The sequence below is a fragment of the Dickeya lacustris genome (assembly GCF_029635795.1).
Taxonomy (GTDB): Bacteria; Pseudomonadota; Gammaproteobacteria; order Enterobacterales; family Enterobacteriaceae; genus Dickeya; species Dickeya lacustris.
In genome coordinates this window covers 4,205,942-4,263,612 of the sequence record NZ_CP114280.1, presented here as the reverse complement: position 1 = coordinate 4,263,612, position 57,671 = coordinate 4,205,942, and the positions used below count along the sequence as shown (strand labels likewise).

Annotated in this window: 40 protein-coding genes and 4 pseudogenes (2 of these 44 running past the window's edge); 11 read left to right on the top strand and 33 right to left on the bottom strand. The window is 58.4% G+C overall.

Going from position 1 to position 57,671, the window contains the following annotated elements; genetic code table 11:
• Nucleotides 1-392: the end of a DUF2076 domain-containing protein gene (locus O1Q98_RS19290; RefSeq protein WP_125259930.1), read on the top strand. Its footprint begins 406 nt before the window's first position; the window shows 392 of its 798 coding nt (coding positions 407-798); its start codon lies beyond the left edge, outside the window; its stop codon occupies nt 390-392.
• 209 nt (nt 393-601) lie between these two features.
• Nucleotides 602-1,570 carry a LysR family transcriptional regulator gene (locus O1Q98_RS19285; protein ID WP_125259931.1) on the top strand — a complete coding sequence of 323 codons (969 nt, stop codon included), beginning with the start codon at nt 602-604 and terminating at the stop codon, nt 1,568-1,570.
• On the opposite strand, the gene O1Q98_RS19280 is transcribed toward O1Q98_RS19285, so the two are convergent.
• The 4 genes and pseudogenes from O1Q98_RS19280 to O1Q98_RS19265 all read right to left on the bottom strand — a co-directional run bounded on the left by O1Q98_RS19280 (nt 1,565) and on the right by O1Q98_RS19265 (nt 8,610).
• Nucleotides 1,565-2,296 carry a DUF6250 domain-containing protein gene (locus O1Q98_RS19280; protein WP_240632778.1) on the bottom strand — a complete coding sequence of 244 codons (732 nt, stop codon included), beginning with the start codon at nt 2,294-2,296 and terminating at the stop codon, nt 1,565-1,567. The two genes, O1Q98_RS19285 and O1Q98_RS19280, sit on opposite strands and share 6 nt — an antisense overlap.
• A gap of 91 nt (nt 2,297-2,387) precedes the next feature.
• A complete protein-coding gene (locus tag O1Q98_RS19275; RefSeq protein WP_125259932.1) occupies nt 2,388-5,156 on the bottom strand; it encodes an exo-rhamnogalacturonan lyase family protein in 2,769 nt (922 codons plus the stop codon).
• 9 nt (nt 5,157-5,165) lie between these two features.
• Complete coding sequence (locus O1Q98_RS19270) at nt 5,166-7,427, bottom strand: TonB-dependent receptor (protein WP_125259944.1); 2,262 nt, start codon at nt 7,425-7,427, stop codon at nt 5,166-5,168.
• Nucleotides 7,428-7,643: 216 nt separating this feature from the next.
• Nucleotides 7,644-8,610 (bottom strand): annotated as a pseudogene (locus O1Q98_RS19265) (ABC transporter substrate-binding protein).
• 757 nt (nt 8,611-9,367) lie between these two features.
• On the opposite strand from O1Q98_RS19265, the gene O1Q98_RS19260 reads away from it, so the two are divergent.
• The 6 genes from O1Q98_RS19260 (at nt 9,368) to O1Q98_RS19235 (ending at nt 15,872) form a co-directional block, all read left to right on the top strand.
• The gene (locus tag O1Q98_RS19260; RefSeq protein ID WP_240632779.1) at nt 9,368-10,237 is read left to right on the top strand and encodes an energy transducer TonB; all 870 of its coding nucleotides are present in this window, start codon (nt 9,368-9,370) and stop codon (nt 10,235-10,237) included.
• 8 nt (nt 10,238-10,245) lie between these two features.
• The gene (locus O1Q98_RS19255; RefSeq protein WP_125259933.1) at nt 10,246-10,962 is read left to right on the top strand and encodes a MotA/TolQ/ExbB proton channel family protein; all 717 of its coding nucleotides are present in this window, start codon (nt 10,246-10,248) and stop codon (nt 10,960-10,962) included.
• A 2-nt stretch (nt 10,963-10,964) separates the two neighbouring features.
• Nucleotides 10,965-11,366 carry an ExbD/TolR family protein gene (locus tag O1Q98_RS19250; protein ID WP_125259934.1) on the top strand — a complete coding sequence of 134 codons (402 nt, stop codon included), beginning with the start codon at nt 10,965-10,967 and terminating at the stop codon, nt 11,364-11,366.
• 13 nt (nt 11,367-11,379) lie between these two features.
• Complete coding sequence (locus O1Q98_RS19245) at nt 11,380-12,942, top strand: ABC transporter permease (protein ID WP_125259935.1); 1,563 nt, start codon at nt 11,380-11,382, stop codon at nt 12,940-12,942.
• Nucleotides 12,943-13,162: 220 nt separating this feature from the next.
• Nucleotides 13,163-14,271, top strand: a protein-coding gene (locus O1Q98_RS19240) for an IS3-like element ISKpn20 family transposase (protein ID WP_125261333.1) whose coding sequence is annotated in 2 segments (ribosomal slippage) — nt 13,163-13,415 and nt 13,415-14,271 — 1,110 coding nt in all. Because the reading frame shifts where the segments join, the coding sequence is not laid out codon by codon here.
• Between the two features lie 308 nt (nt 14,272-14,579).
• Nucleotides 14,580-15,872: a GGDEF domain-containing protein gene (locus O1Q98_RS19235; protein ID WP_240632781.1), complete on the top strand. Its 1,293-nt coding sequence runs from the start codon at nt 14,580-14,582 to the stop codon at nt 15,870-15,872.
• A gap of 59 nt (nt 15,873-15,931) precedes the next feature.
• Here the strand turns inward: O1Q98_RS19235 and O1Q98_RS19230 are convergent, their stop codons facing one another.
• The 19 genes and pseudogenes from O1Q98_RS19230 to O1Q98_RS19140 form a co-directional block, all read right to left on the bottom strand.
• A complete protein-coding gene (locus O1Q98_RS19230; protein ID WP_125259948.1) occupies nt 15,932-16,780 on the bottom strand; it encodes a GNAT family N-acetyltransferase in 849 nt (282 codons plus the stop codon).
• 8 nt (nt 16,781-16,788) lie between these two features.
• Entirely contained in the window at nt 16,789-18,120 is a 1,332-nt protein-coding gene (locus O1Q98_RS19225) for an NAD(P)/FAD-dependent oxidoreductase (RefSeq protein WP_125259949.1), read from the bottom strand.
• A 466-nt stretch (nt 18,121-18,586) separates the two neighbouring features.
• Nucleotides 18,587-19,567 (bottom strand): ATP-binding cassette domain-containing protein, encoded by a 981-nt coding sequence (locus O1Q98_RS19220; RefSeq protein WP_125259950.1) that lies wholly within the window; start codon nt 19,565-19,567, stop codon nt 18,587-18,589.
• A 54-nt stretch (nt 19,568-19,621) separates the two neighbouring features.
• A protein-coding gene (locus O1Q98_RS19215) for an IS3 family transposase (RefSeq protein ID WP_423201723.1) occupies nt 19,622-20,730 on the bottom strand; the annotation gives its coding sequence in 2 pieces (ribosomal slippage) (nt 19,622-20,469 and nt 20,469-20,730; 1,110 coding nt in all).
• Between the two features lie 605 nt (nt 20,731-21,335).
• Nucleotides 21,336-22,616: an MFS transporter gene (locus O1Q98_RS19210; protein WP_125259951.1), complete on the bottom strand. Its 1,281-nt coding sequence runs from the start codon at nt 22,614-22,616 to the stop codon at nt 21,336-21,338.
• Between the two features lie 54 nt (nt 22,617-22,670).
• The gene (locus O1Q98_RS19205) at nt 22,671-24,800 is read right to left on the bottom strand and encodes an alpha-galactosidase (RefSeq protein ID WP_125259952.1); all 2,130 of its coding nucleotides are present in this window, start codon (nt 24,798-24,800) and stop codon (nt 22,671-22,673) included.
• Nucleotides 24,801-24,948: 148 nt separating this feature from the next.
• Nucleotides 24,949-25,971, bottom strand: coding sequence for a LacI family DNA-binding transcriptional regulator (locus tag O1Q98_RS19200; protein WP_125259953.1), 1,023 nt, complete (start codon nt 25,969-25,971; stop codon nt 24,949-24,951).
• A gap of 444 nt (nt 25,972-26,415) precedes the next feature.
• Entirely contained in the window at nt 26,416-27,057 is a 642-nt protein-coding gene (fdnI, locus tag O1Q98_RS19195) for a formate dehydrogenase-N subunit gamma (RefSeq protein WP_125259954.1), read from the bottom strand.
• A complete protein-coding gene (fdxH, locus tag O1Q98_RS19190; protein ID WP_125259955.1) occupies nt 27,050-27,958 on the bottom strand; it encodes a formate dehydrogenase subunit beta in 909 nt (302 codons plus the stop codon). The genes fdnI and fdxH overlap by 8 nt, the downstream gene beginning before the upstream one ends.
• 13 nt (nt 27,959-27,971) lie before the next feature.
• Nucleotides 27,972-31,019 (bottom strand): formate dehydrogenase-N subunit alpha, encoded by a 3,048-nt coding sequence (fdnG, locus tag O1Q98_RS19185; protein WP_125259956.1) that lies wholly within the window; start codon nt 31,017-31,019, stop codon nt 27,972-27,974.
• Nucleotides 31,020-31,472: 453 nt separating this feature from the next.
• Nucleotides 31,473-34,073 (bottom strand): bifunctional aconitate hydratase 2/2-methylisocitrate dehydratase, encoded by a 2,601-nt coding sequence (locus O1Q98_RS19180; protein WP_125259957.1) that lies wholly within the window; start codon nt 34,071-34,073, stop codon nt 31,473-31,475.
• Nucleotides 34,074-34,414: 341 nt separating this feature from the next.
• Complete coding sequence (citG, locus tag O1Q98_RS19175; RefSeq protein WP_278142465.1) at nt 34,415-35,320, bottom strand: triphosphoribosyl-dephospho-CoA synthase CitG; 906 nt, start codon at nt 35,318-35,320, stop codon at nt 34,415-34,417.
• A 72-nt stretch (nt 35,321-35,392) separates the two neighbouring features.
• On the bottom strand, nt 35,393-36,913 hold the full coding sequence (gene citF, locus O1Q98_RS19170; protein ID WP_125261329.1) for a citrate lyase subunit alpha: 1,521 nt from the start codon (nt 36,911-36,913) through the stop codon (nt 35,393-35,395).
• Between the two features lie 26 nt (nt 36,914-36,939).
• Nucleotides 36,940-37,831: pseudogene (gene citE, locus O1Q98_RS19165) on the bottom strand (citrate (pro-3S)-lyase subunit beta).
• Nucleotides 37,831-38,120: pseudogene (gene citD, locus O1Q98_RS19160) on the bottom strand (citrate lyase acyl carrier protein). The pseudogenes citE and citD overlap by 1 nt, the downstream one beginning before the upstream one ends.
• 23 nt (nt 38,121-38,143) lie before the next feature.
• Nucleotides 38,144-39,193: pseudogene (gene citC, locus O1Q98_RS19155) on the bottom strand ([citrate (pro-3S)-lyase] ligase).
• A gap of 40 nt (nt 39,194-39,233) precedes the next feature.
• Entirely contained in the window at nt 39,234-40,112 is an 879-nt protein-coding gene (locus tag O1Q98_RS19150; protein ID WP_278142464.1) for a fumarylacetoacetate hydrolase family protein, read from the bottom strand.
• Between the two features lie 298 nt (nt 40,113-40,410).
• Nucleotides 40,411-41,655: an MFS transporter gene (locus O1Q98_RS19145; RefSeq protein ID WP_125259958.1), complete on the bottom strand. Its 1,245-nt coding sequence runs from the start codon at nt 41,653-41,655 to the stop codon at nt 40,411-40,413.
• Between the two features lie 64 nt (nt 41,656-41,719).
• The gene (locus O1Q98_RS19140) at nt 41,720-42,811 is read right to left on the bottom strand and encodes a 4-oxalomesaconate tautomerase (RefSeq protein WP_125259995.1); all 1,092 of its coding nucleotides are present in this window, start codon (nt 42,809-42,811) and stop codon (nt 41,720-41,722) included.
• Between the two features lie 159 nt (nt 42,812-42,970).
• On the opposite strand from O1Q98_RS19140, the gene O1Q98_RS19135 reads away from it, so the two are divergent.
• From O1Q98_RS19135 to O1Q98_RS19125, 3 genes are all read left to right on the top strand, one after another.
• Nucleotides 42,971-43,897, top strand: a complete 927-nt coding sequence (locus tag O1Q98_RS19135) for a LysR family transcriptional regulator (RefSeq protein WP_125259959.1) — start codon at nt 42,971-42,973, stop codon at nt 43,895-43,897.
• 145 nt (nt 43,898-44,042) lie between these two features.
• A complete protein-coding gene (locus tag O1Q98_RS19130) occupies nt 44,043-45,113 on the top strand; it encodes an MBL fold metallo-hydrolase (protein WP_125259960.1) in 1,071 nt (356 codons plus the stop codon).
• A 598-nt stretch (nt 45,114-45,711) separates the two neighbouring features.
• Entirely contained in the window at nt 45,712-46,941 is a 1,230-nt protein-coding gene (locus O1Q98_RS19125) for a hypothetical protein (protein WP_125259961.1), read from the top strand.
• Between the two features lie 76 nt (nt 46,942-47,017).
• Here O1Q98_RS19125 and O1Q98_RS19120 read toward each other — a convergent pair whose 3' ends face one another.
• The 10 genes from O1Q98_RS19120 to O1Q98_RS19075 form a co-directional block, all read right to left on the bottom strand.
• Nucleotides 47,018-47,671 carry an RraA family protein gene (locus O1Q98_RS19120; protein WP_125259962.1) on the bottom strand — a complete coding sequence of 218 codons (654 nt, stop codon included), beginning with the start codon at nt 47,669-47,671 and terminating at the stop codon, nt 47,018-47,020.
• Nucleotides 47,671-48,474, bottom strand: a complete 804-nt coding sequence (locus O1Q98_RS19115) for an ABC transporter ATP-binding protein (RefSeq protein WP_125259996.1) — start codon at nt 48,472-48,474, stop codon at nt 47,671-47,673. Before O1Q98_RS19115 ends, O1Q98_RS19120 begins: the two co-directional genes overlap by 1 nt.
• Complete coding sequence (locus O1Q98_RS19110) at nt 48,474-49,547, bottom strand: FecCD family ABC transporter permease (RefSeq protein WP_125259963.1); 1,074 nt, start codon at nt 49,545-49,547, stop codon at nt 48,474-48,476. Before O1Q98_RS19110 ends, O1Q98_RS19115 begins: the two co-directional genes overlap by 1 nt.
• Nucleotides 49,534-50,553: a FecCD family ABC transporter permease gene (locus tag O1Q98_RS19105; RefSeq protein ID WP_125259964.1), complete on the bottom strand. Its 1,020-nt coding sequence runs from the start codon at nt 50,551-50,553 to the stop codon at nt 49,534-49,536. The genes O1Q98_RS19110 and O1Q98_RS19105 overlap by 14 nt, the downstream gene beginning before the upstream one ends.
• Entirely contained in the window at nt 50,550-51,470 is a 921-nt protein-coding gene (locus O1Q98_RS19100) for an ABC transporter substrate-binding protein (protein ID WP_125259965.1), read from the bottom strand. The genes O1Q98_RS19105 and O1Q98_RS19100 overlap by 4 nt, the downstream gene beginning before the upstream one ends.
• An 18-nt stretch (nt 51,471-51,488) precedes the next feature.
• The gene (locus O1Q98_RS19095) at nt 51,489-51,782 is read right to left on the bottom strand and encodes a hypothetical protein (RefSeq protein WP_125259966.1); all 294 of its coding nucleotides are present in this window, start codon (nt 51,780-51,782) and stop codon (nt 51,489-51,491) included.
• A gap of 14 nt (nt 51,783-51,796) precedes the next feature.
• Nucleotides 51,797-53,716 carry an IucA/IucC family protein gene (locus O1Q98_RS19090; protein WP_125259967.1) on the bottom strand — a complete coding sequence of 640 codons (1,920 nt, stop codon included), beginning with the start codon at nt 53,714-53,716 and terminating at the stop codon, nt 51,797-51,799.
• Between the two features lie 19 nt (nt 53,717-53,735).
• A complete protein-coding gene (locus O1Q98_RS19085; RefSeq protein WP_125259968.1) occupies nt 53,736-54,515 on the bottom strand; it encodes an HpcH/HpaI aldolase family protein in 780 nt (259 codons plus the stop codon).
• Nucleotides 54,509-56,407 carry an IucA/IucC family protein gene (locus O1Q98_RS19080; RefSeq protein ID WP_125259969.1) on the bottom strand — a complete coding sequence of 633 codons (1,899 nt, stop codon included), beginning with the start codon at nt 56,405-56,407 and terminating at the stop codon, nt 54,509-54,511. The genes O1Q98_RS19085 and O1Q98_RS19080 overlap by 7 nt, the downstream gene beginning before the upstream one ends.
• A 64-nt stretch (nt 56,408-56,471) precedes the next feature.
• Nucleotides 56,472-57,671: the 3' portion of a DHA2 family efflux MFS transporter permease subunit gene (locus O1Q98_RS19075; RefSeq protein WP_240632783.1), read on the bottom strand. The gene runs 288 nt beyond the window's last position; 1,200 of the gene's 1,488 nt are visible here — the last part of the coding sequence; its start codon lies off the right edge, out of view — the gene reads right to left on this strand; its stop codon occupies nt 56,472-56,474.

The following is a 57,671-nucleotide window of genomic DNA, read 5'->3' as shown; positions in this document are numbered from 1 at the left end:
CGCAGGGTTACGGTCAACCCGGTTATGGTCAACCCGGTTATGCCCAGCCAGCGCCGTCACGCGCGGGCGGCTTCATGAGCGGTGCGTTACAAACCGCCGCCGGGGTTGCAGGCGGTGTGGTGCTGGCTGAAATGTTAACCGGCATGTTTAACCACTCGAAGCCGGAAGAAATTGTGAATATCGTCAACGAAACGTCGATTATCAACGAAAACTCGTTGCCGGACGTTGACGACAGCTTCCGCGATTTTGGCAGCGATAGCCTGGATACCTTCAACGGCCCGGATAACAGTAACAATGTCTGGACGAACGCCAGCTACTCGCCGCAGGATGACGGTTTCGGCAGTGATTTCGCAGCCGATGACAGCTACGACGACGACGATTCCTACGTCTAATTGACGCCGCCCCTTCTCGCCTGTCCCGCATGCGGGAAGGGGGTTCTGCAAGAGTGCGCCTCGCGGCGTCTTCCCCGTCTATGTTGTTATAACCCCGTGTTGTTATAACCTTCTGAAATAAATACGCCCGATTGGTTATTGGCTGTGCGCTATCCGGGGCTGCTAGCCTGCGGCTATGTTGACTCGCCTGCACGCCGTGCGCCCTGATAATGAATATCGACCTACGCCAGTTACGCCATTTCATTGCGCTCATCGAGCACCGCAATTTCACCGCAGCCGCTCAGGCAATGAACCTGTCCCAGTCGGCCTTTAGTCGCAGCATCCAATCGCTGGAGCAGGGGGTCGGGGCCAGGCTGATTGACCGCAACAACCATCTGGAACCCACCAAAAAGGGGTTATTGGTACTCGAACATGCGCGCCGTCTCACCCAGCATGCCCAGGCGCTCGCGCACGATATCGCACAGTTCAGTGAAAAAGAGAGCGGTGAAGTGCATTTCGGCTGTGGCCCGGCCCCGGCCGCCTGGCTGATGCCGCAGGTTATCGGGGCTTTTTCCCGCCACTATCCCAAAGTGCGGCTGGTGTTTCGGGTCGATAACTGGCAGGCGCTGGGCCAACGGCTGATGGCTGAAGAACTGGCGTTTATCGTTGCTGATACCCGCCATTTCGAGCTCGATGCCCGCTACAGCGTACACCCGTTAAGCCAGCACCGCTGGGGGTTTTGCTGCCGTGAGGGGCACCCACTGGCAGAACTTGATGAAATCAGCGTCGAGCAGCTATTCAGTTACCCGCTGGCCGCCACCGTGCGCCCGCCGAACCTGCGTCAGGCGCTGGTGCGTTTGAGCGGCCAGCAGGATATTCGCCCGAGTATCGAGTGCGAAAACGGCTATAGCCTGCTGGATGTGATTCGCCACTCCGATGCCATCGGCACCACCAATCACCACCATGGCCCCGCCCACCGGCCACCCAGCGGTATTCATATGCTGAAAATCACCGGGCTGGATGATGAGGCGCAGGCATTTTATACCCACTACGGCATCGTCAGCCGTGCAGACGCCCGCCTGTCCTGGCTGGCGCAGCGGCTGATTAGCATGTTTCTGGACGTTGACCGCGCCCTGCATGCCGAACCGATACCGGCGCATCTCACCCCTCACAGCCCGTATCCGCCTGCGGATCTATAGCGGCGTCACGCTGAAATCACGGATAACCTGACGCGAAAACACAGTGCGCAGGCCAAAATAGCCGCTGGCGGGCGGCGCGGCATAGTGGGCACGAAAATAGAGCCGATCATCTATCAAAAACCGGGTCTCGGTGTTATCGACCTCAATCGTCACCCGATATGCCTGCCCGGCACGTAAAAGATGGTCGGCATCGGTAAACTCCCCCAGCAACAGGCGCTCCCCCTGCCCGTTGTAATAACGAAAGCGGGTGGTTTGATTCCAGTTGCCGCCCATGCCGACGTAATAGAGCGACAAATTATCGTATTCGCCGAGCTCGCCGTGGCGGGTGAACAGCTCGCTATTGGCCGGGTCGCGCGCTGCCCAGAACTGGTTCAGATCCGAGAGCCGGTCATTCGCCTGCCCTTGTACCACCACCTCGCGCACATAGCGAATGCGATAGGTGCCGGATAACGGTTGATCGAGCCAGACAGTGAGCCCGGCGGCGCTGTCTAACGTCAGTCTGTCGTCTTGCGCCTCGACCGTGGTGCGTGCCGGGGCTTCCTGCTCCACGCGCCAGGTGCGCGGCTGTCCATCCGGGCTCTGCCCCCATTGCAGCGTGCGTTGATGTGGTGCATTCGGGGTGTTGATGGCCGCTGGCGCAACCGCCGTGGCAAGCGCACTGACCGTGCCCGAGTCTGCGCGCGCAGCCGCCACCACTGCCGGTGGCGTATTCGCTGTGTCCGTCATGAGTTATGTCCTGATAATACTGTCGAAGGTTCAAGGTGTGCCCGCCGGGTGTGGTCTCACCCGGCGGCGTCACGGCCAGTCACAATAGTGGTTAACCGGGCTGCGCTGGCGCCACCAGCGCCAGCAACGCTATCGCCGTCAATCCCCATTGTGCTACCGCATTGGTTGACAAATTCGCCACCTCGGTGCTGCCAGAGCTACGGTCAATCGAGGAGCCGATATCCGCTTCTTTGATTGGGGATAACACCGCAGGCGGCCTGACCAGCCGCACCCGTTGATTAGGCTCGGCAATCCCGCCATCGCCGCGCTGAAACTCGTGCCAGGCGCGGCGAGCCAGTGCTTTGTCATGCAGCCACCAGGCGGCAAAGGCGGTGAGGCGCGCATGGCCCTGCATCAGATTCGGTTTTTTCACCGGGTGCCCCATCAACGCCGCCAGTGCCGACGGGTCGTTATAGCAGCGGCAGTAATCAAGCCAGGCGCGGGTGAAATCCGGGTCAGGCAGCAGTGGCAGCAGTTCGGCGCAAATCTCCGCCAGCCCGAACACCGCACTTAAGTGGGACACCACCGCCTCTCCGCCCTGAACCGGCGCAAATACGCCGCTATCGGGGTTGATGTCCGCCACACCAGTGAAAAAGCCATACGGTTGTCGCGCCAGTGACTGCATGCTGTTGAGCAACCGCTCGCGTATCGCCCCATCCTGACGCCGCTCCCAGGCGGTCAGCCAGGCGGCGGCCACCGCCCCCCAGTCAGTGCCAAAATTCAGGCTAATCAATGGGCTGACAGCCGCCTGCTGACCAATTTTGCGCCCCGGCACCACCTGTTCAAGACGGCGCAAGGCTTCGACCTGCTCATCCATCAGCTCGCCGATGCGCTCATCCGCCGTCAGGTAATACAAAAAGCGCCGGTTAGCGACCGTCGAGATACGCAACTGCTTGGCGCTGTCGCCCCAGTGCTGCACGTTATGGCGTGAGCCGAGCGGCTGAAAGCGCCCGGCATGGTGAACATCCACTTCGCCAGTGTGTCGGGTCATCGCTTCAGCCATACGGAACACCTCCGCGCGACCGCTGCGCAAAAAGTAGTACCACAGCCACAAATCGGTACTCAGCTCCGAATTATCCCAGGCGTAACCGCCCACGTCATAACGCCAGACGTGGCGATCGCTGTCATAGGTGTGCATCACATCGCCAAAGTCCCAAAAGCCGTACCACTTACGCTGCTCCACCTCATGGTGGTAGACATCAAAATACCAGCGCAACTGATCATCGAGTTTCTGCTGCGCCGGATTGCCTGCCACCTGCGGCGACCAACTGGGGCCAAACGCGCCCGCCTGGTGCAGCCAGCGGGCATCGGCCACCAGTAATGGCGGCTGCTGATGACGCTGCGACAGCGCCAGTAACGCGGCGTCATCCGGCGTGGCCGCCAGCACATCCACCAAAAGCTCACTGGTGCGGGCTATGCCTTCCGGCGTGCCAAAGCCCGGCTCGTAATCCTCGTAGGTTATCTCCAGCCCTTCACGCTGCTGTGCGTAGCTCGTCTGCCCCATGCCGTCGTGGTAGAAGCGTAAATCCATCGGTTGCGCATACGGTGACCACAGCCACAGCGTCACGGTGGCCTGCGCGGTGTGCGCCCGTTCAATCTCCAGGCACGCGGGGTAACTCTGCCAAAAATGACGAATACCAAAAGCCACGCCGCCCTCGGGCGAGCCCAGATAGCCCGTGCCAGAGGCGCGCTGGCCGCTGGTGGCCAACAGCCAGCCGCGCCCGGCGGCCGTGCGTTTGTGAATCTGAAAGCCGTCCGGGTGGTGCTGCGTCAGCCGGTAGCTGCCAAACGCCGGGATAGCGTCGAGCCGTTTGCCGACGGCAGCAGGCCACTGCGCTATCGGCGGCGTGGCTTTACCGTCCCGTTGCGCCTGAATCACATCCGCGCCCGGCGAGCGCCGAAGCCCGCTGAGGCCGCGCACCGCTTCACGAAAAATACCGCCTTGCGCGCCGGTAAAACGCACATGGCGAGAGTGCAGCTCGCCTTGCTGCGGAACATCAAACGCCATGCCGACACCGCTGATAAACGTGTGCTGCTCATCGCCGTCATAAATCAGGGTATGCACGATGCGAAACGATGCCGACTGCGCATAAAAATAGAGCCGCACCACAAACGGCAGCCGGGTGACGCCCGCCTGCTCGCGGTGGTGATGGCTGCCGCGCAGGGCGATAACCGCGCGCTGCGGCCCATGCTGCTCCACCGTCACCTGCACCGCCCGGCCCTGAAACAACGCCTGCGTTTGCGGCGCATCGGGCTCATCGCCGGATTGCACCCGCAACACCAGCCTCCCATCACTGAGCGCCAGCCGCTCGCCCTGCCACACGGCGCGCACCAGCGGCCCGTCACCGGCTTTGGGCACAAGACAACGCAACAGGCCGGTGTCAATCTGCCAGTCTGCCCCGGCACCCGTTACCAGCGGCGCAGCGGCAGGCAACGGCGTGGCACTCACACTGACGGTTGCGCCATCAGCGGGCGCTCGTGCCCCGTCCAACGCATGAGCCGACCATTTCAGTGAGCCATCCGGCCAGTAGGCAAGCGGCCAGCTTTGCAGCCCTCGCTCCGCCTGACCGCGCTCATGCAATAAAAACTGGCTGCCTGCGGGCACCTGGCCTTGCGGCCACGGCATCCCCCAGGTCACGCCCGCAAAGCTTGCCGGGGCTTGCCCGTCCAGCCAGTGCAATGCCGCTTTCACAGGCGGGTTCACCTCACCGGTGCGTTGCCCGGCCACGGCCTGCGGCAACCGCCCCAGCAAGGGTGCCGCCAGCGCCAATAGCGTGCCGCCTTGAATAAAGCGACGGCGGCCGTTGTCATGCCATTCCATGCCCGCTCCTTAGAAGTCGTAACCCAGTGTCACCCCCACGGTGCGAGGCTCCCCCAGCGCGCCATAGGCCGAGCCGTAATCGCCAGCTTTAATCGTGCGGTAATAGGTTTTATCCAGCGCATTATTCAGCCACAGCGTGGCGCGCCAGGTGTGGTTGTTCTGCTTACCGCTCACCCCGGTTGAGAGGTTCAGCACTCCATAGGCAGGGATGCGCGTGAAGTCAGAATTCTCCACCGTACCAAAGGCCTCGCTGCGCCATGACCAGCGCCCGGCGACAAACGCCTGTAGATTATCAAGCGCCTGCCACTCATAGCGGATACGGGCGTTATAGGTCAGTCGCGGTGAGCTAAACACCCGCTCTCCGCTCAGGTCGCAGGATGCCGGTGGGTTTGCCGCCAGCGTCACCTCCGCCGGGCATTTGGCATTACGAAAATCCAGATAACGCGCATCCAGCAGCGTACCGTTGAGGCTCAGGGTCAGCCCGTCGGTGGGGTGTACAGCCAGTTGCGATTCCACGCCGCGCGAGCGGAATTTCCCGGCATTGACCAGATAGCTGCTTAATGTCTCTTCATCGTACGCGGTGGTCTGGAAATCGCTGACCTCACTCCAGAACAATGCCGTGTTCCACTCCAGCCGACGCTGCCACCAGTGGGTTTTTACCCCCAGTTCGGCGGCGCGGGTTTTCTCAGGCTTGATGTACAGGCTGTCGATGCCCGCCTGTTTGACCGCACCCGATGAAATATTCAGCCCACCGGCTTTCTCGGCATACGCCAGCGTCAGATACGGCGTGATATTGGGCGTGGCATACCAGTTGAGGCTAACGGTGGCCGAAGGCAGGTGATTCGTCTGCGACAGGTTGCCGGAGTCAAAGTCGTTTTTGTTGATGCGGCGAAACGCCCCGCTCTTCTTCTCGTAGGTTTCGCGCACGCCGGTCGTCAGGTCAAACTGGTCGCCCAAATGCCAGGTGCTGCGCGCAAATGCGGAATAGACGGAATCTTCCAGCTCGCCGATACGCTGCACGAATTTGCCGGTGTTGCTGGTATTGCCATACCAGCGGGTGACGCGCGCGTTATTGTAGTAATGGTCATGGGCAAAGGTGTCGAGGTTCTCGCCCCAGTAATCAACGCCAAAGGAATACTCCGCCACGCCGCCTTTGGGCGAATCCACCCAGAAACGCTGCCCCCAGGTGCGGTCATGCACATCGGCACCGCTGTCATGATAGAGCGGAATACTCAGGCCATCGGCAGTGGTCGGTAAAAAGCGGAAATAACGCAGCGATGTCAGCGAATTCAGGGTATAGCCGTTAGCCAGTCGCCAGTTGGCTTCCACCGAGCCGCCGCCCTGCGCCACGCGGTTTTTGGTTTCATCATCCAGCGCCACCTGGCTTCCCGCCACCACTTGCGCCCCAACCGCTGCCGCCCGGGTACGAAATTGATCCACGCCGCCCACCGGGTAGCTGTCAACCAGAGACAGCACCGGGTAACTGGTCGCATCGCTGTAATCACCGATGATGCGCAGGCTAAACGCCTCGTCCGGCTGGTACAACGCCTGCACGCGCACGCCATTACTGTTGCTGCCGCCCAACTGGTGGCCACTTTGCACGTTTTCGACATAGCCGCCCTTCTCGGTGTGCGACAGATTAATGCGCCCGGCCCAATCTCCGCCAAGCGGCCCGGAGGCCATCAGTTTCGATTGCACATAACCGCGCTGGCCGAACGACTGCTCCAGCGAGGCCTGCGGGGTGAAGGTCGGTTTACGGCTGCGAATCTCCGCCGCGCCGCCGGTGGTGTTAAAGCCATACAGCGTGCCCTGCGGCCCTTTGAGCACACTGAGCGAGTCGATATCTAACAAGTCGTTGGACAACATGCCAGGGCGCGACAGGTACACTCCGTCTAAAAACAACCCGACGCTGCTTGGCATTCCGATATTGATTTCGCTGCCGCCGCCGTCGCCAATGCCGCGAATCGTCACCCGGGTGTCGAGCGCATCGGCAGCGGCGATATCCAGCCCGGTCACTTCCTGCGACACATCCTCAAAGCGATAGAGTCGGTCTTGCTCGAGCGTTTTGCCCTCCACCACCGAGGCCAGCGTCGTCTGCTGTTGCGCCTGACGGCGCTGGGCATTGACCTGCACGCGCGTTAACTGCACGGCTTTCAACGGAACGGCTTTCGGCGTTGTGGCGCTGGCGGCGTTCTCGCCTTGCGTGGCGGCGGCCACGGTCGTCGCTGTGTCCGGTGTGGCGGGCGATGCCGCCTGTGCAAAACCGGGCATGGCCAATACCGAGCTAAACAGTACCGGGTATTGCCAGCGCGCCGGGTGTTTAAAAAGCGATTGTGTCAGCAGTGATGGTTTAAAAAAAACACGCCGCAGAAAAGATTGTTGATTACGCATACCCACCCCGTTTAAAAAAAGTCGAACGATTGCCGTGCGCACACGGCAACAAATAAAAATCAATAACAGTCAATAACAGTAATAGCGCGATGATAATTAAGGCTGGCGCGTTAAGAAGGCGTGATTAAACCAGTCATCCACGGAAAAGGGCTGGCGAATTAATTTTGCTTCATAGGCTAAATGCAACCGAATTTTTAATGGTGGCGACAAAACCAGAATCCAGCTCGGGCGATAACAGCCGTGCCAGCGGTGCATCTGCCAGATCTTCACGTAATAATTTTTCGGGATAACCGGACTGCGCCGCCAGCCGCTGAATATATTCATCGCGATTTTCCGGCTGACCGGCCCACTGCGCAGCCTCTTTTTGTACTTTAATAATTCTGGCCAATATATCCGGGTTCTGCCGGGCAAATGCACCATCAATTAAAATAAACCCGGCCAATTGCCCGGCCCCTTGTAAATCACGCGTTGAAATAGCAATATCCGCCAGCCCTTTATCGCGCAACGCCAGCGTATTGCTGCCGCCCCAGGTGGCATCGATATGACCGGCCGCCAACGCAGCGCTGGCGGCAGTAAAATCAAGATTAATGATTTTCATGTCAGCTTCCGTGAGCCCGCGCGCGCGCAGGGCGGTGACAAACGACAATTCAGCCGCCGTACCGCGAAACAGCGCCACCCGCTTGCCTTTCAGGTCTTCCAGCCGATGAATCGACGAACCGCGCGCCACCGCCAGATAGTGGTTCACTCCGCGCGCCGCCGCGCCGATAACCGTTGAGTCCAGACCGCGCGAACGGCCAATAATACTCGCCAGATCCCCCAGATAAGCCATATCGATTTGATGGTTGGCGAACCCTTCGTTAATCACCGGGCCCGCGCCTTTGATAAACAGCCAGCGAATGCTGATACCGTCGCGGCCAAACTCCCGCTCCAGGCGTTTTTGGCTATAGATCAAGTCAATCAGCCCGCCGCCGCTGGGCTGGTTGCCCGCCCCGATATCGGATACCGCGATACGAATCTCACTCGCTCCGGCCGCCTGCACCGTGCGCGACCCCAGCAACGCCATTAGCAGAAGGGTGATTATCAGGCTGATAACCGGCAAACGGCGTCTTCTTTTGGTGATGCCGCCCGTTTTTCTGTGTTCCATTATTGATTGCATTATCATTGACTGCATTACCGTTAATTGCATTACCCTTCCCCCGGCATAAAATTCGCGTAAAAATAATTACCCACCTGTTTTGGGCCTTACCCGGAAAATATTTAACGACTGGTAAGCGGGCTGACTAATATAAAAATGTTTTTTGTATACGCATAAAATCGCTAAGGCAGGCAATTCAGCCATTGCGCGCACTATGCAGCGGGCGCAAAAAAACTATGCTGATGATGCATTAGCCTTCTTTTCACCTTCACCATTAGGGTAAGTCCGGTGCAATACCGCAGCGGGGCTATTTTCACTCAGCAAGAAAAATAAAATAAATAGCGAATACGCGCATATCGATAGCAATATATAACCATTGACATGACAATTTTCTGATTAAGAATTGCCAGGGTATTTCATTTTATGTTTTCGAAGAAACATGAAATTAAATGCACCGGGTTAAATACGTTAGATTAACCCCGTTAACACTCAGCCGAATTCGCGAACACTGATTTTTGAATGCTTATTTTCGGACACTGATTTTTGTAACACTGTTTTTAACGCCCTATCGATGCCCGCCATCGATAGCAACAGACAGATAACGGCCTTGGGTGGTTATCGTTTTTTACAGGTAACGCGTAATGCAACCTGCCAGATCCTGTTTTGTTTGAGGAGCCATACCATCATGACCTATTCCCTGCTCGCCGCAGAGCCCCGTCGCCACTGGCCGACGCCGCCGGTGGATAACGCGCCGCGCCGACAGACCGTCACGGTGCAGCCCTTCGGCTGGCACAACACCCCGCACACTCCTGGCCCTGCGCCCATACGCGCACGCCGCCGGGACACCGTGCTGATGCTGGCGCTGGCGTTAGCGCTGCATGGTGCGCTGATAGGCGCATTACTGTTGCGCCAGCCGCCTGAACCCGTTACCGCACCACGCCCGCTCCCGGTGGTGATTGAATTTGCCGCCAGCGCCCCGGCAGAACCCGCCCCGTCGCCGGTCACACCGCCAGCCGCTGCACCCGCACCACCGATTGAGACCACCGCCGCCGAAACACCGGAGCCTGCCGATGTTACCCCGGTCACACCACCGGTGGTGGATACGCTGGCGCAAACACCGCCGCCCGCGCCCAGGCAGGCAAAACCGGCCAAACCGCGCAAAACCACACCGGAGAGCCGCGCGCCGGTCGCTCGCAGCAGCGCAACGCCTGCGGCAACCCCTCTCGCCGCCGCCAGCGCGCCGGTGAGCTCAGCACCGGCCAGCGCGCCGCTCACGCCGCCGTCTGCCAGCGCCGCGTACTTACGTAACCCCGCACCGGCTTACCCGGACGTCGCCATTAATCGCGGCTGGGAGGGCACGGTGTGGCTTCATGTGCAGGTGCGCGCAGACGGCAAGGTGCAGGCTATCGAACTCCAGCGTTCCAGCGGCTATCCGGCGCTGGATGACGCCGCCCGACAAGCGGTGCAGCACTGGTCATTTGTTCCGGCTCGCCGGGGCGACACACCGGAAACCGGTTGGGTGGTCGTGCCCATCGATTTCACTCTGAACTCATAAGGACTGCTATGACTTTCGCTCATTTCTCTGTGCTCTCCCCGGAAGGGGGCGTGATGCTGTTGCTGCTGTTTTTTTCCATACTCAGTTGGTCAGTCGGCTTACTGAAACTGCTGCAATACCGCCGCCTGCGGCAATATAACCGCCAGTTCCGCCAGCTTTTCTGGCAACAGGACTATTTCGCGCCTGCCACACCGAGCGGTGATGATGCCACACCGTCGGCCCTGACGCCGCCCGGCGCGCTGGCGAATCTGGCCCGTGCAGTCGAGGCGGTGCTGGCGCGGTGCAAAGCGCACATTGCGCCCGCCGCCCAATGGCAAGATCAGGTCGAGCGCGCGCTACAGCAGCAGATCCAGCGCGAACGTCGGGCGCTGGAAAACGGCCTGGCGGTGCTGGCCAGTATCGGCACCACCTCTCCTTTTATCGGTTTGTTCGGCACGGTCTGGGGCATCATGGCGGCGCTGCACACCATTAGCCAGTCCGGTTCGGCCAGTCTCGATACCGTGGCAGGCCCTATCGGTAATGCGCTGGTCGCCACCGGTATTGGGATTGCCGTGGCAGTTCCGGCGGTACTTATCTACAACTATTTTTTACGCCAGCTCAAGCGTGAGGTCGCGGACATGGATGATTTTGCCCACGACATCTACAGCCTGGCACAACAGCAGATTTTCACGCCGGAGCCACCCGCCAGCGCCTATTCCGTAACCGCGATTCGCGAGGTGGTATGACAATGGCCTTTACTTCCCATGATAACGATGACGTGATGAGTGAAATGAATATCACGCCGCTGGTGGATGTGATGCTGGTGCTGTTGGTGGTGTTTATCGTCACCGCGCCGATGCTGACCAACAGCATCCCGATTCGCCTGCCCAAAACCGGCGCGGTCGCCCCGGCTGAATCACTGCGCCCGCTGGTGATAAGCCTGGATGCCTCGCAACAGTTATTCATCGACAGTGAGCCGGTCACGCGCGAAGCGCTGGCGCAACGCCTTGCACAGCTCAATGCCGCGAATACCGAACAGCCGGTACAGGTGCAAGCCGATGAAGCGGTGCGCTACAGCGAGGTCGCCACCTTACTGGCGAGCCTCGAACACGCGGGCGTCCACCGTTTGTCACTGTTAACCCATAAATAACGGTCTGGACGCCATGCAATCCACACACCTCTCGCTGGATGAGCCGATGGCGCGCGTTGCGCTGATGATGCGCGCGCTGCCGCTGTTAATGCCGCTCATGCTGCTGACGCTCTGGGCGCTGACCAGCCATTACGGTTGGATGTCGGTGCTGGTGCTGCCCTCGCCGCTTACCGTGATAGAGAGCGCGGCGACCCTGGTGCCACAAGAGCTGGCAGCGCAATTGTGGATTAGCCTGCTGCGGCTGGCCTGCGGGCTGCTGGGCGGCATCCTGCTCGGGCTGGCGTTAGGGATGCTGCTGGGCCTGAGCCGAACGCTTGAGCGCGCGGTGATGCCGCTGTTTAACGTGCTGGCGCAAACGCCAACGCTGGCATGGCTGCCGCTGCTGATGCTCACGCTCGGCATCGGCGAAGCGCTGAAAATGACGGTGCTGATTAAAGCCGTCAGCATTCCGATGACGTTGTGCGTGTGCAGTGGCATCCAGCAAACGCCGCGCGCCCTGCATGAAATCGCCCGTACCCTGCAACTGCGCTGGTGGACGCGGCTGCGCCGACTCACGCTGCCGGTGATGCTGCCCCATCTGATGACCGGCGTACGGCTGGCTTTTTCACAAGGCTGGGTTTCGCTGATGGCGGTGGAATTGCTCGCCTCCAGCGAAGGGTTGGGCTATCTGCTGGTACAAAGCCGCCAGCTGTTTATGCTCGATGGGGTGCTGGTGTGTATTGTGGTGATTGGCGCATTTGGCCTCGCCGGTGAGCACCTGCTGCGCAAACTGGAACGGCGCTGGATTTTCTGGCCGCCGCCTGCGCCCGGGCAACGCCACGACACCGCCCCTGCCGCCGCCAGATTCATCGGCTGGATTCTGCCAGCACTATTGTGCCTGCTGTGGCAACTGGCTGGCGCACAAGACCCGCGCGCGAACGCCTTTCTGCCTGCGCCCAGCGTGGTGCTGGCGGCCCTGTTTACCCCTGAGAATGGCTGGGAAGCGGCACTGACGACCAGCCTGACGCGCACGCTGGCAGGCTTTATGCTGGGGGCAAGCGCCGGTTGCCTGCTCGGTTGCGTGCTGGGGCGCTACACCGTTGCCGATAGATTACTGACGCCGCTACTCAGCGCGCTGCGCGGCGTGGCGCTGTTTGCCTGGCTGCCGCTGCTCACCGCCTGGTTTGGGTTATCTGAACGGGCCTGTATCGCCTTCATCGCCCTGTCGGCGTTTTTCCCGCTGCTGCTGGCCGGTCAGCAGGGCATGCGCGCCAGACCGGTCGCCCTTGAGGAAACCGCGCGGGTATTGCGGCTCGGCTTTTGGCAGCGCCAGCGTTATTTGACGCTGCCTGCCATGTGGCCCGCGCTGTTTGCCGGGTTGCGCCTGTCGTTAATGCATGCCTGGGTGGGGGCGATTGGTGCCGACTATTTTATCGCCTCCGGCGATGGACTCGGCAGCCTGCTGATCCGCGCCCAACAACTGTTTCAGTCCGAGCGGGTGATTGCCGGGGTGATATTGATAGCGCTTATCAGCGCGCTGTTTTATCACCTTATGGCGTGGGCAGAACAGCGCCTCAACCGCTGGCGCTTGCGTTAAACCTCATTACCACGCCCCCCGCCATTTACGGGTGTACGATATCGTACGCCCGCGCCGCCGCTGTTATCTCAGGTTAAATCTGATAATAAATTGTTATAAAAAGAAAAAATGGCGCATTTTTTTTATTTTTCGTGATTAGCAGGTATGATGGTAATCCCCCCGAAAAACCAGTGCATGCATAAGTAGAATTTTCTCCTAACCTGAATGCAGGGGGATTTCTATGAAACGATCACGTTTTACTGACAGTCAGATCATCACCATTCTCAAACAGGCTGAGGCGGGTACGCCGGTTCCTGAACTGTGCCGGGAGCATGGCATCAGCAGTGCCAGTTTTTATAAATGGCGCTCAAAGTTTGGCGGGATGGATGCTGCACTGATGAGCCGACTGAAAGAGCTTGAAGAAGAAAATCGCCGACTAAAAAAAATGTATGCTGAAGAGCGTCTGAAGGCCGAAATTATTCAGGAAGCGATGGCAAAAAAGTGGTGAAGCCATCAGACCGGAAGCAGATGGCTCTGCATGCAGTTGAACACCGGGGGATCAGTATCCGTCTGGCCTGTCAGCTCTTTGTCGTCAGCGAATGTTGCTACCGATACAGGCGCTTACTGAGTCAGGAAAATCAACGGATTGCTGACTGGCTGGTGCGCATCACGGACAGCCAGCGAAACTGGGGCTTCGGCCTGTGTTACCTGTATCTGCGCAACGTGAAAGGCTTTGTCTGGAACCACAAGAGAATTTACCGGATTTACTGCGAACTGTCGCTGAATATGCGGATAAAACCTAAAAAACGGTTGAAACGTGAAAAGCCGGAACCACTGAGGGTCCCCACTGGCAGTAACGAGAGTTGGTCAATGGATTTTATGCATGATCAGTTGTCAGATGGTCGCTCCGTTCGTCTGCTGAATATTATTGATGATTTCAATCGCGAGGCCCTGGCAATAGAGGTCGATTTTTCCCTTCCGGCCAGTCGGGTAGTCAGAACTCTCGAACAACTGATTGAATGGAAAGGGAAACCGGCATCGATTCGATGTGACAACGGACCAGAATATGCAGGTAACACTCTGATAGTATGGGCTGAACGACAAAATATCATCCTCAATTTTATTCAGCCGGGGAAGCCACAACAGAATGCGTATATTGAGCGTTATAACCGGACAGTGCGTTATGACTGGCTGGGGCACTATCTGTTTTATTCGCTGAGTGAGTTACAGGAATACGCCACACAATGGCAATGGTTCTATAATCACGAACGACCGAATATGGCACTGAATGGCTTCACACCAATGCAGCATATTCAGCGCTTATCTGATTCTACTTATCTGCCCGGTTAAAAATGGGGGGATTACCTGATAAATCGCGTGTTTTATCCCCAGCGCCACGATGCTTCGCGCGGTAAAGCCACCGGCTCCGTAGCACCACACGCCGCCAGCGGCGCAGGCTCGCGCCACGACAGCCACCTTGCTGGCGCGTGATGCACGCATCACAACAGGCGTGTAACCGGGCAGCAAGCGGAGAGGCCATGCACCTTAATTTAGCGCTATTCAAAAACGACCGGGCTCACCAGAACAGCTTGATATTATTCATCATGACGCTGTTCGGTTGTCATGTTTTCGCCCACCTTAGGATGTCAATTTTTGGCATGTCGGTATTTTGGCCCGTCAATATCATGATTACCGTGCTGTTCTACCGCTGCCGCTATCTCAACACCGTTTGGGGATATGGCATCGTCTATGCGGCGATGGTCATACAAGACTCGCTATTTTATGGCTGGCGGCTCCACGCCTTTACCATCAATCTCGCCAACATCGCCTTTATTCTGGCGATGATAAAACTACTGCGCTGGCCTGGGGTTACACCTCGTCAGGAAAGCGAGATGATCGGTTCACTGTACCTGTTTCTCGCCTGTCTGTTAGCCGCCATGGTCAGTGGCATCGCCGGTGCTCTGGCGCTGCAACACTGGCCGCATTTTTCGCTGACGTTCTTTCAAAACTCGCTGCTCGATTGGTTTAGTGAGCAGTTCTATACCTCGGTGTTATTTTTACCGCTGCTTTTTACGCTACGCAGCCGTATTGAACTGGAGCGCGCTTCCCTGCGCATGCACAACACCCTGCCGCTGTTGCTACTGCTGCTCTCCCTTGCTATCGCGCCACTCTTTGGCCCGGTCGCGATTCTGGCGTTTCCGTTACCGGCGTTAACCTGGTGTGCGCTTGTCTATCCGCTCTGGCTGACCCGGCTGATTACGCTGTGTACCGGCACCACTGAATTTATTCTCAATGCTGAACATGCCTATGCCATTTACAGCGCGCAAGACCCGGCGTTCATGCACCAAATGATGATTACGCGCCTCGGCATTGCCGCCACCATTTTCAGCCCACTGATGATGGCGACCAACGCCCGTACTATCCGACAATTAAATGCGCGGTTGCTGCAACAAGCCAATCACGATTTTCTCACTCAGACATTATCGCGCTATGGCTTTACCGAAGCGCTCGCCAGCCACGAGAAACGCGCCGGTGACGCCCAGTACGCCGTCAGTATTATGTTGATTGATATCGATTACTTTAAACGCATCAATGACACTTACGGCCATGACTGCGGCGATGAAATTTTGCGCCAGGTCGCAGGGGTAATACAGCAAACCGTAGCTGAACAAGGGCTGGTCAGCCGTATCGGTGGCGAAGAGTTTGTGGTGGTGTGCTTTGACTCGCTCCCCGAAGCTTTCTATCAACTGGCCGATACGCTGCGCCAACGCATCCAGCAGGCGGCGTTTTCGTTCCAGCAGCAGTTGATACCCGTCACTGTGAGTATCGGCATTGCCAACGCGCCTTCCGTGGGGGATGAGCTGGTAGAAACCGTTAACCAGTTATTCCCGCTGGCGGATAAAAATCTGTATATCGCCAAGCGAGAAGGCCGCAATCGCACGGTGCAATAACTATTAACCATTAACCATTAACCAATAGCCATTAGCCAATAACCCATAACCTGCGATGATTATGCCATCGCCTGGCTCATCACCGCCCAGGCATGCATTGCGCCCGCCGCTGGCTGCCACGGCGCGCCTCGCTGCATGATAATGGGCGCATCGACCTGCGTTAAGCCACAACGCAACAGAAATGGCCCCAGCCCCAGTGCTGCGGGTGTATCTATGCGCACAAAATCACCGGCCCGCTGCGCGAACAATGCGTGAATCAACAGGCGGGCATCCGTCGCGCTGCGCGCTATTACCGGGCCAATCACATAGCCATGACCAAATCGGCGCAGCGCCGCAAAACCGTGTAGCTCACCGGCATACTCCAGTACGCGCACATCAACGGCATGCTGCATCAACCGCTCGATAAGCGTCGGGCGCATCAAGCCATGCGCCTCGGTATCCAGCATCGCAAGACGCGGCACATCATCGCGCTGCGCCGGGCGCAGGCGCTGGCCGAGGGCCGGTATCGGGTCGGGCAGCGCAGGTAGCTGCGCACACTGGTATTGGTGCATTTCGCCCTGTGCCACAAAGCCCAGACGTGCATAGAGCCCCTGCCCGACAGCGGTGGCATGCAGCCGTATCTGATACCCCGGCAGCCTGTCAAGCAGGCTACTCATCAAGCGATGCCCGATACCACGCCCCTGATGCCGCGCTTCAACCACCACCAAACCGATAGTGGCGCGGTGCGGCCCCCAACGCCAGCACAGCGCTACGCCTGCCGGTTCGCCCTGCACCTGCGCCACCAGCCCTTCGCCAAGCGCTAACGCCTCCTGCCAGTCCGCCAACCGGTGCGGCCAGCGTACCTGCTGCGTCAACGACCAGCCGTAGGCCGCATCAGCGCCGGTCATCTCACGAATTACGATAGTCATCTTCACTCCTACATCATACCGGGCGCGCGTAGCCCACTGCCGTCCACCAGCCGCGCATAACGAAACGGCGTCGGGTCAACGATGGGCGTTGCGCCGCTCGCCAAATCCGCCGCCAGCCGCCCGGCACCCGGCCCAATACCAAACCCATGCGCACTGTAGCCGGTTGAGAGAATCAACCCCGGCAGTTGTTCAACCGCAGAGATAACCGGAATAGCATCCGGCGTACTGTCTATCATGCCGCCCCACGCCTGCACTGCGCGCAGTTCGGCCAGCGCCGGGTATTCACGCCGCATCGCCGCCAGCCCGTCGCTGACTATCGTCATATCCGGTGCCGGGTCAAGAATACGGGTGCGCTCAAAGGGCGAGCGCTCATCAAACGCCCAGCGCGCCCACCCTTCCGGCCCGCACAGAAACGGTTTGATCCCCGGATTGAACGACAGGTTCTTGCGCCGTGCGCGATAAGTGGCATAAAACTGGCGTGCATAGCGCAAGCTCTGGAACCCCGGCTCCAGCCGCCCTCGCCCGGAAACTGACACCGTATAACTGCCGTCGCGTTGCGGGCGACAGGCAAAGGCTGCGGTATAAAACGGCAGGCTAATTGCCTGTGCGATGGGGGCGGTACGAAATGCCGTACCAATCACATTGCCCGACGGCAGTTCAATACCATGGCGACGACAAAACAGCGAACTCCAGACACCGCCGGCGCAAATCACCGTCGAGGTTGCCACCCGGCCTCGCTCCGTCCACACGCCGCTGATGCGCCCGCCGCTGATATCCAGCCCGCGCACCGCGCACTGCTGGATAACACAGGCCCCCAGCCGCTGTGCGGCGATGGCAAGCCCGGCGCAGGCCAGCGCCGGTTCAGCGTGGCCGTCCGTCGGCGATGACACCCCGCCCAGCCATGCGCTGGTGCTGCCCGGCGTCATCGCTTTGGCCTGTTCAGCCGTGAGCATATCACTGCGCACACCGTAGGCTTTCGCCATCTGGCCCCAGCACGCCCAGGCGTCTATCTCTGCCTGATCCTGTGTGGTATACAGCAGGCCGGAGCGACGAAAACCCAGATCTTCGCCGGTTTCCTGTTGCAACTCCTCCCAGCGGCGCAGCGCGTAAATACTCAGCGGTAATTCGCGCTCATCGCGGTTTTGCTGGCGGCACCAGCCCCAGTTGCGGCTGGATTGCTCACCGCCTACCAGCCCCTTCTCCAGCAGCAACACGCTGACGCCTTTTTTCGCCAGCTCATAGGCGGCCGCCACGCCAGCAATCCCCGCGCCTATCACCACCACATCCACCTGCGCTGGTAGTCGGTTGCTGTCCTGAACATATTTGATTGGTGCGGGCATGGTATTCCTCGGCGCTCCCTTTAATAAAAACGGTATCGGCAATACAAAACGTCGTATTTTTAAGACATTAGCTAGTCTGACGCGCCGTTATCGTAATCGACACGGCCCCCGACGTCACCTTCCATCCATGCTGTTCAGGATAATGGCGAATAGCCCATTCCTCAGCCTGTTCAGCCAACAGCCACTTTAGCCGTGCATTTTCAGCAGCGAGCCAATACGCTCTGCCAGTTTCAGGGCTTCATCGCAGAATTCGGACGTATGCTGCTTATGGGGTTTATTATTGGTTGATGCTGGTTTTATCATGTGAGTCACCTCTTTATTGAGAGTTTATTCGCTTAGACACATGTTCAGTATTGCCGGGTGGAATCAAACCAGATACAGCATGACCTTCAAATTAAAAATGAAATATTTCATCATCCTATAAAATGGAACAATCTTAGTGCTGCGGGAATAACCGCCTGTTAATTTAGCCTGTTACATGCTTATGCCTTACCTCTATGACAATTTTATTGTGTGATATATCACTAAGCACCTTGTCAAACGCCATTGTATTATTCGCATCCAGATTTGCATCCCACTCATCAAGAAGAAAGATAAATATGTCATTATCTGATAGTAATCTATTCATGTTTTCTCGATGTTTTTGCCCTGTAGACCCCTTGATATCATCAATACCAATACTATTCTCCGGCCCAAGTAAAACAGAATCATCAGTCATCTTTTTTATTAATTTAAGGATAGATGATTTTCCAGAACCATTCGGGCCTTCCACCCGATATCGACCTGGCAATGTGCAATCATGGGAAATATAATCGACAAACTCACGAACAGACAGGCTCACACCATCCTGATTAAGATTACGAATAATAATTGCATCATCATTAATGTTATTCTCATAGTCTACCTCCACCAGTGAGGACGGGAACCTTTGAAGATTTCTCACCTTGTTTTTAATTAGCATAAGTTGAGTTGTATGCATACTCGCAGCATTGATACTTTGGAAAAGTTGTAGGGTTCTTGGCAAGACTGCCACGATAGCGCCAAGAATTTCAGGCCTTACCAGGGTTGATTGCCAGGAAATATAGACCAGCGGCGGGATAGTGATAAGAACGGGTATACATGCCAAAACTTGCTCTGTTTTTTTGTATTTTTGAAGTACAGAGAAAAAAACCGAGTGTTTATCAGATGCATGCTCCAGCGCTTCAGAATAATTCTTCTTTAAACCAAAAAAACCGTTATCCCATATTTTATCGATTGCATGGAAAGTGTTCACTTTACTATTTTGTATTTCAGATGACATTTTGTTAATAGATTTACTGGAGTAGTAAATCAGCAACCACGAAAACACAACACACCCGATAATAACTGAAGATACAGTCACACCTAAAACAAAAATCAACGCAATAATAGTAAACAACACATTAAAATATAAAGCGAGAATCTCCACATAATAAAACGAAGCCTCTTCTATAGTTGAAAGAGATTGGTAATCCCCCCATTTTTAACCGGGCAGATAAGTAGAATCAGATAAGCGCTGAATATGCTGCATTGGTGTGAAGCCATTCAGTGCCATATTCGGTCGTTCGTGATTATAGAACCATTGCCATTGTGTGGCGTATTCCTGTAACTCACTCAGCGAATAAAACAGATAGTGCCCCAGCCAGTCATAACGCACTGTCCGGTTATAACGCTCAATATACGCATTCTGTTGTGGCTTCCCCGGCTGAATAAAATTGAGGATGATATTTTGTCGTTCAGCCCATACTATCAGAGTGTTACCTGCATATTCTGGTCCGTTGTCACATCGAATCGATGCCGGTTTCCCTTTCCATTCAATCAGTTGTTCGAGAGTTCTGACTACCCGACTGGCCGGAAGGGAAAAATCGACCTCTATTGCCAGGGCCTCGCGATTGAAATCATCAATAATATTCAGCAGACGAACGGAGCGACCATCTGACAACTGATCATGCATAAAATCCATTGACCAACTCTCGTTACTGCCAGTGGGGACCCTCAGTGGTTCCGGCTTTTCACGTTTCAACCGTTTTTTAGGTTTTATCCGCATATTCAGCGACAGTTCGCAGTAAATCCGGTAAATTCTCTTGTGGTTCCAGACAAAGCCTTTCACGTTGCGCAGATACAGGTAACACAGGCCGAAGCCCCAGTTTCGCTGGCTGTCCGTGATGCGCACCAGCCAGTCAGCAATCCGTTGATTTTCCTGACTCAGTAAGCGCCTGTATCGGTAGCAACATTCGCTGACGACAAAAGAGCTGACAGGCCAGACGGATACTGATCCCCGGTGTTCAACTGCATGCAGAGCCATCTGCTTCCGGTCTGATGGCTTCACCACTTTTTTGCCATCGCTTCCTGAATAATTTCGGCCTTCAGACGCTCTTCAGCATACATTTTTTTTAGTCGGCGATTTTCTTCTTCAAGCTCTTTCAGTCGGCTCATCAGTGCAGCATCCATCCCGCCAAACTTTGAGCGCCATTTATAAAAACTGGCACTGCTGATGCCATGCTCCCGGCACAGTTCAGGAACCGGCGTACCCGCCTCAGCCTGTTTGAGAATGGTGATGATCTGACTGTCAGTAAAACGTGATCGTTTCATAGAAATCCCCCTGCATTCAGGTTAGGAGAAAATTCTACTTATGCATGCACTGGTTTTTCGGGGGGATTACCGATTCACCCGCAATCCAATTGAGTGTTTTCCTCTTATTATCCTGCGACGAAAGAGATGGCTTTTTTATTACCTCACCAAAAACCCAACTATAGTATTCCGCCCAAACAGAATTAGACAACCTTGTTCTTGTATACAAGGAAAGGGAACCAAAAACATAGCAAAATGCGATACTGGCATAGAACAACACAATATAATTAAACGTCTTATCAATATTAATTGATATGTTGTAGCCTGCCATGCCAATAAAATAAGTTGACAACCCAACCAATACTTGCTGCAACGCAACAAGGAATACGCTGATTAAAAACAAAAGATTTTTTATGATCATAGAACTCTCTCTACATCAATATCCCCCTCATACTTATAACATAATCCCTCAAATTTTTTCTACGGAACTAAAATAAGTGTACTTACACCAGGAAAAGGTGAATTATCAAAAGCAAAACTTACCCATGACATCATATTTCCTCAATAATTCGAGTTGTCGGTGTTTCGGCCGCCATCAGAGGTGGCCAAAACAGGAGTAAACGCAGTTAAGACACGCTGGTTCGATACGCCGGTTGCGGTGCGCTGCGACCGCCAGAGAGCGTGAACGCGGAGATGATCGTCACCGTCAGGGCAATCGCACCGAGGATCAGATAGGTGTGCTGAAAGCCAATGCGGTCATACAGATTGCCCGCCATTGCTGACAGGAAAATCGCCGCCGATTGTTTGGCAAACTGAAAGCCAATCAGGTAGATGGTGGCGGATAACCGGGTGTCGAAAGTGGTGGTGATATATTTGAACGCCCCGACCAGCAGGAACGGCACTTCCAGCGCATGCAGCATTTTCAGCGCCACCACTTCCACTACGCTGGTGGCAAACGCCGAGCCGACGATGCGCACGGTCATAATCATCCCCGCCACCAGCAGCGTGTTTTTCGCCCCAATGCGATTGATTATCCACGGTGAGCAAAACATGATGACCGCATTCGCCAGTTCGCCGAGCGTGGTGGCAAATCCAAATACCTCATTGCCCCGCTGCGGGGTGGCAAAAAACGATTTAAAGAAGTTGGCGAACTGCTGGTCGAACACGTCGTACACACAGGCGACACCGACCACGTACAGCACGAACATCCACAGCTTGCGGTCGCCAAATACGCCGGTCGCCATTTTCAGCGTCACCTGCGGCTGATTGGCACCGAGTGCGTCCATCACCTGCGCCATCGGGTGAGTTTCCGGTCGGGCTATCAGCAGCAACAGCAGCAGAATAACCGCCGCGCCCGACCCCATCCAGAACACCAGCGCCGGGTTAACGTTAAACAGAATACCGGCGGTAGACGCACACAGCCCCCAGCCCAGGCAGCCAAACATGCGCGCTTTGCCGTACTCAAACGCACTCTGGCGGCTGACGCGCTCAATGTAGGCTTCCACCGCGCCGGAACCGGCGGAAAACACCAGCCCGATGTAAACGCCGCCCGCCGCCGCCCCCAACAGGCTATTGACCTTAAGCAGCGGCGCAAACACATACAAAAAGAACGGCGCGAACAAAAACAGCAGGATGGCGATGACCCACAGCAGGTGTTTCTTCAATCCCAGCCGGTCTGACAAGACGCCCATCAACGGCTGGAACAGAATGGCGAACAGCGAAATGGCCGAGAACACCACGCCGGTCTGGGTTTTGTTCAGGCCAATCACCTCCGCCAGCCACACCGGCAGGAACGGAAAACAGGTCGCCATGATGAAGAAATACAGAAAGAAGAACAGGCCAAAAATCCAGAAATTACGGTTATGTTGATGTGTTGTCGTGTGTAGGGTCGGTTGGCTGATGTCCATATATCTATCCTTAAATAAGGCCAGTCGGGGGAGAGGTTGCCCTCTCCCGCTGTATTACAGACGTTCTAATTCCAGTAACAGCGCCGTTTCCGGGTTGAGAATAGGCAAACGCAGCCCGGCTTTCATCAACCATTCGCCGCTGTATTGCGCCGGTGCCGCCATCCAGGACGGCAACTGGCGCATGGTGCTGCCGCCGTCGATAACCGGCTTCAGGTCAGGGTGGTCTACCACGGTTAAGCGGTAACGGGCGTGCGCGTCCAGCCCGGGGAAACGCAGCACCCCGGCCAGCGCGTAATCCGGCATCGCCAGTTGCGCCACCAGAAACAGCGCCTGCCGTTTATCCTCGCTGACCACGCCCTGCACCTGCGTGGTGGCATCCGGCATGTCAACACGCCACAGGCAGCCGGTGTGCAACAGCGCGCGGTACTGGCGGTGCAGCGCCACGTAATGGCGAAAACCGGCCTGTTCCTGCGCGTCGGCACGTACCGGGTCCAGCTCGATCCCCATGTGGCCAAACAACGCCGTCAGGCCACGAAAGGCAATACTGTGCTGACGCCCGGTAGCGTGGCAGCGGTGGTGGCCGATGTGCGCGCCCATCACTTCGGGGGGGAAGAAATAACTCATGCCGCGCTGGATAGCCTGCCGCTCCAGCGCGTCGTTATTGTCAGACGCCCAGAAGCGGTGGCTACGCCGCAGCACCTCGTAGTCGATACGCCCGCCGCCCGAGGCACAGGACTCAAACTCCACCTGCGGGAAACGCTCACCCAATATATCGAGCAGGCGATAGAACGCCGTGGTCTGGCGGTCAGCCGCCGCCCGCCCCTGATGGGCCGGTTGCACCAGCTCGCGGTTCATGTCCCACTTCACGTAATCGACAGGGTGTTCACCCAGCAGCCAGCTCAGGCGCGCCAGCAGGTAATCGAACACCTCAGGGTTCGCCAGGTCGAGCGCATACTGATAGCGCCCGGTCGGTTGCGCGTAACCGGGCACGGCCAGCAGCCAATCCGGGTGCGCACGATACAAATCAGAATTCGGGTTAACCATTTCCGGCTCCACCCAGATGCCGAACTCCATGCCCAGTGAGCGCACATGGTTTATCACCGGCATCAGCCCTTGCGGGTATTTCTGTGCGTCCACGTACCAGTCGCCGAGGGCGGCACGGTCATGGTCGCGCCCGCGAAACCAGCCGTCATCGATAATAAAACGCTCAACGCCCAGCGCAGCGGCCTGCGTCGCCATCTGCATGATGTAGTCCGGGTCATGGTTAAAATAGATGCCCTCCCAGGTATTGAGATGCACCGGGCGGGCGCTGGCGCGCGGAAAGCGGATAATTTCCTGGCGCAAAAAGCGGTGAAACTGTTGGCTCATGCCGTTGAGCCCCTGCTCAGAACAGGCGGCGTACAGCCACGGCGTGGTCAGCGATTCACCCTGCGCCAGCGCGATTTCGCCGGGCAGATACAGCGCTTCCGCCTGCACCAGCCGTCGCCCATCGGTTTTCACTTCCGCGCGCAGCCGATGGTTGCCGCTCCAGCCAAGGTGTACCCCCCATACCCGCCCTTGCTGCTCGGCAAACCCCGGCTCGCCGCTCACCATCGCCGGGAAATACTCATGAGAGGTGCGCCCACGGCGGTTTTCCTGCACCAGACTGCCGTGCATGAGCCGCGTGCGGTGCGGCTGAAATTCCCGCACCCAGCGGCCATGAAACGCCATCACCTCCGCCGCCGATTCCGGCAGCGGCAGCGTGAGCGCCAGCCGCTGCACCTGCCAGTCACCCGGATGCAGGTTGGTCAGGCTGTGGCGCAGTTGCAGCACCCCGCTGTCGGCGTGCAGCTTGAATTCGCTCCTCAGGCGCAAACCCGCCTGACGGTCTTGCGCGTCAATGATCAGGTGTTGCGGGTTCGGCTGCTCTACCGAAACGGTGGTCAGCACCGCGAAAGCATCCAGACCGTTGCGATGGCCCTCAATGCCCGGCGAGCCAAATAAGCCCCGCCCGGTTTCCGCTGCCAGCGTCACCGGCACGTCCACATCCAACCGGCCATTCGCCACTGGCCGCGACAGGCTTTGCACATCCTGTGGTGAAAAGTCCGCCAGATGCGGCCCCCAATAGACAATTTCCGCCGCCGGTTGGCAGCGCACAATCACATCCGTCACCGCACTGGTGAGACGAATCAGCGTCGTTTCCATCCTCATTCTCCTGAATGGTTGATGAGGTTAGTTGTATTCCGAAACGTTTCGGATAAAAACCGAAACGTTTCGGTTTTGTGATCGGGTTAAAAAACGAACGCTGAACCGGCGGCGGAAAACGATGACGAAACAGGCGGAGGCAGGCGGGTTATGTCGTTGCTGGCGGTGGATTATCAGTCTGCCCGGCATACAGCTGCGGTTGCCACAGCACCTGCAATGACGACGGCGCATCGCCTGCCAGCAGCCGAAACACCATGTGGGCGATTTGTTGGCCTACCTGCGCGCGGGTGGCCTGAGTGATGGCCGTCACCGGGATGTCCAGCAGCGAATCCGTGGGCAGGCCGTCATAGACAATCAGCGATAGCGCGCCTTCCCCGTGCAGCCGGGCGCAGTCGCGCAACGCCAGCGCCACGCCCTCGCCCTGTGTGCTGCCATCGGTGACAATCGCGGTCGGCGGCTGTGGCAGCGCCAGCCATTGCAGCGTTGCCTGATACCCTTCCCGGCGTGACGGTGCCACCTGGCGCAACAGTTCATCGCGCCGGGCAATACCGGCCTCAGCCAGCGCCGCCAGATAACCGGCGCGACGTTGCGCGATAAAGGATTGCGGATGGTGTTCACCCAGAAAAGCAATATGGCGGTGGCCAAGGTCAATCAGGTGGCGGGTAGCCAGCGCGCCACCGGCCTGATTGTCGAAATCGAACCAGGCATAAGGCTGCGGCAAATCGCTGCGCCCCAGCGCCAGAAACGGAAAGCCGACCGCTTGCAGGTATTGCAGCCGGGGGTCTTGCTGCAATGTATGCGCGACGATCAACGCATCCACCCGGCGGCTTTCAATCATACGTAAAAAGGCGTGGCTGTCGGCTTGCCCGTCGTCGGCGATAAGCAGCAGGTCTATCTCCTGCTTCGCCAGCTCGTGGCTGATTTCCGCCACCATCTCCATGAACGTGGCATTACTGAGCGGCGCGGGCTGCAACGGAAACACCAAGCCAACTGCGTCAATACGCCCCATTTTCAGCCGCCGGGCAAAGGTATTGGGGCGATAGCCAAGACGCCGGGCTTCCTCTTCCACCCGCTGGCGCGTTTCGGCGGCCACATCATCGTAGCCATTCAGCGCCCGGCTGACGGTGGTAACGGATAATCCCAGTGTTTTTGCAATCTGTTTCAGTGACATGGCGCATCATTCACCCTGAATTCTGTTACGGGCCAGACTACCACAAATCACCGCAAGGTACGGGGGATAACAGCGGGAATCGACGATTCCTGCGCAACAAAGCATCTAAAGCTCAGGGCATTTTTTCTGGCGTCAAAAACTGTGCTGAGGTGGGCGACTTCGCCGGGTGAGCCGCATGGATGCGGCGAAAGCCCGTGCCGTGCCGGGAGCACGTCACGGGCGGCCCGAACAGCGAAGGCGAACGCCGAAGGTACCGCGCAGCGGCACAGTTTAGCCACCAGCCAGAGGTCAAGGAGAGGCGGCGTTGAGCCTCTCCTTGTCGTGCGTGCGATGAAATAGCAAAGAAACTACGCCGTTTATCCAGCACGAAACCCTTCTCCGACCGGACATAAACTCACTGTTCACGAAACAACACAGCGGTTTATCAACTGCCAGCAAGAGGCTTTATTTCTTGTCTTTGTTGGCTTTGCCAATCACCGTGCGCGCCCAGCGCGGGTGGTGTTTCAGCGCCCATTTTTCCGAGACTTTGCCTTCAATCATGCCTTTGATAGAGCCGCGCACCCAGAACGCCATGTACATATGGATCAGAATGGCGTGGATCAGCACGATGGCGGCGGTGGCGTGCAGCAAAATGGCGTAGCGCACCACGTCTATCGGGAACAGATGCGCGAAATAGGGCCGCCACATGATGACGCCGGTAATCAGCAACACCAGCGTTAAGCCCATGATGCTCCAGAACATCAGTTTCTGACCGGGGTTGTATTTACCCACATCGGCCACTTCATGCTCGTTGCCCTTCAGTACCTCAATGATATTCAGGAACCACGGCACATCCTGACGTTTCGGGATGTTATGACCGACAAACCGGATAAACATCGGCACCAGACACACCACAATCAAAATACCGAAGAACGGGTGCATGATGCGCCCCATCTGCGGCGTACCGAAGGTTTGCGTCAGCCATTGCAGCGTCGGGAAAAACAGCGCGATCCCCGACAGCGCCACCAGAAAGAAGCTTATCACCACAATCCAGTGGCAAACACGGTCGGCGAACTTCGTGCGCACAATCATTTTTGGGTTACTCATGCTTATCGTCTCCTTCGTGCGGCTGCCCTTCGTGTGGATGCGCGGTCTCTTCGGTGTTCGGCCCAATGCCGATATAGTGGAACATCAGCCCGGCGAAGGTCGCAACGAAGCCCAATGTCGAAAGCGGCTTGAGAATGCCTTTCCACAGGTTCACCGACGTCGAGATTTTCGGGTTATCCGGCAGGTTGTGGTACAGCGACGGTTTATCCGCATGGTGCAACACGTACATGACGTGGGTGCCGCCGACGCCTTCAGGGTCATACAAGCCAGCATTGGCGTAGCCGCGTTTTTGCAGATGGGCGATACGCTCGGCCGCCACGTTCTTCATCTCTTCCTTGGTGCCGAAATGAATCGCACCGGTCGGGCAGGTTTTCACGCAGGCCGGTTCCTGACCGGTACTGACGCGATCGACACACAGCGTACATTTGTAGACGCGGTTGTCCTGCTTGTTTAAGCGCGGAATGTTGAACGGGCACCCGGCGATGCAGTAGCCACAGCCAATGCAGTGTTCCGACTGAAAATCGACGATGCCGTTGGCGTACTGAATAATCGCCCCGGCCGACGGGCAGGCTTTCAGGCAGCCCGGCTCGGCGCAGTGCATACAGCCGTCTTTACGAATCAACCACTCCAGACGGTCTGCGCTCTCCACTTCGGAAAAACGCATCACCGTCCATGACTTGGCGCTCAAATCGGCCGGGTTGTCATAGACCCCCACATTGTGGCCGACGTCATCACGGATGTCGTTCCACTCGGAACAGGCCGCCTGACAGGCTTTACAGCCGATGCAGGTGGTGACATCGATAAGCTTGGCGACTTCGCTTTTATCATCCCGAACCTGTGGCGGCGGCGTCAGGCTACTGGTGGCCGAACGCTGGATAATATCCTGAGATTGCATTGACATAACGTTTTACCCTTTACACCTTTTCCACATTGACCAGAAACGCCTTGTATTCCGGCGTTTGCGAGTTGGCATCGCCGACACTCGGCGTCAGGGTGTTCGCCAGGAACCCCTTGCGCGTTGTGCCCTCAAACCCCCAGTGACAGGGGATGCCGACGGTCTCAATCGCTTTTCCGGCCACGGTCAGCGTTTTGATACGCTTGGTCACGACGGCTTTGGCTTTGATGTAACCGCGCTGGCAGGAGACTTTCACCATGTCGCCCGCCTTGATGCCTTTGCTTTTCGCCAGGTTCTCGCCGATTTCGACAAACTGCTCCGGCTGCACGATGGCGTTCATGCGCGCATGTTTGGTCCAGTGGCGGAACAGCTCGGTAATGGAATAGGTGGTGGCGACATACGGGAAATCGCTCGCCTTGCCCATGGTTTTCGCATCGCGCGCAAACAAGCGCGCCGCCGGGTTCGACACCACCGCCGGGTGCAGCGGGTTGGTATCAAGCGGGCTTTCTATCGGCTCGTAGTGTTCCGGGAACGGGCCATCGGTCAGTTTGTCGAGCGAGAACAGCCGCGCCACCCCTTCCGGCAGCATGATGAACGGCATGGTGTCTTTGCCCGGCGGCACCGTGGCGGCAAAGTCCGGCACGTCAATGCCTTTCCATTTCTGGCCAGTCCATTCCAGCAGCTTGCGTTTGCTGTCCCAGGGTTTGCCCTGCAAATCTGCCGAGGCGCGGTTATACAGGATGCGGCGGTTCTGCGGCCAGCACCAGGCCCAGCCCGGCGTAGCGCCAAGGCCGACGTCGGTGTTGTCGCGATTCGCCATCTGATTACCCGCTTCAGTCCAGCTCCCGGCGTAAATCCAGCAGAAGCTGGCGGTGCTGCCGTCATCACGCAACTGCGAGAAGTCCGCCAGTTGCTGGCCTTTTTTCAGCAGCAGATTGCCCTTGTCGTCGACTACGTCCGCCAGCGCCATGCCGTTGGATTCGCGGGCAATTTCTTCCGGCGTCGGGTCTTCCGGGTCTTGATAGTTCCAGTTGATGTTCAGCACCGGTTCCGGGCACACGCCGCCCTCTTCGCGGTACAGTTCACGCAGGCGCGTCATCAGGCGGCCAAGGATTTTCGCGTCGTGCAGCGCCTCAGCCGGTGGCTCGGCCGCCGCCCAGTGCCATTGCAGCCAGCGCCCGGAGTTGGCGATAGAACCGTTCTCTTCGGCAAAGCAGCTCGACGGCAGGCGGAACACCTCGGTCTGGATCTCCGCCGGGTTCACGTCATTAAACTCGCCGTGGTTCTGCCAGAAGGTGGAGGTTTCGGTCGCCAGCGGGTCGATCACCACCATGTATTTCAGTTTCGACAGGGCAGCGGTAGCCTTGTTCTTATTCGAGAACGCCGCCAGCGGGTTGAAGCCCTGCACGATGTAACCGTTCATTTTGCCGTCCAGCATCAGCTCGGTCTGGGCCATCACGTCATAGCTGCGATCCCACTTCGGCAGCCAGTCATAGCCCCAGTTGTTGGCGGCCTGCGCGTTATCGCCCCAGAAGCTTTTCATCATGCTGATAAAAAATTTCGGCGTGTTCTTCCAGTAGTTGACCTGATCCGCCAGCAGCGCATCCGGTGTTATCTGGCTAAGGTAGGTTTTCAGGTCGCCCTGTTTTTCCGATGGCAGCGGCATGTAGCCCGGCAGGTTGAGACTCAGCAGCCCGAGATCGGTATAGCCCTGAATGTTAGAGTGGCCGCGCAGCGCATTGATGCCGCCGCCCGCCATGCCGATGTTGCCGAGCAACAGCTGGATCATCGCCGCCGCGCGGATAATCTGCGCGCCGTTGGTGTGGTGCGTCCAGCCCAGCGCGTACATGAAGGTCGCGGTTTTGTTCGGCACGCAGGTGCTGGCCAGCGACTGGCAAATCTCTTCATAGGCTTTCGCCGGTGTGCCGCACAGTGACGTCACCATCTCCGGCGTGTAGCGGGAGACGTGCTTTTTCAGCAGGTTCCACACGCAGCGCGGGTGGGTCAGCGTCATGTCGCGTTTGGCGAAACCGTCTGCGCCCAGCTCATACTGCCAGCTGCTCTTGTCATACTGGTGCGTCTGGTTGTTATAACCGCTGAACAGCCCGTCGTCGAAGCTGAAGTCCTCACGCACGATCAGGCTGGCGCTGGTGTAGGACTTCACATACTCGTGGTGAATCTTATCTTGGGTAATCAAATAGTTGACGATACCGAGCAGGAACGCGGCATCCGATCCGGCGCGGATCGGCGCATACAGATCGGCAACAGCGGCAGAACGGTTAAAACGCGGGTCAACCACGATCAGTTTGGCGTCGTTGTGGGTTTTGGCTTCCACCGCCCATTTGAAACCGACCGGGTGCGCTTCTGCGGCGTTACCGCCCATCACGATGATCACGTTGGCGTTTTTGATGTCCACCCAGTTGTTGGTCATCGCGCCACGGCCAAAGGTCGGTGCCAGCGCGGCAACGGTCGGGCCGTGGCACAGGCGCGCCTGACAGTCGATGGCGACCATGCCCAGCGAACGGGCGAATTTCTGGTCGAGAATGCCGGTTTCATTACTGGCGGCAGAGGAACACAGCATGCCGGTCGTCAGCCAGCGGTTAACCAGCGTGCCTTTGGCGTTGACGCGCTCGAAATTGGCATCACGGTCTTTTTTCATCAACCGGGCGATGCGCTCAATGGCGTCTTCCCAGCTGATGCGCTGCCATTTGTCCGAACCCGGCGCACGGTATTGCGGGTATTTCAGGCGGCCTTCGCTGTGAATGTAGTCCACCAGCCCGGCCCCTTTCGGGCACAACGAGCCACGGCTGACCGGATGATCCGGGTCGCCTTCAATATGAAAAATGGCGGGTTTGGCGTTTTTTGCCCCGTCGCCCAGGCTGTACATCAACAGCCCGCAGCCAACGGAACAGTAAGTGCAGTTATTGCGTGTTTCTTTTGAGCGCAGCAATTTGTATTGACGCACAGAAGCCATCGCCTCTGTGGGGGCAAACCCTAATACCGCGAGCGTGGTGCCCGCCATTCCCCCGGCGCAGACTTTAAAAAAGCCCCTTCGATTAACCTGCATGCTTTTCCCTATAAATTTTATGTGTCTTTTTTGTTGCGGGAAATCTAACAACACGCCACGAGGAGATTTTGAGCAAAATCAATAATTACAGTTTTAATCGTCTATTCACCCCCTTTATAGGTATTTATGCTCAGAGTTTCGCTATGCACGGAAATACATAACGATATCCACCGCCGTTCGTCTATCCTCGTACCGGCCTTATTGCATTACGGCAACCTGCCGTTACCGAGACATTAACAACCGCTGGAATCGCTATCAGCGGCATCACTTGATACGCCGTGGTGTTGCAACATGCCAGCAACACCCTGCCAGCCGAACGATGAAAGCAGGATGATGAAAGCAGGACGATAAAAGCGGAATCATGAAAACGGCGTGATAAACCTGAACGTAAAAACGCGGTCACGCCGCACACCCCGGCATGAAAATGGCCCGCGTTAATGCGGGCCAGCATGCTCAAACAGTCTGTACCGGAATGCGGTTTACCGCCGCCGGGTCAAGCGGCGCGGCAAAATCCAAATAGCGGTAAATCTCTGGCGCCGATGACGACAAGATAGCCACATGCTGCTGATATTCCGCCACCGTCGGCAAGCGGCCCAGTAGCGCGGCCACGCAGCTTAATTCCGCCGAGGCCAGATAGACGCGGGCGTCCGTCCCCAGACGATGGGGGAAATTACGTGTCGAGGTGGACACCACCTGACTACCCGGCCTGACGCGCGCCTGATTGCCCATACACAGCGAACACCCCGCCGGTTCAATGCGCACGCCGGATTGAATGAACTGGCTGAAATAGCCCTCATCGCTCAGTTGCTGCGCATCCATGCGGGTGGGCGGTGCCAGCCACAGCCGGGCGGCAGTATCGCCCTGATGCTGCGACATCAGTTTACCGGCCGCACGGAAATGGCCGATGTTGGTCATGCATGAGCCGATAAACACCTCATCGATGTGGTTTCCCGCCACCTCCGAGAGCATTTTCACGTCATCCGGGTCATTGGGCACACACAGAATCGGCTCACGGATGGTTGCCAGATCGATCTCGATAACGGCGGCATAGTCGGCGTCAGCGTCGGCTTCCAGTAACTGCGGCTCGCTCAACCACTGCTCCATGCGCCGAATACGCCGCGCCAGCGTCGGCGCATCCTGATAGCCCTCTGCCAGCATGGTGCGCAGCAGCGCCACGTTCGAGCGCAAATAGGTTTCCACTTCCGCCTGTTCGAGCTTGATGGTACAGGCTGCCGCCGAGCGCTCGGCCGAGGCATCCGCCAGTTCAAACGCCTGCTCGACGCTCAAACCGGCCAGACCTTCGATTTCCAGAATACGACCGGAGAAGATGTTTTTCTTACCCTGCTTGGCGACCGTCAACAGCCCTTGCTGGATAGCAAAGTAAGGGATGGCATGGACTAGATCACGCAGCGTAATGCCCGGCTGCATCTGCCCGTTAAAGCGCACCAGCACCGACTCCGGCATATCCAGTGGCATGATGCCGGTAGCCGCCGCAAACGCCACCAGCCCTGAACCGCCGGGGAACGACAGGCCAATCGGGAAACGGGTGTGGGAATCGGCACCGGTGCCAACGGTATCCGGCACCAGCATGCGGTTAAGCCAGGAGTGGATGATGCCATCGCCCGGGCGCAGCGACACGCCGTTGCGCCGGGTGATGAAGTCCGGCAGCGTCTGGTGCAGGTTAACATCGACCGGTTTCGGGTATGCCGAGGTATGGCAGAACGACTGCATCACCAGATCGGCGGAGAAGTACAGGCAGGCCAAATCTTTCAGCTCATCGCGCGTCATGCCGCCGGTGGTATCCTGCGAGCCCACCGTGGTCATGCGCGGCTCGCAATACTGCCCCGGGCGCACACCGGCCACACCACAGGCTTTACCGACGATTTTCTGCGCCAGCGTATAGCCGCGTGCCGACTCGGCAGGCGCTTGCGGCAGACGAAATAGCGTGCTTTGCGCAAGGCCCAGCGACTGGCGCGCGCGCGCCGTCAGGCTGCGGCCAATAATCAGCGCAATACGGCCACCGGCGCGCACTTCATCGAGCAGCACCTCGGTTTTCAGGCTAAAACGGGCGAGCAGCGCGTCATCCTCGTGACGACGCACCTCGCCTAAATAGGGATAGACATCAATCACATCGCCGGTTGACAGCGCGCTGACGTCCATTTCTATCGGCAGCGCCCCGGAGTCTTCCAGCGTGTTAAAGAAAATCGGCGCGATTTTCCCGGCCAGCACCACGCCACCGGCGCGTTTATTCGGCACAAACGGAATATCCTGCCCGATGTGCCACAAAATGGAGTTGGTGGCCGATTTGCGCGACGACCCGGTGCCGACCACATCGCCGACATACACCAGCGGATAGCCCTGCGCTTTCAGCGCCTGCATCTGTGCCACCGGGCCGACAGACCCCGGTTTATCCGGCGTCACGCCATCGCGCGGCACGCTCAACATACACTGCGCATGCAGCGGAATATCCGGGCGTGACCAGGCTTCCGGTGCCGGTGACAGGTCATCAGTATTGGTTTCACCCGCGACGTTAAATACCGTCAGCGTGATTTTTTCCGCCAGCGCCGGACGAGCGCTAAACCATTCGGCCTCGGCCCAGGACTGTAATACCCGCTGTGCAGCAACATTCCCCTGCCCGGCTTTCTTTTCAATCTCACCAAAATAATCAAATATCAGCAGCGTATGACTCAGTGCTTTTATCGCTTCCTCGGCCAGCACATTATTATCCAGTGCATCAATTAATGGCTGAATATTATAACCGCCTTGCATCGTCGCCAATAAACGAATAGCCGCAAGCGGAGAAAGCGCCGCCACGGTAATATCCCCGCGTACAATTCCCCCCAGAAAGTCGGCTTTAATTTTTGCAGCATCATCGACACCGGGAGAAATATGGTGAGCCAGTAGATCAAGCCATACCGGAATATCGGTAGATGTTTGATTTTCCTCTGCACTCAGTTGCGCCACCAATGCCGTTGCTTGCGCGGCGGTTAATGGTTTAGGCGGAATACCGGTTTTACGTCGCTCAACAATATGGGCGTAATAATGTTCTAACATGACAGCTCCTTACCACCGTAATGGCAATCAATGCAAATAGACAGCAACAATAGAGTTCGTTTCGGATTTAGCGCATTAAAATAATGACTAATAATATCGCCACCCTAATCAATCGCGGCACGGTTAATTAATCAACCATGAATATCGCCTGTTATTTATGAGCCGGTGCCTGTCGGCATGGTGTTATTACAGGCATCATCGTATTAAATACCAGCAACCATCCTTTAGCATACATCGGTATACCGACAGGCCACGTTCTTCCGGGCGTGGCGCACATGGCTGTCGCACCTGGATATCGCACATGGATAGCGGACATAAGATGTCGCACACCGCAGCCGGGATTACCACGCCGGATAACCGGCCAGCAGCCAGGTCAGTGCCAGCAGGTCGGCACTGCCGCCCGGACTCAGGTTTTGCGCAATCAGCGTCCTGTCCATCGCCTCAAGCCCCGCCACCGTCACCCCGGCGGATAACTGCTCCCGCGCCAGACGCTGCACCAGCGACAACCCTGCCAGCCCGCCGCGCGACACCACGTTGGTATCGCCGTTCTGCGCCATCAGCACCACCAGCGTGTGCAGCAGCGCCTCGCGCTCCGGCACACCCCGCGCGCGCGCCGCCAGGTACGCCGGCAGGCTGTAGCGCCGCACCGTGGCAAAGCCGCTCGCCGCTTCACCCCGCGCCCCCGTCAGCCCGTGCTCACGGTACAACCGCTCACCCGCCGTCACCGCCGTGCTGCCACCGGCCAGCTCCGTTTCCACCAGCCCCGCGCTCATCTGCGCCACGCTGCCACACAGCGATGCGCGGCTCAGGCGCTCGCCGCGCCCCGCCAGCCAGCCCGCCGCGCTGCACACCAGACCAAAGGCGAAAATACCGCCCTTGTGCGTGTTCACCCCGCCTGTCGCCGCCTGCATCGCCTGCTCCGCCGCCAGCCCCACCGGGCGCACCCGCGCCAGCAGCTGCGACAGCGGCAGGTGGCGATGCTGCCAGCCGGCGGCAGTAAAGCGCGCAAACCACGGCGACAGCGCCGCAATGCTCGCCTCGAACGTGCCCATGTCCATGTCGCGGTGCGCGCCGCTGTTGGCCGCGTCCACCAGCCCCGGCTTCGGCGTCAGCTCCACCTCGTGCGTCAGCGCCGCCACCACCCGCCGGTGGATGTCCGGCAACCCGCCCGGCTCATCCACCTCGCCGGTCAGCGCCTCAGCGACCGTCAACCCCGCCAGCACCGCTGCGCTTGCTCTGGTTTTCATCTCTGGTTTTATCTCTGGTTTTCATCTCTGGTTCTGGGGTGAGGCCGCATCGTCTCACTCATACGCCTGGGCTCAGTCCTTTACCTGACGCACCACGTCAATCACGCTGCCGTCACGGTAGCGGATCACCCCCACGATGCGCTCGTGGAACTCAATCGCCTTCGGCTCGCCCGCCAGCGCCACCGCACGCTGGTACAGCTCGTCAATCGACATCACGCTCAGGCCCGCCGCCGTCAGCCGTGCCGCCACCTCCGGGCGCAGCGGGTTCACCGCTATCCCGTGGTCCGTCACCAGCACGTCTATCGCGCTGCCCGGCGTCACGCACGTCGTCACCTGACGCACCACCGTCGGAATGCGGCTGCGTATCAGCGGCGCCACCACTATCGTCAGGTTCGCCGCCGTCGCCACGTCACAGTGACCGCCCGACGCCCCGCGCATCACCCCGTCCGACCCGGTGATGACATTCACGTTGAACTGCGTGTCGATTTCCAGCGCACTCAATATCACCACGTCCAGCTGGTCGCAGCACGCCGCCTTCGCACTCGGGTTCGCGTACACGTTGGTCGAGATTTCCACGTGCTGCGGGTTCTTCGCCAGCGATGCCGCCGCGTTCGCGTCAAAGCACTGCGTGTCCAGCAGCGTCTCTATCAGCCCCTTCTCGTGCAAATCCACCAGACTCCCGGTGATGCCGCCCAGCGCAAACCGCGCCACCACGCCCTGCTTCTGCATCCGCTCTTCCAGAAAACGCGTGCACGCCGTCGAGGCCGCCCCCGAGCCGGTCTGCATCGAGAAGCCGCTCTTAAAGTACCCCGAGTGCTCGATAACGTCCGCCGCCCGCCGCGCTATCAGCAGCTCGCGCGGGTTGCTGGTCACGCGCGCCGCCCCCACGCTGATTTTCGCCGGGTCGCCCACTTCGTCCACCGGCACCACAAAATCCACCTGGTCCTGCACGATGCTCGCCGGCATGTTCGGGAACGGCACCAGGCTCTCCGTCAGCAGCACCACCGTCTTCGCATACTGCGCATCCACCATCGCATACCCCAGCGACCCGCAGCGCGATGTCCCCGACGTGCCGTTGGCATTGCCGAACTCGTCGCTCGCCGGTACCCCGAGAAACGCCACGTCTATCGTCAGCTCCCCGCTCTGCAGCAGGTGCACCCGCCCGCCGTGCGAGTGGATTTGCACCGGCTCTGCCATCAGACCGTGCGATATCGCGTCCGCCAGCCTGCCGCGCATCCCCGAGGTGAAGATACGGGTGATGACCCCGTTGCGGATGTGCTCTATCAGCGGCGCGTTGCAGGTCATCAGCGAGCTCGACGCCAGCGTCAGGTTTTTAAACCCCATCCGGGCCAGCGTCTCCACCACCCGGTTTATCACCTTGTCCCCTTCGCGGAACGCATGGTGGAAGGAAATCGTCATCCCGTCCGTCAGCCCGCTCTTGCGTACCGCCTCTTCCAGGTCGGCACACAGCTTGCGCTCGTGCTTCGCCGTCAGGTCGTCCAGCCACGGCGTGGCGCTGTTCGCCCCCGTAAACGGGCGCAGCTGGCCCAGTCGCGCATACTGCTGTTGCAGTGCTTCTATCATGTTGCTCATCATTCCAGTCCTGTCTGTTCCGCGCCTTACTTGCGCACGCCGGACGCACGCGCCCGCTCGATGACCCGCCGCGCATGGTCGATTATCGGCGCATCTATCATCTTGCCGTTCAGCGATATCACCCCCAGCCCGGCCCGCTCACCCTCCTGCGCCGCCTCGATGACCAGATGGGCGTAGTCCACCTCGTCCTGCGTCGGCGCATAGGCGTTGTGCAGCAGCTCTATCTGGCGCGGGTTAATCAGCGACTTGCCGTTAAAACCCAGCCGGCGTATCAGGTCCACTTCCTTCAGAAAGCCCGCCTCGTCGCTCACGTTCGAGTACACCACGTCAAACGCGTCGATACCCGCCGCCCGCGCCGCATGCAGCACCGCGCAGCGCGCATAGAACAGCTCCGTGCCGTCGCCGCGCTCGGTCTGCATGTCCATCACGTAGTCGAACGCCGCCAGCGCAATGCCAATCATGCGCTCGGACGAGCGTGCTATCGACACCGCGTTAATCACCCCGACCGCCGACTCGATGGCCGCCATGATGCGCGTCGAGCCCACTTCCCCGCCCGCACGCCTTCTCGATACGCGCCAGATGGTGCTCCAGCTCGTCCACGTCGTCGGTGGAGTCGGTCTTCGGCAGGCGTATCACATCCACCCCGCCGCGCACCGCCGCTTCCAGGTCTTTCAGGCCGAACGGCGTGTTCAGCTGGTTGATGCGCACCACGGTCTCAATCTCGCGGTACATCGGGTGTTGCAGCGCGTGGTACACCAGCAGCCGCGCCGTGTCCTTCTCGCGCAGTGACACCGCATCCTCCAGGTCGAACATGATGGAGTCAGGCTGGTAGATGAAGGCGTTGGACAGCATGGCGGCATTCGCCCCCGGCAGGAACAACATACTGCGCCGCAGTCTTTTCGGTTCGGTCGTGCTCATCACAGCTTCTCCCACGCTATCTCGTCAATACCGGCAGCGCGCAGCACCGCACTCTGTACCCGGGCGCGTATCACACAGTCCAGCGCCCCTTGTCGTCCACCACCACCGTGCCGGACGTCACGCCCAGCCGGTGCAGCGTCTCGTCCACCACCTGCCGTATCTGCCCGCCAAACTGCTTGATGACCTCGCTGTTGATGACCACGGTCAGCGCACCCTCGGCCGGCGCCACCTTCACCAGCAGGTCGCTGGACTCGAAGGTGCCCGCCAGGGCTTCCTTGATTATATTCATGGTGTGTTTTACCTGCTTGATACCTAAAAACGCGTTACGCGCAGGCGAGCTCGCCATAGCGCTGTAACTGCACAAATGTGGTGGCCGGCACCCTCGCGGATAGCCTCAAACTCCCGCTGCGCCAGCAGCCGCCTCACCTCCGATGCCGATATCGCCTGCCCCGCCGCCTCCCGCGCGCGCTCGATTTCCACCACCTCCAGCGCCGGCGCCGCCACCCGGCCCGGCTGCTCCAGCCAGTGGTGCATCGCCGCGTTGTAGTGCCGCGTCACCGGGCAGAACGGCTCGGTGCCGACAAAACGCCGCGTGATACCCAGCGCCGGGGCGATGTAACGCCGGAAGATAATCAAATCCAGCGCCGCGTGCGCCTCGGTGATGCGCTGCGCCTCCTTGAGAAAGTACCGGAAAGGTCGCCTTCGATATCAGGTAGTGCGACCGGCATGCACCGTCAGGTTCGGGATGTGTGACACCCCCTGCTGCACCATCGCCAGCCGCTCGCTGAACGGAAAGAACGACGCATCCTCGCGCACCACGAAGATATGCAGCCAGTCGCACGCCGCTGCCGCCTGCTCCGCCAGATAGCGGTGCCCCAGCGTGAACGGGTTGGCGTTCATCACGATGGCCCCGATGTGCGCCCCCGGCTTCGCCTGCGACGCCAGCGTCTGGCAATACTGCCGGATGCCTATCGGCGTGTTCTCCATCAGCACCGCCTGGTCCTCGTAACAGGCCAGCGGGTAAAACCCGCAGCCCCGGAACACCGGCACATTGCAGGGCCGCGTGTAGAGAAACAGGTGGAACAGCCCGCGTCCGGCGGCAAACTGCACCACCTCGTTGACTATCGTCACCCCCAGACTCAGCTCGCGGTAATCCGGGTCAACCGCCACGCACTTGATGGTGCTCGCGCACAGCCCGGCGCACGCCACCACGCGCCCCTGGTGGCGGCCCACCACAAAAAATTCGATATCGTCGTCCAGGCCCAGCTGACAACGCGCCAGCAGCGGCCCGACGTCCGTCAGCACCCGGGGGTGGCGCGCCACCTCGTGGGGGGTAAATGTCACACTCTCATCGGCATACATGGGGGTATCCTGCTGGTTGCTCGCGGCCCGACCGGGCGACTCAGTGACCGACGGCCACGGCCTGACGCGCCCTGACCGGCCGCGCGGCTTCGCCGATGGTGTTACGCAGGTGGCCGACATGCTCTATCTCCACCTCGATGCTGTCACCCGGCTGCATGAACAGCGGCGGATTACGCTTCTTGCCCACCCCGCCCGGCGACCCGGTAATGATGACGTCACCGGCACTGAGCGCGGTGAAGGTGCTGATATACTCAATCAGGTCGGCCACCTTGTGGATCATGCTCGCCGTGGTGTCATCCTGCACCATCCGCCCGTTCAGGTAGGTGCGGATGGCCAGCGCATGCGGGTCGGGGATTTCGTCACGGGTGGTCAGGTACGGCCCGAACGCGCCGGTCTTCTGCCAGTTCTTGCCCGCCGTGAACCAGTTGTGCTGCCAGTCACGCGCCGAGCCGTCCATGTAGCAGCTGTAACCGGCGACAAACCCGAGCGCCTCGTCGCGGGCAATGTTCTGCCCGTCGCGGCCAATGATGACCGCCAGCTCGCCTTCGTAGTCAAACTCGCTGGAGTAGTGCGGCTTGAGCACCGGGGTGCCGTGGCCGGTCTGCGAATCCGGGAAGCGCACGAACAGCGTCGGGGCCGGGTTCAGCTCGTTGAACTCCTTGCGCTTGTCGGCGTAGTTCATGCCGACGCAGAGGATTTTGGAGGGCGAGACAATCACCGGCAGAAAGGTGACGTCGGCGACGGCCACATCCGGGGTCTCTCCCTGGAAGGCGGCGGCCACGTCGAGCGCGTCGGCGGCCAGCAGCGCTTTGAGGTCGGGGTAACGCTCACCCAGACGACGGCCCAAATCAATCAGCCCGGCGGAGGTGTAAATACCGTAACTGTTGTTGCCCTGATGGCGATAACTTGCAAGTTTCATAACAACACCTGAAGGTGGTGGGATTCATGATGTATGCCGGTTGAGGCAATATGTTTCATCAACCGGCAAGCCTGATTTAATAATGGCCGAATAACCCAGCTGTTTTTATGGCGTGATATTTAATTGATAAAAAACCATCTCAATCGCATTGTTAAATACACCCGTCACACGGCAAATTACAGGTACATTGGCTTTATTATCCGGCCTATTTCCCGGCCTTACCCTTTCAGGGCCAACGCAATTTGCATTATTTAGGATATAAAGCGCGATATCTATTTCCGCTGACAGCATGGTTTTATTATTTATTACTCTGCGCTGCGACCAGATTGACACGATGAATGCCATTCAGATATGTCGCCACAAAAATACCGCCAATTAACAGTGTAATAATAAACGCCGTCATCCCCAGCCAACCGGCGGAAGAGAAAATAAGCCCATTGCAGTAACCGACCACGGAACCGCCCATATAGTAGAAGAACAGATATAACGCCGTGGCCTGTCCGCGCGCATGGGTCGCATTTTTACTGACCCAGCTTAAGCCGATAGAGTGGCAACCGAAGAAGCAGCCGGTAAACAGAATCGCACCGATGACAAACGCAGGCAGGCTCGCGGTTAACGTCAGCAGCATGCCGCCAATCATAATCATAAACAGTGCGGATAATACCTTCAGCGCACCGTATTTTTGTGACAAGCGACCCGCCTGTGGTGCGGTAAAAAAGCTCATGACAAAACTAAATGAAATCAACCCGGCATTGGCATGAGAGACATTAAACGGCTCGCGCGCCAGATGGAACGCCAGATAGTTATACAGCGAGGTAAACACACCAAAAATAATGAAGCTCACCACGTACATTAACGAGAGTTTTTTGTTTTTAAAGTGTGCCATCGCGCCTTTGGCAATAGAAGAAAAGTTCAGGCTGTCACTGGCGTTAAAGTTTTTCGATGCAGGCAGCAATACGGAAACCAGCAGTGCGGCGAACATCAGCGTACAGGCAAAGCCGTAGAAGATGACATCAATAGAGGCATGGCCGATTAACTGGCTGGCAATCACTCGCCCGGACATGCCGCCAATTGAGTTGCCAAACACGAAATACCCCGTTACCACACCAGCCACTACCGGCGCGACCTCTTCACTGATATAGGCAGTGGCAGCAGCGGCAATACCGCTTAACGCCAGACCAATCACACCGCGCAGCATCACCAGCAACGCCCAGGATTTTACCAGCGGGCAGATGAGCGTCAGTAAACCGCCCAGCATCAGCGAGACAACAATCAGCCGTTTGCGGCCATAGCGGTCGGCCAATGTGCCGGTAAATAATAATCCGATAGCCAGCATCGCGGTTTCTGCGGACAAAATAATACTCACCTGACTGACGGGAATATCATAATCCTTCGCCAAGACCGGTAATAATGGCTGAATAAAAAATAAGGATGCCAGTTCAGCCAGGCCAGAAAATGCCAGCGCGAAAATCACTCGCAGGTATTGAGCAATATTAACCTGCTTATCCTGTCGATCAGGCGTCGGTGTCTGAATTGCACTCATAATAACCTCACAATATATTTGTAGGGATACAGGGAAATAAAATTAACGATTACATTCTTTATTTTTAAATATCTTCAACATCCAGAGCGTATGCAGGAACAAATACATTACCAACAAATAACTTCCTTGCGGTGCGAATCACGGAAGCGCGAATATCTTCATGGCGCTCACCGTTTTTCATTAATGAAACGGCGATTTTTCCACTCGGGTGCTCAATCGTGACCTCGTCTAAAAAAGCGTGACGGTGTTCTTCGCCCAGCACATCCTGCGCCACGCTGCCTTCTATGACGCAGGCGGTAGAAATACCGATGGAGCCGGTGATCGCCAGCGAACGATGGCAGTTATGCGGCATGAAATAGCGCACCTGAATTGTGCCACCGGCAACCGGTGGGCTGAGTAATACCGGTTTGGGGATAACCATGTTGCTGACATCGCCAAGCCCCATCGCCTGGCCTGCCTGTCGGCGGAGCTGTTCCAGCCGCTGCATAAAGGCACTGTCTGACTCCAGCGCCTGCGGCGATTCACTGCCGGTTTTATCCAGCGAACGGGCATCAATAAGCACCATCGGCATCGCCATATCAATACAGGTGACGCTGATGCCAGCAAACACATCGCGCACCTTCCCGGTGGGAAACAGTTTGCCGGTTTTGCTGCCTGCCGAGTTGAGGAACGTCAGGCCCACCGGCGCGGCATGGCCGGGAACGCCGTCAATTTGGGTTTCGCCGTCATACTCCACCCGTTGGTGTGGCGTGTGAATATCCGCATCGACCAGCGTACCGGTGTTCAGGTTACGGATCCGCACCCGTGTACGCGGGTGGCGGGCGTCAACCAGCCCATGCTCAATGGCAAACGGCCCGACGGCGCACAGCATGTTGCCGCAGTTGGGCGTGGTATCCACCCGGCGCTCTTTGACCATCACCTGGGCAAACAGGTAATCGACATCGGCCTCGGGGTGAGTGGAGCGGCTGACAATCGCCACCTTACTGGTTTGCGGCGCACCGCCGCCAATGCCATCAATTTCCAGCTCATGGCCGGAGCCCATCAGCGCCAGCAACACCTCATCGCGCTGCTGGCGGTCTTGCGGCAGGTCGCTGGCTAATATCACCGGCCCCTTGGACGTGCCGCCGCGCATCAATACACAGGGAATCTTTACCATCACGTTTTCTCACGACTTGACTGCTTTGATGGCGCAAGCATCCCACAGGCGTATCCATGACTCTAATGTCAAAAAAATAACGATTAATTCGTTTCTTGCATTAATAATGCGCCCGCGACAGATTATCGTGTCAGCCAACCTGTCAGGAGGAAAAAAGCGATGCAGCATGAACTTCAGGGCATCAAGGCATTTGTCAAAATTGCGGACACCGGGTGTTTTACCAAAGCCTCGGAGTTGTTGCATATTTCGCAACCGGCGTTAACCCGGCGTATCAAAAAGCTGGAAGAGAGCCTCGGCGCGACGCTGTTTGAGCGTTCAACGCGCCGGGTCAGCCTGACGGCCGTCGGCAAAAGTTTTCTGCCTAATGCGCGCAACCTGATTGATTTTTATGAAAATGCCATTCTGAACATTCAGGAAATGGCCTCACACCAGACCGGCTTTGTCACGCTGTCGTGCATTCCCACCGCCGCGTTCTATTTTCTGCCGGCGGTGATCCGCAACTACAACGAACACTACCCCAATATCCGCATCCGCATACTGGAACACAGCGCAAGCGACTGTCTCGATGCCGTGCTCAATGGAGACGCGGATTTTGGTATTAATATGATCAACGTCACACACTTCAATGTGGAGTTCACGCCGCTGGTCAATGAGCCGTTTGTGCTGGCCTGTCGGCGCGATCATCCGCTGGCAAACAAGTCGCTGGTGATGTGGGAAGACCTGGCGGATTACCCGCTGATTGGCGTGCGGCGCTCCAGCGGCAACCGGCTGTTAATCGAGCAGGCGCTGGAACAGAGCGCCTGGAAACCGAACTGGTTTTATGAAGTGCGCCATTTATCAACCTCGCTGGGTATGGTCGAGGCCGGACTGGGCATTGCCGCCGTGCCAAGCCTTGCCATGCCGCGCGATGAACACCATGTGCTGGTGAGTAAGCCGCTGATTGAACCGGTGGTGCGCCGAACGCTCGGCGTGGTGCAACGCAAAGACTCGCCGTTAAGCCCGGCGGCCGAGCGCTTTAAAGAGATGTTGCTGCACCTGTGGTCAAATGAGAAAAACAGCCCCTGGATAGGCAAATTCAACCTCTGAACACCCGCTGCGCGGCCATCAGGCCGCACAATAGGCACCGACAGTCTTGATAAGAACATGCTATTGGTCATCTTCAGTTTTCGTCACGTCTGCTGCCTATGCGTGACCGCAACATGCCTTACGCTATCGCCTTTCAGGAGGGCCCATGCCGGATAACATGACATCACACTACTCGCCTGCGACCGGGCGTTTTTCTAATCCGCCCTCATCCGGCCAACACCCGGTGCAAGCCGCCCGCCTGAGCCTGTGGCAAACCCTGTCACTCCTGTGGCGTCTTGGCTTTCAGCGCCGGGGCCGCGCTCCCGCCCATCGGCTGGTGCAACACACCCCGGATATGCCCGCCTTTTTACGCCCTGACGCTCGCCTGAAATTCATCTGGTTTGGGCACTCGACGCTGCTGCTCAATCTGGATAATACCCGCATCCTGATTGACCCGGTGTTCTCCGCCAGTGCCTCGCCGTTGAGCCTGATGTTCCGCCGCTTCCAGCCGCCGGTGTTGTCAGTCGATGCGCTGCCTGCCATCGATGTGATTTTGCTGTCGCACGATCATTATGATCATCTGGACGCCAAAACGATCCGCGCCTTTCGCCATACCCACACCCGCTTTATCGTGCCGCTCAAGGTGGGCCAACACCTGCGCAAGTGGGGTATTGCCGCTAACCGAATTGATGAGCTGGACTGGAGTCAATCCACGCGCGTGGGGCCACTGACCTTCACCGCCACCCCGTCACACCACTTCTCCGGGCGCAGCCTGTCGGGGCGCAATACCACGCTGTGGGCGTCCTGGGTGATTCAGGGGCAGCGAGAGCGCGTCTTCTTTAGCGGCGATTCCGGTTACGGCGAGCATTTCCGCGCCATCGGCGAGCGCTTTGGCCCCTTCGATGTGGCGTTTATGGAGAACGGTCAATATAACGAGCGCTGGCCAGACTCCCATATGCACCCGGCACAGACCGTACAAGCCGTCATCGATGTAAACGCGCGCCAGTTCATGCCTATTCACTGGGGCATGTTCGCACTGTCGTTTCACGACTGGGCCGACCCGGTGCGTGACAGCAGCCAACTGGCGCGGGAGCAGGCCCTGCCAGTCATCATGCCGATGCTGGGCGAAGTGGTGACGCTGGGCGAACCCACGCTGACCCACGCCTGGTGGGAGAAAAGCATCACCACGGCACCACGGCAATGCGACGTCAGGAATACCGTACAGGATATGGAATAACCGGGGCTAATGTAGGATGCACATGCCAGCACTTCTCAATGATGGGTGCTGGCTTTTTCATGTAAATCATCTCTTGCTTAACTTAGAACCTCTCTAAATAGGATTGTGTAACGCTCCCACTCTTGGTAGGTAAAAGCGATGTCTTCACACCATTAATGTGACTTATCATCCGCAGACTTATATTTACACCGTAAATATGTTAATTCAGTGGAGTAATACAAAATTCATGAGCCGCGCATTAGATGCTGCGTTTAATTCTCACCCTAACCATATTGACGATGATGAAAAGAGCACACTGCTGAAAAATCTGAATAACGAGTCCCTGATAGCAAAAAATCGATGTTATGACGCATCCATGATTGGGTAGAGATATCTGTTAAATGCCATTTAAAACTTAAAATACATTATTTTGATCTTGATGCTGTTTTCCAATTTTAATTATGTTTAATTATATAAAATCGTTATTTTTCTAACACAGATTTCTTTTCCATTGGACTTCCATCCCTGTTGGTGGCAGCATAAAAACGTTACCTCTCCGTTGTTAACACTGAGAGCCTCACCCCATCCACTAGAATCAATGCATAGGTAGATCATTAATATGTCTATTGATATCGAAGCCAATTCCAAATCTGAAAATAATGGCCCCGGCATCTGCTTCCTGTTATTACTCATCCTTGGCGGAGTCGTTTTCTTTATTCCCGAAAGCATTGTTTTTGCCTTGCCTGTCGTGATTGGAAGTTCTTTCCTCTATTTTATCTGGTATCTCATTTCACAAAGATATCTAGGTAATATTCTGGGTAGCATGATAATCAGTGTAATTCTAATGGGCATCGCCGCAGCCATTCCTGTCATCGGCTGGATATTATTGCTTATATGGATACTTTACAATATAGCAAAAACATTTGAGAGTATAAAAACGTTACTACCCGATGCTCTCTATAGTACAGTTTTATATGGGTGTTTACTCTTCCCGGCCATTCAGAACATAGCGATGACCAAGACATATACCATCGCGTGTGGCGTAGTTTACGTTATTACGGCGGTACTCTACTGCTCCCGATTAACACAACAGGCCGCTAACACTAAGCAAAGCATTTTTTATTTCTCAATCATGTGGCTTTCGGTTCCGTTTATTGCCCTTATGTTTATCTCAATTGTGGCCTCTCTGCGAGCGGCATTCAGAACCGTTTTGACACCGGTACAAACCGTAGTCAAAACCCCACAGAATGTCTCAGCACATATGCGGGGTGGCGTTCATGTCAACGCCTATACCCGGACAGTGACTACCATTCAACATAGTGTGACCTCGCAGACAATGCCAGGGATCGGTGTCGTTGGTGCCTCTATGGTTGGCTCCGTATCAGAAACAAGCACGCCTACGCCAAAGCAGGCATTACCCTTACCTGTAAATACACCTGACGAGGGGGAGTTAGCACACTATGTAACGAATAAAGATCACAGTTTCTATCGCTACGACGGCCTAAATCCGAAGAAAATAAGTAACTTCATTCAGGCCGTAAATAGGCGTCAATCACTGCCGCCATTAGCTGAAGAGGCCGTCTTGTTTTACTACGATGAAACAGTTTTTGGTCAGGGCGATCATGGTCTGGTATTAACCGATGAGGGTGTTTACTGCGTGCTGGGTAAGTTATACGAAACGTTCTATGCCCGTTTTAATGATGTTAGCAAGGTAGCCATCTCGGGGTCATTTAACAAAAAAATTATCCTGCACATGAAAAATGGCCGGAAAAATACTATTGAACTGACCCAGTCAAATGCAGGGGCTAAGAAAATTTATGCGCTTCTAAGCATTGCGGTACAGCAGTAAACGCCGGTGCAATCGTGGTTTGACCGTATTAGCCGTCGCATAATCAGTCACCCAACACTCGGAATGTTCGGGCCATTTAACGTTCCCGTACAGGCAAACGCTGGCGCAGCGCGTCGCGCCGTTCGGCATCGGCCTGCTCTTTGCGTTGCGCGGTGTCGAGCCAATCGTGAGCGGCGCTGGGGCTGAGAATAAACACCCCGTCATCGTCGCCTATGGCGATGTCACCGGGGTTTACCGCCACGCCGGATAGCCGGAGCGGTACATTCACCGCCCCTTGCAGGCCAAGGGTGCGGGTGGTGATGGCGCTCACGCCGTGGCAAAACACTGGCAGCCCGAGCGTGCGCAGTGCGCGGGAATCAGTCACGGCACCGGCGACCACCACGCCGGCCAACCCTTTGACGCAGGCCGCCAGCGTGCGCAGCTCGCCCCAGCAGGCGCGCGTCGCCTCTTGCATGGCATCAATCACCAGCACATCGCCGGGCTGGCTTAATAACAGCGCCTCGCGCAGTATGCCGCCATCGGGCGGGCACAGTTTTACCGTCACCACGTTGCCCACCATCTGCACCGGTTGCCACAGCGGTTGAAGGCCGTGCAGGTAGCCGTGGTCGGTGAGGTGCCCAAGCGTAGAGGTGCTGATGTGGCGGTACTGTGCCAGCAGTGTTGCGCTGGCGGGCGGCACCCGTGGCAGAATCAGGCCGACTGGCGGCGCGTCGGTGTCATGCGGCGACATCATGCCTCCTTGCGCGCTGGCGTTTCACGCCCAAATGGAATGCACAGCGGCGTGTGGAAAAACGGGTCGTTAATGATGCGGCAATCGAGATCAAACACCGTTTTCACCATTGCCTCATTGAGAATGTCAGCCGGTGCGCCTTGTGCGAAGGCGGTGCGGTTATGCACCGCCACCATATGGTCGGCATAGCGGCAGGCCAGATTCAGGTCATGCAGCACCATGATGATGGTTTTGCCGTGCTGGCGATTGAGCGCGCGCAGCAAATCGAGCACGTCAATCTGGTGGGCCAAATCCAAAAACGTGGTCGGCTCATCGAGCAGCACCACCTCGGTATCCTGCGCCAGCGTCATGGCTATCCACACCCGCTGGCGCTGGCCGCCGGAAAGCGCATCCACCGGGCGGTGCGCCAGTGCCTCGGTGCCGGTTTGCACCAGCGCCTGATGCACCATCCGTTCATCTTCCGCTGACCATTGCTGTAGCCAGTTTTGATACGGATAGCGCCCCAGGCTGACCAGTTGCTTGACGGTTATCCCCTCCGGGGCCTGCGGCATCTGTGGCAGGATCGCCAGCTCGCGCGCCACCTGTGCCGTTGGCTTGCGGTGGATATCTTCACCGTTGAGGATAACCGACCCTTGCAGCGGCGTGAGCAGGCGGGCAAACGCTTTAAGCAGCGTACTTTTACCGCAGCCGTTGCTGCCAATCAGCACCGAGACTTTGCCGCGCGGCAGCGCCAGATCCAGCGACTCGATAATGGTCTGCCGGGCATACCCCAGCGTTACCCCTTGACTGCGAATGGCGGTCATCATCCGTTTCCTTCCTGCCGTTGTTGCATCAATAAATATAAAAAGAACGGTGCGCCCAGCACCGCAACAAAAATACCGGCCGGTAAATCCAGCGGCAAAAACAGCGTGCGGGCGCACAAGTCAGCCACGTTAACCAGCGCCGCACCGCATAAAAACGCCATGATGGCCTGTGCGGCAAACCCCGGCGGCACCAGCCGTTTGGCGATGTGTGGCGCAATCAGGCCGACAAACGCCATCGCCCCGCCGCAGGCAATTGCGGCCCCGGCCAGCGCAACACTCAGCGCCAGCAACGCCAGCCGCACCGCTTGCACCCGCACGCCAATGCCCTGCGCCAGTGCGTCATCCAGTTGTTGTACCTGCACCTGACGCGCCAGCAGTATCAGGCACGGCAGCAACAGCACCAGCCACCCCGCCAGCGCGCGCGCGTCTTGCCAGCTTGCGCCATACACGCTGCCCGTCAGCCAGACATACGCCGACAGCGTAGTGGTCAGCGGGCTGAAAACCAGCAGAAAAGTGGTTGTCGCCATCAACAGCGCCGAAACGCCCACGCCGGTCAGTACCAGTCGCAACGGCGACACACCGGACTGCCAGGCCAGTGCATACACCGCACAGGCCGCGCCACCGGCACCGGCCATCGCCGCCAGCGGCAGATAATGCGGCCCGAACAGCGATGCGCCAAACGACAAATAGCCCACCGCCGCTGCGCTGGCTCCACTGCTGATACCCAGAATATCCGGTGAGGCCAGCGGGTTACGCACCATCGCCTGCAACATCAGGCCGGACACAGCCAGCGCACCGCCCACCAGCGCCGCCAGCAGGACGCGCGGTAAACGCAACTGCCGGACTATCATGTTTGCACCCTCAAGCGTGCCAGGGTCTGGCGCAGAAGACCACAGCGCGCGCCACACCTCCCACGGCGCAAGCCACACTTTCCCGATGCCAAGCGAGGTTATCATCAGAGCGAGCAGTACGCCGGTCATCAGCGCAAGGCGATACAGCGTATTCAGGTTGTACTGGCGCGACCACCGCCCCCAGCGCCACACGCGCTCATACGTTCGATTATCCGGCACCATGCCGCCCTCCGCGCCGCAGTTGCATAATAAAAAACGGTGCGCCAAACAGCGCCGTCATCACGCCCACCGGCACCTCCTGCGGCAGGATAACCACGCGCGCCAGAATATCGGCCAGCAACAGCAACGCTGCCCCCAGCAGCGCACAGCCGGGCAACAACCAGCGGTGGTCGGCGGGCAGCAGCGTGCGGGCGAGGTGCGGGACAATCAGGCCGATAAAGCCGATACTGCCCGCCATCGCCACCGCGCTGCCCGCCAGCACCACCACCACCAGACTCATCAGCGCCCGCAGGCGCGCGGTGCGCTGGCCCAGCCCGCGCGCAATGGCATCACCGGCATGCAACACATTGATTTGCCCGCTCAGGCACATCGCCGCCAGCAGCGCCAGTACGCCGTATCCCATCAGCGGCAACACCGCGTTAAGCTCGCGCCCGGCCACCGACCCGGCCAGCCAGAACAACACCGTGTCCAGCCCCTCCTGATTGACCACCAGCAGCGCCTGACTGAACGCCGAGAACAGCGCGGTGATAGCCGCCCCAGCCAGCACAATACGCAGCGGGTTCAGGCTGCCTTTCCCGAGCGTGCCAACCAGCCACACCAGGCCGCCTGCCAGCGCCGCACCGGCAAACGCCGCCCAGAGCCACACCGCCATGCCGAGCGCGGGAAACCAGGACACGCAGACGATGAGCAGGAACATCGCGCCAGCGTTAATGCCAAACAGCCCCGGCGAGGCCAGCGGGTTACGCGTCAAGACCTGCATCAGCAGCCCCGCCACCGCCAGCGCCGCCCCGACCAGCATCGCCATCAGCGTGCGCGCCAGCCGGGTGGATGTCACCAGAATGTGGCTGACATTAAGCGCATCATGCTGCCAGAAGGCCGCCAGCACCTGCCCCGGCGCAATCCACACCGGGCCGGTCATCACGCTCAAGCCCGCCAGCACCAGCACCGCCAGCCCCGCCGTCAGCAGCACCGGCCACGGCCTGCGCGCCGCCGTGATGAGCGGGCTCATGATGCCACCTCCCCGCCGATCCCCGTTACCCGATGGATATCATCGAGCATCAGGTTGGCCCCCAGAATACCGCCGGACAAACTCCAGGCGACGCCATCGACCACCCACACCTGCCCGCGCTGCACAGCGCGCAAACGCTGCCACAGCGGATGCTGAATCAGCGACTGATAATGGCGTTGCACCGCCGGGCTGTTGGCGCGTAAAAACACAAAAAACACCTCGGCATCCAGCACCGGAAGGCTCTCCTTGTTGGTGAGTTTGAGTGAGACACCCGGCTGGCTGCGGCTGGTTTCGCTCCAGCCAAACCCCAGTTCGCTCAGTACCGAGCCGGGAAAACTGGGCGGCAGGTAGCTGCGGATATGATCTTCGCGGATATCCAGCACCGCTACCGTCGGCAAAGTCGCGCCGCCAAACCGCTGGCGTAACTGTGCCTGCAACGTCGCCACCCGCTGCTGCCAGTGTTGCAGGCACTGCCCGGCCTGCGCCTGCACGCCCAATGCCTGCCCCATCACCGCCAGCGTGGTTTTAAACTGGTAGATTTCATCCAGCATCACCACCGGCGCAATCTGTGATAACAGCGGCTGCAAACGCTGATGGCGAAAGCGCGATGCGACAATCATCTCCGGTTTTAGCAACACGATATCTTCAAGACTGGGCTGCGTTTCCAGCCCGACATGCGCCACGCCATCAAGCGCCGCGCGCAGGTAGCGATACATCGGCTTTTCCGTCCACGAGTCCACCACGCCGACCGGGGTGATACCCAGCGCCACCGCCGTATCCGTCGCCCCCTGAAATAGCGTTATTAACCGGGGTGGCCGGGCCTGAACCTGAGCCAGCGCCGGTAAGCCTGCGGCCAACGGCAACAGGCTTAACGACCACCGCAGCAATCGGCGGCGCGAAACTAAATACTCATTCACGATTAGACATTATCTGTTTTACAGGTTGAACTGCTGGCGGGCAGTTAGAGGCTGTGAATCAGCAGCCGTATTGTTTTTGTTGCCGGTAAACGGTGCCGGGCCGTGCGACATTTCGTTCATGATAAATTGCGTGCCGGGTAAATTGCGTGCCGGATAACCGGAATGAATGCTTTGCAGCCTCATCACACGCACGATCGATAACATGCACGATCGATAAAGAGAGGCGCCAACGCCGCCTCTCCCTGGCCACTGGCTAAGGGCTAAACTGTGCCGCCAAAAAACCAGCGTCTGTCCCGCAAGCCCGTCACGCAAAAGGTCATGCCCCTCTATTTCCCGATGATGGCCTGAAACGGGTTAATCACCTCGCCTTTGCCAAACGGCATACTTCCCGGCCCGCCCGCGCGGGCAATCATCGGCGTGATCAGCAGTTTCTGCGGCCAGCTGGCGGCGTCGAACAGCCGGGTTTTCAGCATGGCGTGCGTGTCGGCATGAAAACCGGTGCGGTCAATCGCGTCGTTGATTTCTGTTTGCATCACCTGCCACAGGCGGGCAGCCGACAGCGCGTAGGTGTCGGCCAGCGTGTCGATAATCGCCCGCAGGTTGACCTGAATCCCCAGCGTTTGCAGCCAGAACAGCAGGTCATCGAGCCGGTCGTGGTACAGCGTGTTGGCGTGCCCTTGCTTGATGCGATACACCGGGTCTTGCATCCCGTGTTGCTCCAGCGTCGGGACGTGAATACGCAGTGAGTCGTGGTCACGCAGCAATACCCCGTGCGCTTCGCCCGCCTTCCAGACCAGCACAGCGTTTTGCCCATGGATTTCCCCCAGCATGCCAAGCCGGAACAGGCGGAAATTGATGTCAAAAAAGCAGCGACACAGTTCGGCAAACAGCGTTTCAACGCCCTGTGCGTCCGCCGCCAGCTGGCGATAGGCCAGCCAGTCGTCAAAGAAGTGGCGGCGGCGGCCCGGCAGCGGTGTTGCCAGCGCCGCCATCGGCAGCAAGCGGTAGTCCGGGTTATCGAACAGCTCGGCCGGATAGGTGCGCACCAGCGCCGACAGGTGGCGCGGCGCTTCGTCAAACAAGGTGGCCTGCGGCGGCATAAACGCCCACCACTTTCCTTCATCGCACAAATAGAGCCGCTGCTGTAACAGCGCGTCCTGACGGCGCGCCTGGCGCAACAGCGCTTCACTCAGGCCGCCGTTGATCATTTTCACTGCGGGCAAATAGCGTGATGCGCCAAGCGAGTAGACCGCCATCGGCAATTTGAGGTAGTCGGCGCTGGCAAAGCACGGCGTCATCGAGCGTAATGACGAGGTCGGCAGGTAGCCGTCTGCCCGGAAATCGAGCCGGTGGCAGTCGCCATGACGAAACGCCTCGCCCAACTGAGGTTGCAGAATATGGTCGAACTGCCACGGGTGAACCGGCAGGGCGATATGGGTAGCGGCAATACCGCGCGCCACCAGTTCCTGCTGTAATGCCGCCTGCTCTGCCGCTGGCAGCAGGTAACGCGCCGGGTACTGAGCAGTGGTATCGCTGATGCCGTCACCACATTGCAGGTGCGTTTTCGCCACCGCCACCCAGTTCAGCGTGACGGGGGCGGCAAACTCGGCGACGTAACGGCGGTATTCATCGGCATTCAGCCCTTGCTTGGCTTTGGCGGTCGGGTGATAGGGGCGGTCACGCAGCGACGCCCACTGTTCCATCACGTGGAAAAAATCGGCGTTATTACGCAACAGCAGGCTCTCGGTATCAATGTGGTGTTCACGCGATAACGCCAACTGCGAGATACTGGTCGCCAGCACGTCCAAAAACAGCGCCTGCCCTTTGGCTCTCTCTTTAGCACTCTCCTCGTCCGCCCCCTCCTCGTCGCTGGCGCGTTGCCCGACAAAGACCAGATTCATAAAGCTTTCCGGCTCCAGCGCCTGCCAGTCATCGCTGCCCTGCTGCCATACATACACCGCCGTGTGCGGCACGCTCTCCCAGCGCTGGGTAATGCCGGGGCGCAACAGCAGCACCAGATGGCGCTGTTCGCGCTCATCGCAACACCAGCGCCACAGGCGCGCGTCGCGCGTAAACTCGCCAAACGGCGTAGCACAGCCATAATGCTGCCGCCAGGACTCAGGGGTGTAGAGCGCCAGCGGTGCGCTGCCAAAAAATGACTCGGCCAGCAAGCAGTCAACCAAATCCTGCATCACGCTGGCGCAGGCCGCCTGATAGTGCGCATGGGTGTGGGGGTGTGCGTTCATCGCCTGATGTTCCATTGGATTACGTTCCTTCTGTCAATACGGTCGTCATGGCCAGTCTGGCCTGGAGTGCGCGAAACGCGATGCCGCGCTCGTCACCTAATACAAAAGCCTGTATGCCGCGCGCCCGGGCGCGGGCGTGGTCATCTTGCTGGCGCACAATGGTGCAGTAGACGACGTGGTGCGCCGAGGCCACCTGACAAACCTCGTCGAGGGCGGTTTGCACCGCATCGGCAGCGGTTTGCCACGGCATGCCAAGCGACTGAGAGAGGTCGGCGGCACCTTCGAGGATCATGTCGAGCCCCTCCACGGCGGCAATCGCGCTGGCCTGACGCACGCCTTCGGCGCTCTCAATCATCGCCACCAGCATGATTTCCCGGTTCGCCTGCACCACATACTCCGCCAGGCTGTGCTTGCCAAACGCACCGGGGCGGCCGCTGTTGAGGCTGCGCTCGCCTTTCGGGTGGTAAAAACAGGCCTGAATAGCCGCGCGCACCTGTTCGGCCTGCTCGACCCGTGGCAGCACGATGCCCTGCGCGCCGCCATCCAGCAGGCGCAGCAGGGTTTTGGCGTTAAAATCCGCCGCCCGTACCAGCGGCGTCAGGCCGTAGCTTTCCGCCACCCGAATCATGTTTTCCACCGTTTCCGGGTTTATCAGCACATGTTCGGTGTCGATAATCACAAAATCGAACCCGGCTTCGGCAATCAGTTCAATGGATACCGGCGACGGAATCGAGGCGATCAGCCCGTAAACCGGCCGCCCGGTGGCCAGCTTACGCTTGAGTTGATTGGCCCTTAACATGATGCAGGCCGGAATGGATAAAGCGGGTTCGGCACCGCTTTAAAGCGGCGTTCGCCATCACCGAGCAGGCGGCGTTTGGTCAGCTCTTCCACCTCGTAGGTCGGGGCAAACACATCAAACAGCGCATAGCGTGAGCGATGCTGCGGGTGGGCGGCCTGATAGCCCAGCACCACCTCCGCCGTCATTTGCCAGAAGTGCGCTTCCGGCAGGGCATAATGCTGGCGCAGGAAAATCGCCATCTCCGCCAGACAAATGAAGAAAAAGGCGTCGCAGGTGAAATCGCGCACCGCGTTGACGTCTTCCGTCAGAATGAAGGAGTTGCGGTTGATTTTGGCGTGGCTGGCCGGTAGCGGCACCAGATCCGGGCGCATCGCCGGGCGCGCCAGATGATCCGGGCTGTAACGCACGCCGTCGTGGAAGTCTTTTAGCGCAATGCGCTCAGGCCAGCCGTCACGCGCAATCAGAATAATATTCTGCCCGTGGGATTCCATGCCGATGCCCTCGGCATACAGCATGTGGATAATCGGCGTCACCGTCACCGCCAGCAACTGGCGCGTCCAGGCCTCCAGCCCATACTGCCGCACCCAGTGGTCGATAAACGGCGTTGGCGCACCGTTTTTATCATCGCTGTTATCACCGTGCTCAACGTGGCTTAAACCGTTAAACGGCACCGCCTGCTCACCGGCTTGCAGATAGGTGTGAATATTCTCGCGCCAGAGGGCTCCGAGCGTGCCATAGGCTTGCGCCATGCGCGTCGGTAACAGCGCCTGAGTGTCGAAGCTGACGCCCGCCACTTCGCGCAGGATAACCATTTTCAGGTTACGGGCGGTCTGGTCGGTGTCGATCAGCGCGTGTAGCCAGTCGGTAATAATCGGCCCGTTCATCACCGTGTGCCGCGCTAAAATCCGGGTGCTGGAGGTGTTGGTAATACTCAGCGCCAGCTTGACGTAAGGCCGTGACGTATCCGCGACATTCGCCAGTGTGCGAATCGACTGCTGCGCCTGATAACTGGCCTGCGACAGGCCAAGGTAAATCAGCTCGCCGCAGGCCAGCTCCGGGTAGAACACCGGGACAATCACCTGCCGCCACTGCCACGGATGCACCGGCACCAGCCAATAGTCATCTATCTGTCGTCCCTGCTGCGCCAGCCGTTCGCTGAACGCCTGCACCTGTGCCGGGCCGCATTCGGCCAGCAGGAAATCGTCCAGATTCAGCGAAGTTGAATGGTTGGCTGATGCGCGGTTTTTGGCCAGCGCCAGCCACACCAGCGCAATCGGCGTGGCGAACTCCGGCCCAAATTGCCGGTTATCTTGCAGGCTAAAACCGATGCGGGATTTGTAGCAAGGGTGGTAGCTGTGCGCATCCATGAAATGCCGCTCCAGCGCATCAAAACCCAACTGGTGCGCAGGCCCGTCCGGTTGGTAGCGCTGCGTGCGCGCCTGTAAATCTTTCAGTTGCGTCTGCTCTAACTCCTGCACAAAGCGCGTCAGGAACGGGTTGTCCTGTTGCTCGCCCAGCAGCTCGGCCAGCAGCAGATGCAGCGTTGGCTGGCTCTCCTCGCCGCTGGCATCGCACCGGCGCAGGCTGGCGTAATCAAGGCGAATGAGCGAAAAGCTGTCGTTTATTCGCCCCAGACAGCGGTACTCCACCGCCGCCTGCCGGGCATCCACGCCCCGGAGAATAAACTGGCTGCGGCCATCAGCCTGCGGGATGCTCTGCCAGGGCACAACCTCTTCATACAGCAGCGTTTGCAGCAGTTGCCCGACCACGCGTTGCTCAACGCGCGCATAGCGTTGCGCGCACGCGTCACCGCCGCTGTCTGGCTGCGTTAACCAATTACAGGTGTCATCCTGCCTCTGCGAGGGGATGAAGGGGGCTGAGAATGTTTCCATACGATCGTGTCACCTTAATCTTGTCAGTAAAAACAGCCGATAAGTAAACGGGCTCGCGGCTGGCCTAACGCACCGGCGGCGTCCCTGAGAGCAGCGCATTGGCAGCGGCCTCATCACTCGTCGCGGGAAAACGCCACGCACAGGGCAGCGCCAGTGCAATCACCACCGCCGTAGCGATAAAGGCCTCACTGATGGCCGAGGCGCGCGCCAGCGCCGGAGCAAGCACGCTGCCTGCGAGTCGATATTCGAGATACAGCGAGGCCAGCACTATCGCCAGCGAGGACACCAGCCGCCGTGAAATGTTGTTCATCGCCGCGCCTTGCGTCACCAGCGCCTGCGGCAGGGCATTGAGCCCGGCGGTCGTCACCGGCATGTAGGACAAGCCAAGCCCGGCACCGCGCAGCGCCATCCAGCCAAACAGCGCCGAGAGCGAACTGTGCGCGCCGCAAAAGCCGAGCCCCAGCGTCGCCAGCGCCGTCAGCATCAGCCCGAGGCTGACCACCCGCGCCGCGCCGTAGCGGGGAAGCCAGTGGCCGCCGAGTTTGCCAAACAGACTGGCGCACAGCGCCGTTGCCAGCAGCGCCAGCCCCGTCCACAGTGCGCTGTAGCCCATCACCATCTGCACCAGCATCGGCAACAGCACCAGGCACTCAAACATGCCGACCGATTGCACCACCGCAATCACCACACTGAGCCGGTAGCCGCGCAGCGTGAAAATGCGCAAATTCAGCAGCGGCTGCGCCAGACGCAGCTCAAGGCGCACAAACGCCGCCAGACAGAGCAGTGACACCAGCAACATCAGCACATTCAGGGGTTGCCACAGCGCGGCGGCGTGATGCAGCCGACCGGTCACGGTCATCAGCACGCCAACGCCAACGCACACCAGCACATAACCGGCGACATCAAACGCACGCCGTGGCGCAGGCGCGGTGTATGGCAACACGCGCCAGCCCAGCAGCAGCGCCAGCAGCCCAATCGGAATATTCATGACAAACAGCGCAGGCCAGGAGAACCACGCCAGCAACAGGCCGCCGCACAGCGGGCCCAGCGCCGGAGCCAGCATGACCGCTGCGCCCCACAGCCCGGTGATGCCACCGCGCTCCGCTTTCGGGTAGACCGAGAAAATCAGCGTCAGCGACAGCGGGATCATCAGCCCGCTGGCGATGCCCTGCACCACGCGGGCGGCAATCACCCAGCCTATCGTTCCCGCCAGCGCGCCGATGACTGAACCGGCAATAAACAGCGCCGTGCCCAGCAGATAAAG

Excerpts from the sequence above, each read along its gene's own strand:
- O1Q98_RS19135 (WP_125259959.1), top strand. The coding sequence starts at position 42,971 with ATGCAGCATGAACTTCAGGGCATCAAGGCATTTGTCAAAATTGCGGAC.
- fdnI (WP_125259954.1), bottom strand. The coding sequence starts at position 27,057 with ATGAGTAACCCAAAAATGATTGTGCGCACGAAGTTCGCCGACCGTGTT.
- O1Q98_RS19085 (WP_125259968.1), bottom strand. The coding sequence starts at position 54,515 with ATGTTAAGGGCCAATCAACTCAAGCGTAAGCTGGCCACCGGGCGGCCG.
- O1Q98_RS19180 (WP_125259957.1), bottom strand. The coding sequence starts at position 34,073 with ATGTTAGAACATTATTACGCCCATATTGTTGAGCGACGTAAAACCGGT.
- O1Q98_RS19115 (WP_125259996.1), bottom strand. The coding sequence starts at position 48,474 with ATGACCGCCATTCGCAGTCAAGGGGTAACGCTGGGGTATGCCCGGCAG.
- citF (WP_125261329.1), bottom strand. The coding sequence starts at position 36,913 with ATGAGCAACATGATAGAAGCACTGCAACAGCAGTATGCGCGACTGGGC.
- O1Q98_RS19110 (WP_125259963.1), bottom strand. The coding sequence starts at position 49,547 with ATGGTGCCGGATAATCGAACGTATGAGCGCGTGTGGCGCTGGGGGCGG.
- O1Q98_RS19150 (WP_278142464.1), bottom strand. The coding sequence starts at position 40,112 with ATGAAACTTGCAAGTTATCGCCATCAGGGCAACAACAGTTACGGTATT.
- O1Q98_RS19280 (WP_240632778.1), bottom strand. The coding sequence starts at position 2,296 with ATGACGGACACAGCGAATACGCCACCGGCAGTGGTGGCGGCTGCGCGC.
- citG (WP_278142465.1), bottom strand. The coding sequence starts at position 35,320 with ATGAAAACCAGAGCAAGCGCAGCGGTGCTGGCGGGGTTGACGGTCGCT.
- O1Q98_RS19235 (WP_240632781.1), top strand. The coding sequence starts at position 14,580 with ATGTCGGTATTTTGGCCCGTCAATATCATGATTACCGTGCTGTTCTAC.
- O1Q98_RS19120 (WP_125259962.1), bottom strand. The coding sequence starts at position 47,671 with ATGTCGCCGCATGACACCGACGCGCCGCCAGTCGGCCTGATTCTGCCA.
- O1Q98_RS19210 (WP_125259951.1), bottom strand. The coding sequence starts at position 22,616 with ATGGACATCAGCCAACCGACCCTACACACGACAACACATCAACATAAC.
- O1Q98_RS19205 (WP_125259952.1), bottom strand. The coding sequence starts at position 24,800 with ATGGAAACGACGCTGATTCGTCTCACCAGTGCGGTGACGGATGTGATT.
- O1Q98_RS19140 (WP_125259995.1), bottom strand. The coding sequence starts at position 42,811 with ATGGTAAAGATTCCCTGTGTATTGATGCGCGGCGGCACGTCCAAGGGG.
- O1Q98_RS19250 (WP_125259934.1), top strand. The coding sequence starts at position 10,965 with ATGGCCTTTACTTCCCATGATAACGATGACGTGATGAGTGAAATGAAT.
- O1Q98_RS19260 (WP_240632779.1), top strand. The coding sequence starts at position 9,368 with ATGACCTATTCCCTGCTCGCCGCAGAGCCCCGTCGCCACTGGCCGACG.
- O1Q98_RS19090 (WP_125259967.1), bottom strand. The coding sequence starts at position 53,716 with ATGAACGCACACCCCCACACCCATGCGCACTATCAGGCGGCCTGCGCC.
- O1Q98_RS19275 (WP_125259932.1), bottom strand. The coding sequence starts at position 5,156 with ATGGAATGGCATGACAACGGCCGCCGTCGCTTTATTCAAGGCGGCACG.
- fdxH (WP_125259955.1), bottom strand. The coding sequence starts at position 27,958 with ATGTCAATGCAATCTCAGGATATTATCCAGCGTTCGGCCACCAGTAGC.
- O1Q98_RS19080 (WP_125259969.1), bottom strand. The coding sequence starts at position 56,407 with ATGGAAACATTCTCAGCCCCCTTCATCCCCTCGCAGAGGCAGGATGAC.
- O1Q98_RS19245 (WP_125259935.1), top strand. The coding sequence starts at position 11,380 with ATGCAATCCACACACCTCTCGCTGGATGAGCCGATGGCGCGCGTTGCG.
- O1Q98_RS19105 (WP_125259964.1), bottom strand. The coding sequence starts at position 50,553 with ATGAGCCCGCTCATCACGGCGGCGCGCAGGCCGTGGCCGGTGCTGCTG.
- O1Q98_RS19285 (WP_125259931.1), top strand. The coding sequence starts at position 602 with ATGAATATCGACCTACGCCAGTTACGCCATTTCATTGCGCTCATCGAG.
- O1Q98_RS19255 (WP_125259933.1), top strand. The coding sequence starts at position 10,246 with ATGACTTTCGCTCATTTCTCTGTGCTCTCCCCGGAAGGGGGCGTGATG.
- O1Q98_RS19225 (WP_125259949.1), bottom strand. The coding sequence starts at position 18,120 with ATGCCCGCACCAATCAAATATGTTCAGGACAGCAACCGACTACCAGCG.
- O1Q98_RS19270 (WP_125259944.1), bottom strand. The coding sequence starts at position 7,427 with ATGCCCGGTTTTGCACAGGCGGCATCGCCCGCCACACCGGACACAGCG.
- O1Q98_RS19145 (WP_125259958.1), bottom strand. The coding sequence starts at position 41,655 with ATGAGTGCAATTCAGACACCGACGCCTGATCGACAGGATAAGCAGGTT.
- O1Q98_RS19200 (WP_125259953.1), bottom strand. The coding sequence starts at position 25,971 with ATGTCACTGAAACAGATTGCAAAAACACTGGGATTATCCGTTACCACC.
- O1Q98_RS19130 (WP_125259960.1), top strand. The coding sequence starts at position 44,043 with ATGCCGGATAACATGACATCACACTACTCGCCTGCGACCGGGCGTTTT.
- O1Q98_RS19125 (WP_125259961.1), top strand. The coding sequence starts at position 45,712 with ATGTCTATTGATATCGAAGCCAATTCCAAATCTGAAAATAATGGCCCC.
- O1Q98_RS19230 (WP_125259948.1), bottom strand. The coding sequence starts at position 16,780 with ATGACTATCGTAATTCGTGAGATGACCGGCGCTGATGCGGCCTACGGC.
- fdnG (WP_125259956.1), bottom strand. The coding sequence starts at position 31,019 with ATGCAGGTTAATCGAAGGGGCTTTTTTAAAGTCTGCGCCGGGGGAATG.